The following is a 55,495-nucleotide window of genomic DNA, read 5'->3' on the forward strand; positions in this document are numbered from 1 at the left end:
CGTCACCCAGATGGACGACGTCACCCGCCAGAACGCCAGCCTGGTCGAGGAATCGGCCGCCGCGGCCGCCAGCCTGCGGGAACAGGCCGACACCCTGGTCGACCTGGTGGCCTTCTTCCACCTGGATGAAACCGATCATCCGGACACGCGGCGCCAGACCGACGCGCCGCGCGTCCCGCACGCCCAGCTGGCCCGGCCGCCCAGACTGCTGGCGGCCCGTTCCTGATCCCGCGCCCGCCAGGCCCTGTCCCGCCCGTGTGTCGAACGCGCGACACACGGGCGGGGATTTGCCTGACATCTGGCTGACACCTTAACTTCCGGATCGGCATTCCGTAAAATTTCACGTCCGCCACCAGGCGACCCTCAGAGTGCGGCCCACGCATCATTCGACCCATCCTTGATGAGCCGCGCGCGGCCAAATCCATCCCTCATGATTCACTCAAAAGCCCACTCGCAACCAGTCCGCCCGTCCTCGTACGGCCGTCAGGCCGACCGCATCATGCTGCCCATGGTATGGGTCTTGTTCGCCACCGCCTTGGGGCTGGCCTCCTGGCATGATACCTGGCGCCTCGCCCTGTGGGTCGGCCTGCCCCTGGCGCTGATTCCGACGGCCCTCATCTTGTGGCGGCCAGGTCAATTGATCACGCGTCTCACGGTGGCGACAGCCTTCATGATGTTCTGCGCCCTGCACATCCACCAGTCCCTGGGCACTATAGAGTTGCACTTCGGCATCTTCGTGCTGCTGGCCGTACTGCTGTGCTACCGCGACAAACGGGTAATCCTCCTGGGCGCCACGCTGATTGCCATCCATCACATCAGCTTCAACTATCTGCAGGAAATCGGCTTCCCCACCTATTGCTTCGCAGAGCCCGGTCTGGGCCGGGTGGTCGCGCACGCAACCTACGTCGTCGTCGAAACCATGGCCCTGTGCTACATCGCCCACTGGATGCGACGCGACGCTCGCCAGACACATGAACTGACCAGCATGGTCGCCCGGATCACCCATGGCGGCAGCATCGATCTGAGTCTTGACAGCCCCGAACCGACCACCCCGATGGGCATCGCGTTGTACCGAGTGCTGCGAGCCATCTCCGAAGCCATCGCTCGAGTCAAGGAAAACGCCCTGGCGATCGATCAGGCGCTGGAGCGGATCACGGAGTCCAACGACGCCGTCAGCACTGGCGCCCACGATCAGGCGACCGCCATTGGCCAAGCGGCGGAATCGATCCAGTCCATCAATGCTTCTCTGGCCGAAGATCACCGACGCGCCCATGAAGCCCGGCAGGACGTGGATCAGACAGTCGCCCTGGCAAGCGAAGGCAGCCAGGCCATGGTGCGCTCGGTCGAGAGTATGCGTGAAATGCGTGAACTTTCCCGGCGAATAACAGAAATCACCACTTTGATCGACGGCATCGCCTTCCAGACAAATATCCTCGCTTTGAACGCTTCAGTGGAAGCCGCACGCGCCGGCGAACATGGTCGGGGATTCGCCGTGGTGGCCGGCGAGGTCCGTACCCTGGCGCAACGCAGCGCCGACGCCTCTCGCCAGATCCGCGAACTCATCGACGCATCCGTGCGCCAGGTCGCCGAAGGCACCGATCTCATCGAAAGCAGCGGACGCGTCATGGCACGCCTGTCTGGCGGCATCGACTCGCTCCACGGCATGCTCGAACAGCTCCAGCATGCCAATACCAGCCAGTCCGCTCAGATCCAGGATCTGGAACAGGCCATCGGCAGGATTCAGGACATTGCCCGGAACAATCTGCGCCAGACACAGGATTCCGGGGCTCTGGTGCGGCACCTTGGCCAAGGCGCCCAGCACCTGAACCATGCGGTCGGCCTGATCTCATGACCCCCGGCCCAGGACAGTCCGCCCTGCCCCGCCATCTGGCGGTCGGCACACTGATCCTCATCAGCACGATCTTCGCCGCCAATCATGTCGCGGCCCGCGTGGCCTTCGATGACGGCGCGGGCGTGCTGCTGGGGGTGACGTGCCGGGCCGGCGCCAGCCTGCTGGCGCTGCTGGGCATCGTCCTGTGGCGCCGCCAGGGCCTGTGCATACCCGCGCGGCTGAGTGCCTGGCAAGGTCTGCTCGGCCTGCTGATCGCCCTGCAGAGCTTCTGCCTGTATTCAGCCGTGGCCCGCATCCCGGTCGCCCTGGCGCTGCTCATCAACAGTCTGTTCCCGCTGCTGTTCGCCCTGTTGACCTGGGCGCTGGGCGGCCCGCGACCGACCCGCCGCGCCAGCCTGCTGATGGGCCTGATCCTGGCTGGTCTGGCGCTGGTCCTGGATCTGCCCGGTCTGCTGAGAGACGGCGCATCCCCCGATGTCCGCTGGGCCGCAGGCGTCGCGCTGGCCTTCGGCAGCGCCAGCCTGTTCGCCTGCGCGCTGTGGGTCACGGAACACAGACTGGCCGTCCTGCCGGGTCCGGTGCGCAGTCTCTACACCATTTTCATCGTTTTATGCGCCATGCTGGCCGCGGGCGCGGCCGACTTCATGCCGGGCGGCATGCGGCCGCCCGACGGCCTGGCGGGCTGGGCCGCCCTGGCAGTCCTTTCACTGTGCTATACGACCGGCTTCTGCACCCTGTTCATCCTCATGCCCCGGCTCGACATGTCGCGCAACGCCCCGGTGATGAACGCCGAACCCGTCGCCAGCCTGGCCCTGGGCTGGCTGATCCTGGGCCAGGCATTCAATGACCGCCAATTGCTGGGCGGTCTGCTCGTGCTGTCCTGCATCGTCGTGCTGGCCTATTCGCGGCGGCATTGACGCCTCCACCCCTCGTACCCTTGTCCGATCCACACACCATGCACGCCCTCCCGCCGGGTCCAGGCATCCCGCAGCGCCGCCAGGCCCCCGGCCCGCGCCTGTCCGCGTTGATTCCGCCGATCCTGGCACTGGCCCTTCTGCATGCGTCGCCCGCCCAGGCCACCCTGCCGGCGGCGGCCAGCCAGGCCATCCCGAAAGCCACCGTCCAGAACGCCCAACCGGCGCCCGCGGACTGCGCAGGCGGCAAGGTGCTGAGCTTCGTCGCCCACCCGGACGACGATCTGCTGTTCATGAATCCCGACCAGGACGATGCAATCCGCCAGGGCCGCTGCGTGCATACGGTCTACCTGACGGCAGGCGACCGGGGCGAGGGTCTGGACTATACCCTGGCGCGCGAGCGCGGCATCATGGCCGCCTACGCGGAGATGGCCGGCGCGGCCGACGCCTGGAGCACCGATGGCCTGGCGGTGGGCGGACACACCCTGGTGCGCCATACCCTGCGCGCCAACACGCGCATCCAGCTCATCATGCTGCGCCTGCCCGATCCCTGGCTGGGTGCCGGCTGGGGAAGCCTGACGCCTCTGAGCCGGGTGGAATCCGTACCCCACGCGCGCGTACGATCCTACGCTCCCTACCCGGACACCTACACGCGCGGCGAACTGATCCGCCTGCTGGCCGACCTGATCCGGCAAGAACACCCCAGGGACGTGCGCCTGATGGACCCCTCGATCACCATTCCCTACCGGTCTCTGTGCTGGCGCTGCGCCGGGCACGACCACCCCGATCACATCGCCGGCGCCCGGCTGGTCGAAGCCGCCATGGCGCTCGCCCCCGGGACCTATTCCAGCACGCGCTATCTGAACTATCCCAGCCAGGAACTGCAGGCCAATCTGGATGCCGCCCAGACGGCCCGCAAGACGGCGATCTACCTGCGATACGCCCAAGACGACCCGCTGACCTGCCCGCCCGGCGACGACTGCTCGGCGCCCCAAGGCCCCGAGGCCATCTGGGTCGGACGGCAATACTACGCGCGCCCCACCGCCCAGCCTCTGCAGGCCAGCGCGCATCAGGACCGATCCGGCCCCTGATCCAATGCGCGCTCGTCCCGCGCGTCCAGGGCCCCCGAGGCCCGCGCGCGGTCGATCAGGTCGGGCCGACGCGCCGCCGTCAGGGCCAGGGACTGCTCCCGGCGCCAGACAGCGATACGGGCATGATGGCCGGACAGCAGGGGCTCGGGCACGGCGTCACCGCGCCAGACTTCGGGGCGCGTGTAATGGGGGCTGTCCAGCAACCCGCTCAGAGCGGGATTGAAGGAATCCTGCTCGGCGGACTCGGCATCATGCAACACCCCGGGCAACAGTCGCACCACGCTGTCCATCAACACCATGGCTCCCAGCTCGCCGCCCGACAATACGAAATCCCCCAGCGACACCTCCTCGTCCACATAACGGTCGATGAAGCGCTGATCGATGCCCTCATAGCGGCCGCAAATCAGAATGGCCCCGCCGCCGTCCGCCCAGCGCCGGGCGCGCGCCTGGTCATGCGTCCGGCCGGCCGGCGACAACAGCACGACGGGCGCCGGCGCATCGATCATGTCAACCCCCGCCCGCAGGCGGGCTGCGCGAACCGCTTCGACCGCCAGGGCCAGAGGCTCGGCCAGCATCACCATGCCCGGCCCGCCGCCGTAAGGACGGTCGTCGACCGTGCGATGGACATCGGTCGTGAAATCGCGCGGATTCCAGGTCTCCAGCGACCAGATTCCCCGGGCATGCGCCCGGCCGCTGACGCCCAGGTCGCGCACGGCGGCGAACATCTCGGGAAACAGCGTGATCAGATCAAATCGCATGACACGATCCGGGAGTGTGGAAATTGGAAGAAGACGCGCGCCTGGAAAGAGCGCGTTCGAATGCCGGTCTCAGAAATCGGCCGGCCAGTCGCTGTCGATGCGGCGGGCACGGATGTCGACGTGCTGGACGTGAGCCGCCACGAAGGGCACCAGAACATGGCGCGGCCGGCCCCGCGCATCGGACAGCGGCTGGAAGACACCGTCCGCGTCCGGCTCACCCAGCGCCACCTGCAGCACGGCATGGGCGCCATTGTCCAGCACCTGTTCGACACGACCCAGCCGTCGAGGGCCGTCGTCTCCCATTCCATGGAAGTCGCAGCCGATCAAGTCGATCCAATAGTACTCATCGTCGCCCGCCGACGGGAACGCCGCCCGGGGGACCCAGACGGTGTACCCACGCAGCGCCTCGGCCGCGTCGCGGTCCGTGATGCCGTCGGCTTGAGCCGCCAGGAACTGACCCGCCTGTCGGCGGCAGGCGCGGACACTCAGGCCGCGCGGACGCAACAGAGCACCCGTTCCCAATATGGGATCGGGTGCTTTCAGCCACCATGTCGGCGCGTTCAGCAACGCATCCGCCTGGGGCGAATAGGGCTGGATCTTCAGCCAGCCACGCACTCCGTGGGCCGCGGCGACCCGGCCGACCTCGACCAGATCGTCCGGCGGAGCGACATCCAGGAATGCGGAATCGGCCATCGCCGGCACAACGAACCGCGATCAGGCGGCGGACGCGACCTTGGCGGAATATTCCTTCACCAGACGGGCGGCGGTGTCGGACAGCTGGGCGCCCTTGTCCATCCAGTGCTGGACGCGATCCAGGGCCAGGCGCAGATTTTCCTGGCCTTCACCGGCCACGGGGTTATAGAAACCCACGCGTTCGATGAAACGGCCATCGCGGCGATTACGCGAATCGGCAGCAACGACATTGTAGAAGGGACGCTTCTTCGAGCCGCCGCGGGCCAGACGAATCACAACCATTGATAATCCTTTGAAAATGCTGTGAAAAACGCAAAATTCTAGCATCAGTCAGGCTGTGTCCGCAATGGATGCGGACAAGCGGCCTGTGAATACCATGAAAAACAACACATCAGCGGCGTTGGACATAATGCGTCTGGGCGCCGTCGTCATGCATGCGCTGCGCCAGCAAGGCATTGCCGGTCTGCTGGCAGAACGCCTGAAAATCCCGGCCCGCATGCGGATCTGTGGTCCGCACCGCCAATACCTGGCCGCTGTCCAGCCGCGCCAGCGCCTTTTTGGTGCGCAGGATCGGCAAGGGGCAGTTCAATCCCCGGGCATCGATTTCCTGGTCAACGTGCGGCAGTTCCGCCGTCATTGTTCCTCTCCTATTGCAGCCTCTCGGCCAGCCAGCCGCGCACGCCTGCCAGGGCACCGTCCAGCGCGCCGACATCAGAGCCGCCGCCCATGGCCATGTCCGGACGGCCACCGCCCTTGCCACCCACCTGGACGGCGACGGCGCCCACCAGTTCGCCGGCCTTGACCCGCGCCGTCAGTTCGGGACTGACACCGGCCACGAGGCTGATCTTGTCATCGGCCACGGCGGCCAGCAGGATCACCGCGCCGGGCAGCTTGGATTTCAACTGATCGACCATGCCGCGCAGCGCCTTGGGGTCCACGCCCGACAGCCGTGTCGCCAACAGCTTCACGCCGGCGACGTCGACCGCCTGGGCGGCCAGATCGGACCCGGCGGCGGCGGCCAGCTTGTCCTGCAGGCGTTCGAGTTCGCGTTCGATCTGTCGCGTCTGCTGCTGCAGGGCCTGAATGCGTTCAGGCAGTTCCGCCGGCTGGGTCTTGAGCAGCCCGGCCGCCTGATCCAGCGTCTCGCGGGTCCGCTGCACCCAGGCCAGGGCGTTGCGCCCGGTGATAGCCTCGACCCGACGGATGCCGGCGGCCACGCCGCCTTCGGAGACGATCTTGAACAGGCCGATGTCGCCCGTGCGCGCCACGTGGGTGCCGCCGCACAGTTCGCGCGAAAAACCGATGTCCAGCACCCGCACCACGTCGCCGTATTTTTCGCCGAACAGGGCCATGGCTCCGCCGGCCACGGCTTCGTCGTAGGCCATGTGCTGCGCCCGCACCGCCTGGTTGGCCAGGATTTCGTCGTTGACGATGACTTCCACCTGAGCGATCTGCTCGGCGGTCATGGGCGCATCGTGCGCGAAGTCGAAGCGTGTCTTGTCCGGATCGACCAGGGATCCGCGTTGCTGCACGTGGCCGCCCAGGACCTGGCGCAGGGCCTTGTGCATCAGGTGGGTGGCCGAGTGATTGCGCATCGTATCGGCGCGGCGCTGGCCGTCCACCTGGGTGCGCACCACGTCGCCCACCGCCAGCGCGCCCTCGGCCAGCCGGCCATGATGACCGAAGACCGTGCTCTGGATCTTCTGAGTATCGACGACCTGAAAGCGGGCCGCCGCGCCGCGGATCAGGCCCGTGTCGCCCACCTGCCCACCCGACTCGGCATAGAAGGGCGTGGCATCCAGCACGACCACGGCCTCCTGTCCCCGGGCGATCGAGGCGACCGAGGTGCCGTCCACGTACAGGGCCGTCACCGTGCCCTCGCCTTCGAGGTGCTCATAGCCGTCGAACCGGGTGTCCACGCCGTCGTAGACGAGGTCGGCCGCCGCCTTGAACTTGCCGGCGGCGCGCGCCTGCTCGCGCTGGTGCGCCATCGCCTGCTCGAAACCGTCCAGGTCGACGGGAATGGAACGCTCGCGGCAGATGTCCGCCGTCAGATCGACCGGAAAACCATAGGTGTCATAGAGGGTGAACAGCGTCTGGCCGTCCAGGGCCTGGCCGGCCGGCAGGGCCGACAAGGCGGACTCCAGGATGCGCATGCCGTTTTCCAGGGTCTCGCCGAAACGTTCTTCTTCCTGGCGCAGCACCTGTTCGACCCGCGACTGCTGGGCGGCCAGTTCGGGGTAGGCGTCTCCCATCTGCCCGACCAGATCGGCCACCAGCCGGTGGAAGAACAGGCCCTTCTGGCCCAGCTTGTGCCCATGCCGCAGGGCGCGCCGGATGATGCGGCGCAGCACGTAGCCGCGCCCCTCGTTGCCGGGAATCACGCCGTCGACCACCAGGAAGCCGCAGGCGCGGATGTGATCGGCGATGACCTTCAGGGAGTTGTCGGCCAGGTCCGCGCAGCCGGTCTCGCGAGCCGCCGCGCGGATCAGTGCCTGAAACAGGTCGATCTCGTAATTGGAATGGACATGCTGCAGCACGGCGGAGATGCGCTCCAGCCCCATGCCGGTATCGACGCATGGCTTGGGCAGCGGATGCATCGTGCCCTGGGCATCGCGTTCGAACTGCATGAACACCAGATTCCAGATTTCAATGTAGCGGTCGCCGTCCTCCTCGGGTGATCCCGGAGGGCCACCCCAGATGTCCGGACCGTGGTCATAGAAAATTTCGGAACAGGGGCCGCAGGGACCGGTGTCGGCCATCTGCCAGAAGTTGTCCGAGGCGTAGCGCGCACCCTTGTTGTCGCCGATGCGGATGATGCGCTCGCGGGGCACGCCGATGTCCTGCGCCCAGATGTCGTAAGCCTCGTCGTCTTCCTGGTAGACGGTGACCCACAACTTTTCCTTGGGCAGGCCGTAGACCTCGGTCAACAGGATCCAGGCGTACGTAATGGCATCCCGCTTGAAATAGTCGCCGAAGCTGAAGTTGCCCAGCATTTCGAAGAACGTGTGATGCCGGGCGGTGTAGCCGACGTTTTCCAGATCGTTGTGCTTGCCCCCGGCGCGCACGCAACGCTGCGCGGTGGTCGCCCGGTGATAGGACCGGGTGTCCTTGCCGGTGAAGACGTCCTTGAACTGCACCATGCCGGCGTTAGTGAACAGCAGCGTCGGGTCGTTGCCCGGCACCAGCGGCGAGGACGGAACGATCTGGTGTCCTTTGGACTCGAAAAAGGACAGGAATTTCTGACGGATCTCGGAGGTTTTCATGCGTTTGGCCGCTGGGGGAAACTAGCCGGCCATTATATGCGCTTTGAGGCCGGGCACTGCGCGATCCCGCTCGTCTTGCGCGGAACGCGCGCCCCTTCGCGGTGGCGCGCGGAATCCGTGCGCAGACCGCCTTACAGCGCCTCGATGGCCGGATAGAATTCGCGGTTCTCGCGCAACATCCGCGTATGGACGTTCTTCAGCACAGTATTCGCCTCGGCCCGGAAGCCCTCGGGGCTGCGGGCCAGCAACGTGGCATTGCCCCAGCGGCGGGCGAAATTGATGAAGGCGCTGGCGATGCCCTGCATGTCATTCTGGTAGGCCACGCTCATGCGCGCCATGCGGTCATCGCCGCTTTTTTCCAGCGAGGGGTACAGGATGCGGTCTTCGATGGCCAAGTGTTGAGTAACGACCTGAGCCAGGGCTTTCAGCTCGTGGGCGATATCCACGGCGTGATCGGCGATCCCCTGATGAGACAACCGGCGCAGCATGCTGATGCCACTCAGGATTTCGACATGCTGATGCTTGAAACGATCAATATTCATGATGAGATTTCCTCGCCAGTGAGATTCGGCAGTCTGTGCCGCATAAGATATATTTTAAATGAATCTTATTGTGCACGCAAGAAGGCCGCCCGCCGCTACGGCGGACCTAGATGAGATGCTCGTATTCGTCCGTGCCGGCGTCCGGCTCCCAGGAATGGCTGGACAGCCAGGCCCGGATGCGCGCCACGGCCTGGGACCGCAACTGGGACACCCTGCCCTCCGTCACATCCAGGACGGCGGCGATTTCTTTCTGGTTCAGATCCTGTTCGAACTGCAACGACAACAGCAACTGTTCGCGTTCCGGCAGGTTGCGGATCGCCTCGATCAGCACCGAGCGCAAGCCTTCGCGCACCAGCCAATCCAAAGGATTGCCGTCCTGGCCGCCCGCCACCGAGTCCAGCACGCTCTCTCCATCGCGGTCCTCGCGATGCAAAGCCAGATCTTCGTACATCAGGACCTGGACGCCGCGCGCCTCTTCGAGCAGAACCTGATAATCGGCCAGATCCATCCCCATTTCCTCGGCGATCTCGGTTTCGGTGGCCGGGCGCAGCAGGCGGTGGCGCAGTGTCTGGATGGCGTCCTCGATGCTGCGCGCCTTGGCGCGCACGCTGCGCGGCAGCCAGTCCTGGCTGCGCAGTTCATCCAGCATGGCGCCGCGGATACGGGTGACCGCGTAGGTCTCGAATTGCGCATCGGCCTGTTGCTGGTAACGCCGCACCGCATCCAGCAGCCCCATCATGCCGGCCTGCATCAGGTCGTCGAGTTCGACACTGGCCGGCAATTTGCCGATCAGCGCCAGGGCCTGCCGGCGCACGAGCGGCGCATGACGGGCGATCAACTGGTCCTCGGAAAGAGGCATCGCACAATCCGTGAAACACATCATAAAATGCAAGTATGCACTAGGAACAGCCTCGATGTTTTTCCAAGAAGCGCAACTTTCCCCCGGGAATTTCCCGCACGCGGTCTCATCCGGTTGGCGCACGTCCCGCCCATCCGCCTCCGACCCTAAAGTTTTTCCGGATATGGCCGTTATGCCAGAGTGAAAATCCAGGATCTGCCCGATCCGGGGGATAGCCTCCGGACGCCACCTGGTCTGAACCAGCCCTTCCGGACAGGAGCTCGCATGATTCACCCCATTGGAAACCAACTGGCATCCTCAAGCCTGGGTCTGGCGGCTCCCATATCGGAACGCGCACAGCCCCAGCCCGCGCCCGCCGCCCAGGTCACGCCTCCGGACGACACGCAGGCAGGCCGCTTCGGCAAGCAGGCGGATCCGCGAGAATTCGGCCTGCGACAGCCGATCGAGCCCCCCCAGTCCTCCTTGGAAAAAGCGCTCGAGTCCATCAACAACAGTCTCAAGGCCTGGTCCACCGGCGTGCGCTTCGAGATGGACGAGGAAGCACAACGACTGGTCGTCTCGATCGTCGACAGCGAGACCGGCGATGTCCTGCGAACGATTCCATCCGAGGCAGTCCTGAGGGTCGCGAAAATGATCACCCAACTCCAGGGCGCCGGCGTGAACACCCAGGCCTGACACTCGAACTGAAACGAAATCCCGCCCCATACATCGCCTTTGCCGCCGCCAAAGCGGGGCATAATGGCTGAATCGGAGAACCACACCATGGCAACAGTCTCTTCTCTCGGCCTGTCGGGCCTGCCCCTCACCGACCTGCTCAACAACCTGCGCACCAATGAAAGCAAGGTGTTGAGCGCCATCAAGGATCGCCAGACGGCGGCGGAAACCAAACTGTCCGCCTACAGCAAGCTGAAGGACGCGGTCGCCTCCTTCCAGAAGGCCGCCCAGGCCGTCGGCAAGACCGATGCTTTCGGCGCGCTCGCCGTCAAGTCCGGCTCGGATGCTTTTTCCGCGACGGCCGACAGCTCGGCCATCCCGGGACAGTACGCCATCAAGGTCGACAAGCTCGCCTCGGCCCAGACCCTGGTCTACGCGGGCCGGGCGGACCGCACAACCGACATCGGCACCGACGGCACCCTGAGAATCACGGTCGGCGGCACGGAAAAATCCATCGATCTGACCGGCAAGGGCACGTCCCTGAACGACCTGGTGGCGGCCATCAACGCCGATTCCAGCATCGGCGTCAACGCCACCATCGTCAACGACGGCACGCCTGGCAGCCAGTACCGCCTGCTGCTGACCAGCCGCGAGACCGGCACGCAGAACGCCGTCACCAACATCGCGGTCGACGGCAACGCCGACCTGCACTCCTTCCTGGGTTATGCGGGAGGCGGTTCCACGGCGGGCGTCACGGTCCAGGCCGCCTCCGATGCCGAACTCACCATCAACGGCATCGCCGTCACCAGCCAGAGCAATACCGTCGAAAACGTGATCGACGGCGTCAAGCTGACGCTCAGCCAGACCACGACCAGCGCCGCCAACCTGACCTTGACCCGCGACGACAGCGTCGCCAAGAAGGCCGTCGAGGACTTCGTCTCGTCCTACAACAGCCTGCTGGGCACGATCAAGACCCTGACCGCCTACGACACCACGGCGAAAACCTCTTCGGCCCTGACCGGCGATTCGCTCGCCCGCACGGTGCAGACCCGCATGCGCGACGCCCTTTCGGGCGCCATCGACCCGGCCAGCGGCGCCACGCTGTCCAAGATCGGCGTCTCCACCGATCCCAAGACCGGCGAACTGAAGATCGACAACGACAAGCTCACCAAGGCGCTGTCCGAAGACCTGAGCAGCGTGAAAGCCCTGTTCACCGGCGCATCCGGCGTCGGCACCCGGGTGGACCAGACCGCCGAATCCCTCGTCAAGTCCGACGGCGCCTTCTCCACGACCATAAGCGGCCTGAACAAGACCATCGCCGAAATCAAGAAACAATACGACGCGACCTCCGATCGCATCGATCAACGCATGGAAACCTACCGCGCCCAGTTCACCCAACTGGACGCCATGGTCAGCCAGATGAATTCACTCAGCAGTTACCTGTCTCAACAACTCAGCGCGCTCAACGGCATCAAGAGCAGCAAATAACCGGTCATGACCTACGCCCCCCGTTCCCGCTCCGCCCGGGCCACCGGCTCTTACGCCAACATCGGGCTCGAGACCGAAGTGCTCAGCGCCTCGCCCGAGCGCCTGATCTCGCTGCTGTTCCGGGGGGCCCTCAGAGCCATTTCCCAGGCGCGTCATCATCTGCAGAACGGCAACATCGCGGAACGCGGCAAGTCCCTGTCCAAGGCCATCGACATCGTGGATTCCGGATTGAAGGCGGGCGTGGACACCGAACGCGGCGGCGAAGTCGCCCGATTGCTGATCGCATCCTACGAACTCATCATCCGCGATCTGATGCAGGCCAATCTGCGCAGCGACGAATCCAAGCTCGATACGGCCGAAAAGATGCTGATCGACTTGGCCGGCGCCTGGCATACGGCCGTCGACCCTCAATTCGGCGATCCCCCTCCCAGCCATTGACAGGAATCCGCCCTTGAGCATGCCGCACCTCACCCTCCTCGAGCGCTACCAGGAAATCGCCGACCTGTCCGGCCAGATGCTGAACAAGGCCCAGACACAGGAATGGGACGAGCTCGTGGCGCTCGGCGCCCGCTACCAGGCGGCGGTCGAGCGCCTGAAAACGCTGGACCCGCTGGATGACGACCAGAAGAACGCCAGGCGCGAATTGCTCACACGCATCCTGGACGACGATGCCCGCATCCGCCAGCTGATTTCTCCCGAACTTGAACGCCTGAGCCACCTGCTGGGCACGTTCAAACGCCAACGCACCGTCCTGCAAGCCTACTACAGTACGGTCCGCCCGCACTAGGGCCCGCCCCCACCCAGGAATCACGCCGTCATGAGCATCGGGGCTCCTTCCAACCTCGGCACACTGCTGATCCAGCGCCTGGACGCCGTACTGGGCACCACGCTGAGCCAGCAGGCCAACCTCGCCTCCGGCGCGGGCCCGCAGGCGGTTCCCCAGCCGTCCAACCCCGAGAACCCGGGCGCGCTGCAGAACCCGACTCAGCGCCACCCCCGGGAAGCGGTCGACCAGGCCAGCCAGCAAGGCCGTCAGCAGGCCGCCGTCGGCAAGGCCGTGCGGGACATGCGGCTGGACAACCTGCTGGGCCGGAGCACGACCTTCCACGGTTCCACCCAATCCGCCCCGACCACGTTGGGCTACGCCGCCCGCATCATCCTCGCGCTGCTGAATCAGTTTCCTCATGAAGGCCAGGCCGTACGCGGACAATCACCGCTGCTGCCCAATGCTGGCGGCGGCCCGAAGGCTGGCGGCAACGTCCCCGCGCCGCCGGGCGGCGCGCCGGCGCCGGGTGCGCCCGCACCCGCACCAGCCCCCCAGACGGGCGGTGTCGCACAGGCCTGGGCCCAGCTCGCAACATCGCTCGGACAACCCGGAGCCCTGGCCGCCCGATTCGCCCAGGCGCTGTCGCAATCCGTGCAAACGAGCGGCCTCTTCTATGAGTCCCATCTCGCACAATTGGCCGCTGGCAAGGCCACGCCCCAGGCACTGCGGCAAGAACCTCAGGGCCGTATCCCGCCCCAGCCCCCCGCACCACCGGGAGGCGCGGCACAGAACGCCCAGCAGACCGCTCCCTCTCCCGGCGCCCCTGCCGCAGCGGGTGGCGGCGCCAGCCCCGAAACCACACAACCCCATGCGCCTGCCGGCCAGACCCATACCGCGCCCGTCCCCGGCATCGACCCCCAGACTCAACTCCTGGTCCGCCAGCAACTCGAAGTCCTGGCCAACCAGGCCTTCATCTGGCAAGGCGAGGCCTGGCCGGGCGCCGACATGCAATGGGAAGTCCATCGCCGGCCGCCGGACGACGAAGAAGACCGTGATTTCCAGGAAGATCATTGGTCCACCCGCCTGAACCTGCATCTGCCGACCCTGGGAGACGTGCACGCGCGCCTCAGCCTGTCCGGAGACCAACTGGTCATGCGGCTGACGGCCCCCCAGTCCGCCGAGCAACTGGGGCAAGCCATCGAACCGCTGCGCGCCCGGCTGCTGGCGCAAGGGCTGCAGGCCAGCCAACTTTCCGTCCTGGCCAAGGACGACGACTCCGACTCAAATCTGCCGGATCCCCGGGATAATGAAATCGCCGCACCCTGATCCCCACCGGCCCAGCGCCGTCGCTGTTACCTATGATCCGACGGATTCCGCGCCCCGGGTCGTGGCCAAGGGATACGGCAACTTGGCCGACACCATCGTGCGCACCGCGCGCGAGCACGGCCTGTACGTGCACGAGTCGCCGGAACTGGTCGGGTTGCTGATGCAGGTGGATCTGGACGCCCACATTCCTCCCAAACTCTACATCGCCATCGCGGAACTGCTGGCCTGGCTGTATGCGCTGGACACCGAAGGGGGCGTCGTGCGGCGCCCCGACGACGCGGAAACGCCCACAATCAAAAAAAATCCCGCCGGATAAATATCCACGGCGGGTGTCGGAATCGCCTTTGCCCCCGCAGGGGCTGATCCGGAGCCGTCAGACGGCCATGTTGGCGATTTCCTTGTAGGCGTCGACCAGGCGGTTGCGGACCTGCACCGAAGCCTGGAAGGCCAGACCCGCCTTCTGCAAATCGATCATGACATTGCTCAGGGAAATGTCCGGATCACCCATCTCGAAGGCCTTCGCCTGGTTGTTTGCGGCATTCTGCGCATGGGACACTCGATCCAGGGAGCGGGACAGCTCGGCGGCGAACCCACCGTTGCCGCCCCCGGCGGATGTGATCGGCCCCGCCGACAGGCCCTGGGACTCGCGCGCCACGGCGCGCATCTGGGCAAGCAGGTTTTCGACACTGGCGAGGGCCTGGGAGGTCATCATGATGAACGGCTCGGATGGAAGATGGACATGCCGGCCACCGGTTGCATGGCGAGCCGACAATGTACTATACGGCCAGCCCCGGACCGGCAAGCCCCGCAATAGCGGGGATAAGAACGGACACTTCCCCGGTTTGCCCCGCACGCGCGAACCAGGCCGGATCATCCTAACTAAGCCCCAAAAACGGGGTTTTTCAGCGCTTGCCGGAACATCAATCGCCGCCATAATGGCCGCCAATATTCCATCATTCTGCCGTAACAGCATGCACATCATCCAGACTGTCGGTTTCTGGCCCGGGCGCGACCTGGCGGCACCCTCTGCAACTTCCTTCCGATGAATCCCATTACCGACTGGATGAACCGCAACCCCGCCCTGGCGCGGCTGGCGGCCCTGCCCCGACCGGTGTTGCTGGGCCTGGGCGCGGCGATCGTCGCCCTGCTCGTCGTCGCAACCCTGTGGATGCGCGAACCGGAATACCGCGCCCTCTTCTCCAATGTGGAAGCGCGCGACGGCGGCGCCATCGTCTCCGTGCTCAACCAGCGCAACGTTCCCTACAAATTCGCCGACAACGGCGCCACCATCCTGGTGCCCGCCGATCAAGTCTACGCGCTGCGTCTGCAACTGGCCGAGCAGGGCCTGCCGCGCGGCGGCAGCGTGGGCTTCGAACTGCTGGACGAACCGAAATTCGGCGCCAGCCAGTTCTCGGAGCAGATCACCTATCAGCGCGCCCTCGAAGGCGAGCTTGCCCGCTCCATCGAAGCCCTCCAGCCCGTCAAATCCGCCCGCGTGCACCTCGCCATTCCGCGTCAGTCATTGTTCGTGCGCGACCGCGAAGCTCCCACCGCCTCGGTCCTGCTGACGCTCTACCCCTCCCGCACCCTCAGCGAGTCCCAGGTTTCGGCCATCGCCTGGCTGGTGTCCTCGAGCGTGCCCAAGCTCAACGCCGAATCGGTCTCTATCGTCGACCAGGACGGCCACCTGATGTCCTCGCCGGGCGGCGAGGCCGGCATGGACAGCACCCGGCGCAATTTCATCAATGATGTCGAGCAGCGCACGACCCAGCGCATCCTGACCTTGCTCAACCCGATCGTCGGCCCCGGCAACGTGCGCGCCCAGGTCAGCGCCACCGTGGATTTTTCCCAGCGCGAACAGACCTCCGAGGTCTATCGCCCCAACGAGACGCCTGGCACGGCCGCCATCCGCAGCAAGCAGACCAGCGATTCGGCGCAGAACGGCATGCTGCCTCCGACCGGCGTCCCCGGCGCCCTGTCGAACGAACCCCCGGCCAACGCCACGGCCCCGATCCAGACCGCTGCGGCCAACCAGGCCACGCAGGCCCCGGCGGCGGCCGGCACCCAGAGCCCCCCCGCGCAGACCAGCGGTACCGGCACGGTCAACGGCGCGCCCGGCTCGGCCCGCCAGGGCCAGGGCTCCGTTCGCAACGACGCCACCGTCAACTATGAGGTCGACCGCACCATCAGCCACGTCAAGCACGAACTGGGCTCGCTGCAACGCCTGTCTGTTGCCGTGGTGGTCAACTATCGTGACAAGGACGGAGAACCGGCTCCGCTGGACTCGGCCGAAATGGACGACATCAACGCCCTGGTCAAACAGGCCATGGGCTATTCGGCCGATCGAGGCGACACCCTGAGCGTGGTGAACAGCGCCTTCACCGACCAGGAGCCCAAGTTCAAGCCCTGGGAGAACCCGGAATACCGCGGCCTCGCCCTGCAAGTTCTCAAGGTGCTGCTGATCCTGGCCGTCCTGTTCTTCCTCTGGCGCTCGGTCGTGCGGCCGATCGTCCAGGGTTTCGCCAACGCCCAGGTCGAACGCGCCAAGAACGAGGCCCACCTGGAGACCATGCGCGAACAGCGCCGACAGGACGAACTGCGCGCCTCGGAAATGAACCGCTACGAGGAAAACCTGGACACCGCCCGCCAACTGGCCCAGCGCGACCCGCGCGCCGTCGCCATGGTGCTGCGTTCATGGATGGATCCCAAGAATGCCAAATCCTGACAACGAACTGACCCGCTGCGCCATCCTGATGATGTCCCTGGGTGAAGATGCGGCGGCCGAAGTCTTCAAATACCTGTCATCGCGCGAGGTCCAGCAGATCGGATTGGCCATGGCCAATCTCAAGCAGATCACGCGGGCCGATGTCGATCAGGTCCTGGAGGACTTCCGCCGCGAGGCCGACCAGTTCATGGCCGTGAGCCTGGGCTCGGACGACTTCATCCGTTCCGTCCTGACCAAGGCGCTGGGCACGGACCGCGCCGCCGGCCTGATCGAGGACATTCTGGAAGCCGGCGAAGGCACGGGCTCGGGCATCGATGCGCTGAACTGGCTGGAACCAGTCAACGTTGCCGAGCTGATCGCCGACGAACACCCCCAGATCATCGCCACCATCCTGGTTCATCTGGAGCGCGACCGAGCCTCCGCCGTCCTGGCGCTGCTCAACGAACGCGTGCGCAACGATGTGATGATGCGGATCGCCACCTTCGGCGGCGTGCAGCCATCCGCGCTGCATGAACTCACCGAAGTCCTCAACGAAGTCCTGTCCGGCCAGGGCGCCAAGCGCTCGAAGATGGGTGGGGTGCGCACCGCCGCCGAGATCCTGAATTTCATGAACACGGCCGAGGAAGAGGCGGTGGTCAGCAGTCTGCGCGAGATCGATGCCGACCTGGCGCAACGCATCATCGACGAAATGTTCGTGTTCGACAACCTGGTCGACGTCGAAGACGCCGCCATCCAGCTCATCCTCAAGGAAATCGACACCGCCTCGCTGACCATCGCCCTGAAGGGAGCCAGCGAGGAACTCTGCGCCAAGTTCTTCAAGAACATGTCCAACCGCGCGGCCGAGATCCTGCGCGACGATCTGGACGCCCAGGGGCCGGTGCGCATGTCCCGCGTGGAGACCGAGCAGAAGGCCATCCTGATGGTGGCGCGCAAGCTCGCCGACGCCGGCCAGATCAACCTGTCGATGGGCAACGACGAGTATGTCTGACAAGTCCGGGCCTTCCATCGATCTGGCGACGCGAGCCCGCTGGCAGCGCTGGGAAATGGAATCCCTGGACGCGCTCAAGCAGCCGCTCGGCCGCCGCGCCAGCGATCGCGACCCGCTCTACCAGGCGGAACTCGCGCGCCGCCGCGCCCAGGCGATCGCCGAGGCGCGAGAGGAAGGCCTGGTTCAGGGACGCGCCGAGGGCTTCGAGCAGGGCCGCCTTGACGGCCACGCCCAAGGCCTGGCACAGGGTCACGCCGAAGGCCATGCCCAGGGCCTGGCACAAGGCCACGCCGAAGGCCATGCCCAAGGTCACGCGCAGGGACTGGCCGAAGGCGCCGATCTGGCGCGGGAGCAGGCGGCCCGGCTGGACGGCCTGGCGCAGGCCTGCGGGGCCGCTCTGGATGGACTCGAACGCGAAGTCGGCCAGTCCGTCATCCAGTTGGCCGTACGCATCGCCGAACAGGTGCTGCGTACCCACATCCGCGACTGCCCCAACCATATCCTGGACCTGGTCCGCGAAGTCATGCAGGCCCGACCCGAGCAAGGCGGTTCGCTGCAGTTGCGGCTGCACCCCGACGATCTCGAGCTGGTGCGGACTTTCCTGCAGCAAACCCCGGATCCGGCCCGCTATCGCCTGAACGCCGACGCAAGCATCACACGCGGCGGCTGCATCGCGGAAACCGCTCTGGGCTCCGTGGACGCGACGCTGGAAACCCGTTGGCAACGCATCATTGCCGCGCTGGGCCAGACGGGTGCCCCCCCATGAATCCGGACACGGCCGCGACACGCACGCCCGGCGCGCGCTGGCGCGCGCAGCTCGCCGCCTGCGAGCAGCGGGTTTCCGCCCGCCAGCCGACCAGCCGGCAGGGGCGCGTGACCCGCGCCACCGGCCTGGTGCTCGAAGCGACCGGTCTGCAACTGCCGGTCGGCGCAGCCTGCAAGGTTCAGGTTTCGCTTGATCAGGACCGCTGGGCCGACGCCGAGGTCGTGGGCTTCCACGCCGACACCCTCTACCTGATGCCGCAAAGCGACATCACCGGTCTGCCTCCCGGCGCCCGCATCGTGCCCGCCGAGACTCTGTGGCTGGATCCCGTCCCCCTGCCCGACGAGGCCACGGACCTGGCCGACACCGAGGCCGCCATCGTCACGGACCAGGTGCGCCATTTGCCGGTAGGGCACGCCCTGCTGGGCCGCGTCCTGGACGGCGCGGGCCGACCGCTGGACGGCAAGCCCCTGCCTTCCGATCTGGAGATGGCGCCCCTGACGGCCCTGCAGATCAACCCGCTGACCCGCGCGCCTGTGGACACGGTGCTGGATGTGGGCGTCCGGGCCATCAACGGACTGCTGACCGTCGGTCGCGGCCAGCGCATGGGTCTGTTCGCTGGATCGGGGGTCGGCAAGAGCGTGCTGCTGGGCATGATGGCCCGCTACACCCAGGCCGATGTGATCGTGGTCGGCCTGATCGGCGAGCGAGGCCGCGAAGTCAAGGAATTCATCGAACTGAACCTGGGCGCCGATGGCCTGGCCCGGTCCGTGGTGGTGGCCGCTCCGGCGGACGTTTCGCCCTTGCTGCGCCTTCAGGGCGCGGTCTACGCCACGCGGCTGGCGGAATTCTTCCGCGACCAGGGCAAGCACGTGCTGCTGATCATGGACTCGCTCACGCGCTATGCCATGGCCCAGCGCGAAATCGCCCTGGCGATCGGCGAGCCGCCAGCCACAAAAGGCTACCCACCGTCGGTATTCGCCAAACTGCCGACTCTGGTGGAGCGCGCGGGCAACGGCGCCCCTCAGGGTGACCGGCCGGCCGGATCCATCACCGCGTTCTACACCGTACTGACGGAAGGCGACGACCAGCAGGATCCAATTGCCGACTCGGCGCGCGCCATTCTCGACGGCCACATCGTGCTGTCGCGCAGCCTGGCCGAATCCGGCCATTACCCGGCCATCGACATCGAAGCCTCGATCTCGCGGGTCATGTCCGCCATCGTGCCCAATGGTCAGTTCCGTCACGTGCATCTGTTCAAGCGCATGATGTCTCGATACCAGCGCAATCGCGACCTGATCGCCGTCGGCGCCTATACTGCGGGAAACGATCCGGAAATCGACCAGGCCATCGAACGCCATCCCTGGCTCGAGAACTATCTGCAACAGGGCATCGACGTGCGCGTGGACTATGCCAGCGCGGTGGCCGCGCTGGCTGGCGTGTTGGGAGAAACCCATGAGCCCTGAAACATCGCTGGACGTACTGATCAACCTGACCCAGGACAAACTCGACGAGGCGGGCCGGAACCTGTCCGAACTCAGCACCCGGCGCCGCGAGGCCCAGGGGCAATTGAACACCCTGGACGACTACCGCGCCGACTACACGAAACGCCTGCAGAACACCACCGAGCAAGGCTTATCGGCCTCGAATTACCACAACTTTAGGCAGTTTATTGCCACATTGGACGAGGCCATTTCCCAGCAAAATACGATCATCGCCCAGATCGACGTGCGACTCGAGGCCGGACGCAAGCAGTGGCATGATGAAAAACGCCGCCTGAACTCCTACGAAACCCTCAAGGCGCGCCAGATCCGGCAATTGCAATATCGCGAACACCGCCGCGAACAGCGCGCCAGCGACGAGATCTCGGCCGGCTTGTACCGGCGCCAACGACAGCCGCACTGAAACCGCACACGCCATGAACATGCCCGTCCTTCCTGTCACCAGCTCCAGCCCGTCGCCCGCGGACAACCCGGCGCGCGGCGCGGACACCGCTGCCGCGACGGATGCACCGGCTTTCTCGAACGTGCTCTCGCAACAGCGTGAAGGTACCGCCCGTCCCGCCGACTCGCACCGCTCCGAATCCCGTCCCGCCGAATCCCGTCGACTCGAAGAAGCCGACCGCCACGCGGCCCCGGATGCCGCCGAGCGGCACGACCCTCTCGGGCCGGACGAAACCCTGGCCCTGATCCTCGACAGTGCGGCACTGCCTCTGATGCGGCCTGTCTCCTCCGTCGTGCAAACCGCTACGCCCCATACCGGCCAGGCCGTCCACACCGATCCACGCACGGCGCGTCTGCCGATCGACGTCTCTGGCAAGACACTCACGGATTCTTACGACGCCACCCAGGACGCTCGGGCCTCCGGTGAAGACGACGTGATCGAAATCACCCGCATGCCGCGCACCGACATGGCAGCCACGGTCCCCGCCGCCCGCGCCCCGCTGCACACGGATGCGTCGACCTCTGTCAGCCCGAGGGAAACCGCTCGCACCCGGAGCGTCTCCGCCTCTATACAAGCGCCGCAATTCCACCAACGGAATACCGATCCGATGCCGGATGTCGACCGGTTGCACGCTGACCAGGCCGCCGCAGGCGCATCGGCCGTCGAATCATCCATGCACATCCGGACCGCGCACGGCCTCGAAGCCCCGGCGCCGGATGGCGCGGCCATGGCCTCGGCTTCGGCCCCCGTCGGTGCCTCCCTGCTGCCGGCCACGACATCGATGCCGGCCGCCGCGCCCGTCGCCGTGCCCACCCCGCTTTCCAATCCGCAGTGGCCCCAGGATTTCAGCCGGCAGATCCTGCATCTGACCCAGAACCTCGCCGGCGCGGGCAATACCGTGCAGATGCACGTCAATCCCCCGGAGCTCGGACCGATCCACATCACCTTGCACGTGGGCGACTCCATCGCCCAAGCCTCCTTCGTCTCGCCGCACGCCAGCGTGCGCCAGGCCCTGGAAAACGCGCTTCCCCACCTGGAACAGCAACTGGCCCAGGCCGGCCTGTCTCTGGGTCAGGCGGATGTCGGCGACCAGCAGCCTGGCCAACAGGCTCAGGGCCAGGCGCCCTCGGCGCGCAATGGCGACTCCACCTTCAGCCTGGACGGCCAGGTCGCGGATACGGCGACCTCTACGGCCACGACGATCCCCAGGACCGTCACCCGTCCGGACGCGCTGGTGGATACTTTTGCGTGAATACTTTCGCTTTCCTGGGCAGGACCCGCATTAAAATGCTTCATTTTGCCCTCCAGTCATCGTGACGCATTAACCCGGAACCATGCTCAGGCTACTCAAATTCATTCTCTTGCTCATTATTGTCATCGGCGCCTCGGTCGGCGCGACGATGTGGTTCACGAGCAGGGACAGCACGCCCGGCGTCCTCGCCGCCGCCCAGACCGCCAGCCAGGCCCCCCAGGCGCCGCCAATGGTCCCTGCGCCGATCTTCGCCGAACTCGATCCTTTCACCGTCACGCTGTATGGTGAAACCCGCAACCGGATCCTCTACACTGCGATCACGCTGCGCATGGGAGACGAGGCCTCGCGCAAACAGATCACTGACTATATGCCCGAAGTCCGCGACCGCATTCTCAAGGTGCTTTCGGCGCAGCAACTCCCCCTCATCCAGACGCCTGAGGGCCGCCAGGCCCTGACAGACAACCTGAAAGCTACCCTGGCGCGTCCGTTTACCGCGCAACTGCCCGGCCCGCAAGTCGCCGACGTGCTCTTCACCGCCTTCGTGGTGCAGTAATGGCCTACCAGAGCATGCTCTCCCAGGACGAGGTCGATGCCCTGCTCGCGGGAGTCACCGGCGAAGAAACCTCGGACCAGCAAGCCCCGGTCGAGCCCCGTGACGGTGTCCGTCCCTACGATCTGGGTTCGCCCGACCGGGTCGTGCGGCACCGGATGCAAACCCTGGAGCTGATCAACGAACGCTTCGCCCGCCGTCTGCGTTCGATGTTCTTCGGCTTCATGCGCCGCAACGCCGACATCACCGTCAACGCGATCAAGATCCAGAAATACTCGGACTTCGAACGCAATCTGCCCGTGCCCAGCAATCTGAACATGGTGGCGTTGAAACCCCTGCGCGGCACGGGCCTGTTCACATACGACCCAAACCTGGTTTTTCTGGTCATCGACAGTCTGTTCGGTGGCCACGGCCGCTACAACACCCGGATCGAAGGGCGGGACTTCACCAATACCGAACAACGCATCATCCGTCGGCTGATGGGACTGACGCTGGACTGCTACCGCGAATCCTGGGAATCCGTCTATCCGCTGGAGCTCGAATACCTCCGTTCGGAAATGCACACCAAGTTCGCGAGCATCAGCACGGGTAACGACATCGTGGTGGTGGCTTCTTTCAACATCGAACTGGGTTCGTCCGGGGGCAAGCTCAATATCTGCCTGCCCTATTCCATGCTCGAACCCATCCGCGACCTGCTGACGCGTCCGCTCCAGCAGGCCGCATCCGACGCGATCGACCAGCGCTGGACCCAGCAACTCTCGCGCGAAGTCCGCAGCGCCGAGGTCGAACTTGCCGTCGAGTTCGCCCGAATCGATACTTCCATCGCCGAGCTGCTGCATCTCTCCGTGGGCGACGTGCTGCCGGTGGACATCCGTCCCGCCGTCACCGCCCGCGTGGGCGGCGTCCCCGTCCTGGAATGCGGCTACGGCACTTTCAATGGCCGCTATGCCCTGCGCGTGCGCAAGGTTCTCGCCTCGCCCGACGACTCCGACAAACTGCTAGCCCGCACGAAAAAATGAGCGACATCAAAGACGATACCCAGGACCCGAATCTGCCGGGCCAAGCATCCGGAGGCTCCGCGGAGGACGACTGGGCCGCCGCCATGGCCGAACAGCAATCCGCGCACGATCAACCCACCCAGGCCAGCGGTCTGGGCGCGGAGGACGACTGGGCCGCCGCCCTGGCTGAACAGACCGCCGCGACCCAGGCGCCAGCCACGGCCGCCCAGCCCGCCGCCTCCCAGGTTTTTCAGCCGCTGTCAGGACAAGCCTCCGAGAGCGACAGCGATATCGACATGATCATGGACATCCCGGTCCAGCTGTCGGTGGAACTGGGCCGCACGCGCCTGACAATCAAGAACATCCTGCAACTGGGCCAGGGCTCGGTGGTCGAACTCGACGGCCTGGCCGGCGAGCCCATGGACATCTACGTCAACGGCTACCTGATCGCCCAGGGCGAAGTCGTGGTCGTGGACGAGAAGTACGGCATTCGCGTCACCGACATCATCACGCCGTCGGACCGCATCGCGCGGCTGAACAACCGCCGCTGATCCGCCATGGACCAGGATCAACTCCTGCGTGTCGTCCTCGCCCTGCTGTTCATCCTGGGCCTGCTGCTGATGCTGGCCTGGGTGGCCCGCCGAGGCGGCTGGCTGACGGGCCGCGCACAGACGGCCCGCCTGCGGGTGCTCGGTACGCTCAGCCTCGGGGCGCGCAGTTCGATCGCCGTGGTCCAGGTCGAGGACGTCCGGCTGGTGCTGGGCGTGACCGTCCAGCAGATCACCCTGCTGCAGACCCTGGCCGACGCCCCCAGGGCCGACGATGCCGCGTCCGGGGACTTCGCCGAGACGCTCGGCAAGACCCTTTCGGGTTCCTGATGCGCAGAAGACCCGCTCCGCACGCCGCGCGCTCGGCGCCCTGGCTGCTGGCCGTCCTGGCGCTGATCCTGTCCTGGCCCGCCAGTACACTGGCGCAGGCCACTTTGCCCGCCCTGACCGCCACGCCGGGCCCCAACGGCGCGGAGACCTGGTCGCTCAGTGTCCAGACGCTGGTCATGCTGACCATGCTGTCGTTCCTGCCGGCGGCGCTGCTCATGATGACGGGCTTCACCCGCATCATCATCGTGCTGGGCCTGCTGCGCAATGCCCTGGGCACCGGGGTCTCGCCGCCCAACTCGGTCCTGGTGGGCCTGGCCCTGTTCCTGACCTTTTTCACCATGTCGCCGGTCTTCGACCAGATCTACGCCCAGGCCTACCAGCCACTGTCGCGCGACGAGATCACCTTCGAGCAGGCGCTGGACAGGGGCAGCCAGCCGCTCAAGACCTTCATGCTGCGCCAGACCCGGGAAACGGATCTGGCGATGTTCGCCGAAATGGCGGGCGTCGGTCCGCTGGAGGATCAGAATGCCGTTCCTCTGCGCGTCCTGGTGCCCTCCTTCGTCACGAGCGAACTCAAGACCGCCTTCCAGATCGGCTTCACGATCTTCATTCCCTTCCTGATCATCGACCTGGTGGTCGCCAGCCTGCTGATGGCGCTGGGGATGATGATGGTGCCGCCCGTGACGATCTCGCTGCCTTTCAAGCTGATGTTGTTCGTGCTGGCCGACGGCTGGCACCTGCTGCTGGGCTCTCTGGCCCGCAGCTTCTACCAATAGGAGGCCCGCATGACCCCGGAAGCCGTCATGTCCATGACCTATCAGGCGCTGCGCGTGGCCCTGATCATGGCGGGCCCGCTGCTGCTGACGACCCTGGCCGTGGGCCTGATCATCAGCATCTTCCAGGCGGCCACGCAGATCAACGAAATGACGCTGTCGTTCATTCCGAAGCTGCTGGCCGTGGGCGCCACCCTGGTACTGCTCGGCCCCTGGCTGCTCAGCACCATGGTGGACTATATCCGCTCACTGCTCGACTCCATCCCGGGCCTGGCCTCATAGGGCCCCGCACAGGGCCATGATTTCTTTCCAGATCGATCAGCTCTACGACTGGATCAACGGCCTGCTGTGGCCCCTGTTCCGCATCGCCGGTCTGGTGGCGCTCGCGCCGGTGTTCAGTGAGTCGTCCGTCCCCATGCGCGTGAAGATCGGCGTATCCGTCGCCATCACCCTGGTCGCCGCGCCCCTGATCGGCACGATGCCGGACGTCGCGCCAGCCTCCTGGAGCGGACTGCTGATCGCCGTACAACAGGTGCTGATCGGTATGGCGCTGGGCCTGTGCATGCGGCTGGTCTTCACGGCCGTCATGATGGCGGGGGAATTCGTGGGCCTGAAAATGGGTCTGGCCTTCGCCTCGTTCTTCGATCCCGCCACCGGCGCCAACACAGCGGTGCTGTCGCGGCTGATCAACCTGGTGGCCATGCTCACCTTCCTGGCGGTGAACGGCCATCTGCTGATGCTCGATGGCTTGATCCGTACTTTCGACCTGCTGCCCGTGGGGGCGCCCCTGATGGCCGACGGCTGGGGAGCGCTGCTTGACTGGAGCGCCCAGCTCTGGATTTCCGGTACGCTGCTGGCGCTGCCACTGGTCATCGTGCTGCTGACCATCAATCTGGCCATGGGGATCCTGAACCGCACGGCGCAGCAGTTGTCGGTATTCGCCATCGGCTTTCCGATCTCGCTGACCACGGGCCTGATCACGCTGGCCATCGTGCTGCCCCAGAGCGACGACTTCCTGGCCAGCCTGTTCGAAAGCGGATATCAGGCCATGGCCCGCATCGCACGCGGCTTCGCGGGGCTGTAGGTCGAGTCTCGATAAGAAGCGCCAGGCCGCGACTTGCGGGCCCGGCGGACTCAAGGGTTTTTCTTTTGCAGCGGATAGGTGACCCCGGGAATGACCTTCGTGCCGGCCGGCAACAGCGGATTGTCGACCGGCTTCGTGCCCGGCGCGGTCGGCTTCTTCGCCGAAGCGGTTCGGCCGGTCCGGGAGGAACGGCCTCCCCGCACCGGTCTGGCCGATTGCACGGACGGACTGGCGGCCGGCGGCGTGGCGGAAGGCGGGATGGCCAGTGACGCGGGCTGGATGGTCTCGGCGGCCGGTACGGCGACGGGCATGGCGCCCCCCGCCTCCTCCACCGTCGCCGCCTCCGCCCCCGCTTTCGGATGCTGGCCGGACACTGCCTGGTGCGCGATCCGGTCTTGTTCCGCACGGGCTTCCCGGTCGGCCTCCTCGGCCGTCCGGGGGCGACGGTTCAAGGGCAGATTGACGGAATTTTCCATGCGCTGAAACGTGCCGTCCGGGCCGAAACGCAACCAGGCCTCTTGCCGGAAATACACGGCGTCCGTGGCGATGGTTCCCTTGTAGGCCCAGCGTGCCAGCGTGCTATCGCCCTGACGCCAGACGTCCGCCGGCGCAGCGCCCAGATAACCGGACGCCTGTTCCAGGGTCGTGCGGCCCGCCACGATGCGGTTCAGGCCCGCCGTGTTGAAGGATTCCCCGGTGGACGCGCAGGCCGAGAGCAGCGCCACCGACACCGTCAGCGCGGCCCAACCGAGCCGTCCGGAGCCAGAAGAAGCCTCTGACGAAGCACGTCCGGTCAAGCGGCGCGCAAAGAAAAACCCCATGTTCAGAACTCCTCCCATTCTTCCTCGCGCGCCGACCGGCGCGCAGTTTCGGCAGGCCGCTCGTCGGGCAGTCGCGGCGCGGCGACGCCGTCCGGACGATCCCCGCGCGCGGCCCGTAAGGTGCGCGCAGACGATGGCATCGGATCGGGTTGCCCGGTCGATGCCATCGTCTGCGCCTGCATGCTCAAACGCGGCGCAGCGTCATGATCGGCGGCGTCGCCGACCTGAAACACCGCCAGCGCCTGACCCACTTCGGTGGCCAGGGACTCCAGCGACCCCGCCGATTCCGCCGCCTGCTGCACCAGCAGGGCGTTCTGCTGGGTCACGGAATCCATCTGCGCAACCGCCAGATTGATCTGATCGATCCCCGAAGACTGCTCGATGGTGGCCGCGGTGATCTCGCTCATGATGTCCGACACACGGGTGACCGCCTCGACGATCTCCCGCATGGTCTCGCCCGCCCGCTGGACTTGCGACGAACCCGCGCCGACCCGGCTGACGGAATCATCGATCAGCGTCTTGATTTCCTTGGCGGCGCCCGCCGAGCGCTGCGCCAGCGCCCGGACCTCGCCAGCGACCACGGCAAAGCCGCGGCCTTGCTCTCCGGCACGGGCGGCCTCGACCGCGGCGTTCAACGCCAGGATATTGGTCTGGAAGGCGATGCTGTCGATCACGCCCACGATGTCGGCGATCTTCTGCGAGCTGCCGGAGATGCCTTCCATGGTAGCGACGACCTCGCCCACCACCTCGCCGCCGCGCGAAGCCACCTGGGACGCGGTATGCGCCAGTTGATTGGCCTGCTGGGCATTGTCGGCATTCTGCTTGACCGTGCTGGCGAGCTGCTCCATGCTGGCCGCCGTCTGTTGCAGCGCCGCAGCCTGTTCGTCCGTCCGGCTGCTCAGATCCAGATTGCCCGCCGCAATGCGCTGAACGCCGGCGGTCATCTGCCCCATCCGGCTGCGCACCCCGGAGATCATGGTCTCCAGACCGTCGCGCATCGCCTTCAAGCCGCGCAGCAAGGCGCCGATCTCGTCATTCGAGCGCGGCACGATGGACACGCGCAGATCGCCGCCCGCGATCCGCTGCAGGTGGCGCCCGACCGCCTGCAAAGGCCGCAGCACGGTGCGGATCAGGATCCGGTAGGCCAGCAAGGCCAGCACCACGGCCACGGCAAGCAGCACCAGCAGACCGATGTTGGCGCGATGGAACAACAGCGCCAGCTCGTCGCGCGAAGCGGAACTGCGATCCTGGATGAATGTGTCGAACTGGCCGAATACGCGGTCCATGCCCCGCGCCGCGCCACGCAGACGGCCGCGCTTCAACGCCTCGAAACCCTTGGCATCCTGCTTGGCCGCGAAATCGCGCAGGTTCTCGACCTGAGTCCAGTAATCGTTGAAGGACGCGTCCAGCATGTGCTGCAGGGACTCCCCAGACGAGCCGGCCAGGGCGCCCGACGCTTTCAGGGACGCCATGCTGTCGCGCGAGCGCTTCAACAACTGGTCGGCCTGCCCCAATTCCCAGAGACGCTGCTTTTCATTCGCGATCCCCAACGCCCCGTCAACCTGTGTGGCCGCCTGCTGAGCGTAGATGTAGGCGTTCTTGACATCGGAGTTCGCCTGGACTCCGATGGCCGACAGCTGTCCCACCGTGCGCTGGCTTTCTCTTTGCACGAACCAGGCGCTGCCAACCGCCGCGAAAGTCAGCAAAGACAGCAGCACCACGACCAGCGTCAGCCGGGCGCGTAGGGACAATGCCACGGAAATCTTCTTCATGTCGCCTCTACCTCATCGGTGCCCCAGCATGCCATGGCGGCACCGGGATGCTTCCAAAGAAAATAGGGCCTTGTCGGCCCTATTCGTCGGGATTGCGCCATGCCTCCGATCGATGGATGGCGCGGTCCGGGATTGCCGGAGCAATTCCGGGGGTACCGAATGCCAAGCCGGGAATCCGCCCCGGATTACCGGTTCCGGTTGAACAGGCTCAGACCCTGGATCGTCTGGAACGCGAGGCCCGCGCCTTCCAGCGCCATCTTGCGCAGGCTGAGCTGGGTGGAGGCCTCGTAATAGTCCAGGTCTTCGATGCCGGACAGCGCCTTGGTGTAGCCCAGATTGCGCTGGGTGCCGGTGTTGTCCAGGGCGGTCAGCTCGTTCATGCGAGCGCCCACGGAGGCGCGAACCGTCAGCACATTATCATACAGGGTGGCCAGCGTCTGCGAGGTGGTATTCATGAGATTGCGCAGGTGCGCCTGGGCCCGCTCGTCGCCCTGCGCGGGCTGATCCAGCGCATCGGCCAGGTCGCCCAGGGCCTGGAACAGGTTCAGGGGGGTCTGCCCCGGCACGGTCGAATGCTTGAGAGGTTCGGCCGTGAACGTGTCGCCACCCGCCGGCTCGCCCTTGATTTCCAGGGTGGTGCCCTGGCCCAGATCAAGCGACAGCTGGCCCGCAACCCAAGGCTGTGGAGCCCCGACCACAGGCGCACCGGGAGGGTTCGTCGACACATCCGTCGTCGTCACCGTGTAGCTCGTGGCGGTGGGATTGAACTGGATGCTGAACGAGAACTTGGCGTCGCCGTTGCCTAGCGTGTAATCGATGATCTCGGCGCTGCCCAGGATGGCCGTGCCGGTATTGCCGGCATCGGCCTTCGACAGGTAGTCCCGCGACCCGGGCTGGGCGCGCTCGAAGACATCCGCGCCGACGTCGCTGCCCGGGATCCGACGGGTCTGGTCGGCCTGGATCAGGCGCTGCAACGCGTCGCCGCTGTAGTTTCCGCCGGCGTCATAGGCCGGGATGTCGCCCCTGGAACCGGAAAACAGGTACTGCCCGTTACCGTCGGTGGTATTGGCGATGCCCAGCGCGGTGTCCCGGGCCTGGCGCAGAATACCGGCCAAGGTGCTGCGATCGGCGTCCGACAGCGTGCCGTTGCCGACCTCGACCAACCGGGTGCGCACGTCCTGCAACAGCAGCGTCAGGCTGCTGAGCGCGTCTTCCTCCGTGCCCAGGTTCTGGTTGGCGACCGAACGGTTGTCCGCATAGCGGGCGTTCTGCGCCTGGGACTGCGACAGATTGATCGCCTGGGAAGCGCCCAGAGGATCGTCGGCCGGGGTGACCATTTTCTGGCCTGTGCCGATCTGCTGATACAGGTGGAGCAGATCGGACTGCTGGGTGTTGATGGTCTTCAGGCCGGTCTGGAAAACGAGGCTGGAACTGATACGCATGATGAATTCCTGAAACGGTCGCGACTTAGTTGCGCAGGGCGAGCAGCGTGTCGAACAGCGTCGAAGCGGTGTCGATCAGGCGCGCGGCGGCGCGATATTGTTCCTGATATTGCTGCAGATTGATGTACTCCTCGTCCAGGTTGACGCCGGAGACGGCCTGCTGAGCGGAATAGTTCTGGGCAACCAGGGTTTCCTGGGCCTTCTGCGCGGTGGTGTTCTGCTGGGTCTTGACCGCCACGGTATTGACCAGTTGAGAATAGGCCTCGTTCATGCCCATGGAACCGTTGGCCAGGATCTTCTTGGAACGCAATGCGGCCAGTTCCAGGGCATTGTCGCCGTTGGCTGTGCCCGCACCCACACCCGGGGACGCCTCGCCGGCCGCGGCAACCTTTTCCGGATCGGTGATCGTCACGGTCATCGCGCCCGCCGCGTCGCGCGTGGGCTGAACCAGCCAGCTGTCGCCCGCCGCGGGGACCATGCCCGCCGTATCGATGGCCACGCCATCGAAGCTCAAGGTGGTGCCCGCCACCGTGGGTATCAGCGCCGTGCCTTCGGGCACCCGCGTGACGGTGTAATCCGTACCGTCGAATTCGACCCGATAATCCTGGTTGGTGATCTGGGACAATTCGCCAGGCACATAGCTGGCGGTCGGCGTTCCCGCCGTGGCGCTGTTCTTCTCGTTGCCGATGACTTTGGGTGTGCCGACGTTGAAAAACTCACCACCCGGCGTACCGGACAGGTCGTAGCCCTGGACGTGCTGCTCGTTCAGCGCAATGGAAATCCCCAGGGCGATGCGTCCCAGGTCGTTCTGGGTGGCGTCCAGCGCGTCGGAACGGAACGCCAGCAGACCGCCCAGCTTGCCGCCGGTGATCTGCTTGTCGTCCATCTCGATAGGAATGGAGTTGCCCGCCGCGTCCTTCGTGGTGTAGTTGACCGCGAGCCGAGTGGGATCCGCCTTGGAAAGATGGGTTTCCAGATGGAAGACCGTATCCCCGCCCAGCACGGTCTGGCCATTGCCGATCGTGAGGCTGATACGGTCGTCCTGCTCGTAGGCCTTGACGTCCACGAGCTGGCCCAGGTCGGACACCAGTTGGTCGCGCTGATCCAGCAGGTCGTTGGGCGGCTGGCCCGGATTGGTGGCCTTGGCCGTGGTGATCTGACGATTCAGGTCCTGAATGCGATCCAGGTAGCTGTTGATCTGGGTGACCGTCGTGTCGACCTGGGTGTTGATGTTGGTTCGCTGGCTGTCCAGGAAGGCATTGGCATCGCGGACCTGAGCCGCCAGACTGTTGGCCTGGCCGATGAGTTCCTGGCGGGCGGCCACATCGGCAGGCGCCGAGGCCACCGCGTCCAGACTGTCGAAGAACTTCTGAATGCCCGGAGAAATGCCCACGGTCCGGTCGGCCACCAGATTGTTGATCTGGCTGATCTGATCGCCGTAGGTCTTGAGGGCCGCGCCGCGCGTCAGCGAACTGGTGAGCTGGTTCTGCAGGAAATTGTCATAGGAACGTTGCACGCTGACGGCCTGCACGCCCCGGCCGATCCAGCCGCCCGAGGTCGGCGTGGCCCCCGCCGTCTGCGACAGGACAGTCTGGCGGTTATAGCCGGCGGTAGCGGCATTGTTGATATTGTGTCCCGCCGTCTGCAGACGGTTTTGCGCGACCAGAAGGCCCGCTTTGCCGAGATTCGCCAGATTCATATGCTGCAATCCTATCGGTTGCGGCGGCGCCGGATCGGCGCGCGCCGGAATTCTTCCCTGATCATAACGGCAGATGCGACCGGAAATTTAGGCCCATCACAAGCACCGTGCCCCCTCAACGCGCGTTGAAATAGCCCATGATGGAGATCAGCTTGTCGGCATAGCCCGGGTCGGTGGCGTAGCCGGCTTCCTGGATGCGGCGGGCGGCGGCCTCGGCGGAAGGCGCGGCCACGACCTTGCCGTAGCGGTCGCTGCCGCCAATCAGCGCGGCATAATCCTGGAAGGATTCCGCATAGGATCCATAGGCCCGGAACGGCTGCGACACGCGATGCGCCACCCCGCCCTCGTCATACTCGGTGGTCATGACATTGACCACCTCGCCGCGCCAGCCACCGCCGGCCTTGATGCCGAACAGGTTGTGGCTGCTGCGGCCATCAGGGCGCCGGATTTCGCGCTCGCCCCAGCCGGACTCGAGCGCCGCCTGGCTGAGGATCAGCTTGGCCGGGACGCCGCTGCGCCGGGACGCCAGTTCGGCGGCGGCGCCCATGCGGTCCACGAAGGTCCGGATGTGCGCCGGCGCGCCCTGGATGGCTCCGCCGATCCGGTCGCCCGCTCCGCGCCGCGCCAGCAGGTCGATCAGGGAGCCGATGGAATCGGCCATTTCGCGGCGGCCCTCGCCAATGCGCGACTGCAGGCCCGGCAGGCGCGAGCGGGCCGCCTCGGGGGGATTGGCCAGAGGATCGGCCGATTGCCTCAGCACCCCGCCCTGCATCTGCGCCATCAGCGCGTCGGCCAGCCCGATGCCGGGATTGGCCATGGCCAGCGCCGCCTGTTCGTCGCTCATGCTCTGGGCCATGCGCGTCGCCTGGGAATCGAACAGCGAAGGCATTTGCGCCGATTGCTGGCGCGCCTGTTTGAGCATCATCTGAATGAAGATCGCCTCGAACTGGCGCGCGACCTCGCGCTGCTGATCCTGCGCGGCATTCCCCCCGGCCCGCACCCCCTGCTTCAAAGCGTTCAGGCTGCTGAAATCCAGCGCCGAAGGCGTCGCGTCAGGGGTCATCAAAGGCGAATGCGACACGAATCCCATGGCAAACTCAGATCACTTCCAGGTCGGCGCGCAAAGCGCCGGCGCTCTTCAGGTTCTGCAGGATGGACAGCAGATCCTGCGGGGTCGCGCCCAGGGCGTTCAGCGCCCGGACCACGTCGGCCAGATTGGCGCTGGTGGTGACGCGCTTGATGGCGCCGCCTTCGCTGCGCATTTCAATCTGGGTGTTCTGCGTCACCACGGTCTGGCCGCCGCCAAAGGGCGTGTTCGGCTGACTGACCTGCTGTTGCGGGCTGATGGTGACCGACAGGTTGCCGTAGGCGATGGCGGCCTCATCAATGGTGACGGTACGGTTCATGACCACCGAGCCCGTACGAGCGTTGACGACCACCCGGGCGCGGGCGGGCGGCAGGCCGACCTGCAGATTCTCGACCTGGGACAGGAAGGCGAGCTGTGCCTTGGGGTCCGAGGGCGCCCGCAACTCGATGGTGCGGCCATTGACGGCGGTTGCCGTCTGGGCGCCGAATTTGCGGTTGAGCGCCGCCACGACGTTCTGGGCGATGCCGAAGTCGCTGGTGTTCAGTTCCAGGCGTACGACACCGTTCTGCGCATAGGTCGTGGGTACGCCGCGCTCGACAATGGCGCCATCGGGGATGATGCCGCCGTTCAACTGATTGACCTGGACGCTGGCTCCGCCCTGGGACGCGCCAGCGCCACCGACCAGCAGGTTGCCCTGGGCCAGGGCGTAGACCTGGCCGTTGGCGCCCTTGAGCGGCGTCATCAGCAACGTGCCGCCGCGCAGACTCTTGGCGTTGCCCATGGACGACACCACCACGTCCAGGCTCTGGCCCGGCTGGGCGAAAGCGGGCAGGCGCGACGTCACCATGACGGCGGCGACGTTCTTGACCTGCATATTGGTGCCCTGGGGCACGGTCACGCCCAACTGGGACAGCATGTTGGTCAGGCTCTGCTGGGTGAAGGGCGTCTGGCGCACCTGGTCACCGCTGCCATCCAGGCCGACCACCAGGCCGTAGCCGATCAACTGGTTTTCACGCACGCCGGTGAAGGACGCCAGATCCTTGATGCGTTCGGCCTGGGCGGCGCCCAGGGGCAAGAGCGCGCCCAGGCACAGCGCCAGTGCGCCGGCGGCCAGGCGGCGCACGAGGAAGGAAGTCGGAATCAGCGATGCGGCCATGGCGTCAGAACGGGGCGATGTTGAGGAAGAAGCGCTGCAGCCAGCCCATGGTCTGGACCTCGTCCATCACGCCCTTGCTGCGGTATTCGATACGGGCGTCGGCCACCTGGGTGGAGGATACCGTGTTGTTGCCCGTGATCGAACGCGGATCCACCACACCGGAAAAACGAACGTACTCGCTGCCGCGATTGATGGCGATCTGCTTTTCGCCGGCGATTTGCAGGTTGCCGTTGGGCAGCACGCCGATGACCGTGGTCGTCAACGTGCCCGAGAAGACGTTGGTCGCGCTGCTGGAGCCCGTGCCTTTGGACTTATTGCCGCCGGTTGCGTCGAAATTCTGCTTGGCCCCCAGATCGGTGGGCAGGATCGCCGGGGCCAGACCGATGCCCATGGACGCGGAGCCACTACGATCGGTGGTGGTATTGACGTTCTTGGCGGCGTTGGTCTTTTCCTGAATGACGATGGTGACGATGTCGCCCACATTGCGCGGCCGTCGATCCTCGAACAAGGGATAGTTGCCATAGGCGGTGGGCTGATAGATGGACCCATTGGCTTCCGCGGCGGGCAGTGCCGGCGGCGGAGGCGGCGCGGTCAGCGGCCCCGTGACGATGGGTTCGGGCGGCACCAGCGCGCACCCGGACAGGACCAGCGCCAGCGTTGCCGCCCACGCTCCCGCCACACAACGCAATCCCTTCATGGGCATCCTGTATTACAACTGGGTCAGGCGGGCGAGCATCTGATCGGACGTCTGCACCGCCTTGCTGTTCATCTCGAAGGCGCGCTGGGTGGTGATCATGTTCACCAGTTCTTCGGCCACATTGACGTTGGAAGTTTCCACGTAGTTCTGCAACAGGACGCCCGCGCCGTCCAGGCCGGGCTGCAGCAGATTGGCCGGACCCGAGGCGTCGGTCTCCGCGTACAGGTTCTCGCCCATGCTCTGCAGGCCGGTCGGGTTGATGAAGGTCGCCAGTTGCAGCTGGCCGACCTCGACGTTGGTCCCGGTCGCGCCCGGCTGGGTCACGGACACCGTGCCGTCACGCGCGATCGTGATGGACAGCGCGTTGTCGGGAATATTGATGCCCGGCTGGATGGGGTAGCCGCCCGCCGTGACCAGCATGCCGTTCTGGTCACGCTGGATGCTGCCGTCTCGGGTGTAGGTGAAAGAGCCATCGGGCATCTCCACCTGCAGGAAACCATTGCCCTGGATGGCCACGTCCAGCGTATTGCCGGTTTCCTTCAGGTTGCCCTGGGTGTGGATGCGCTCGGTGGCCACGGTGCGCGCACCAGTGCCGATCTGAAGACCCGAAGGAAGCTGATTGGCCGCACCGACGCTGGCGCCGGGCTGGCGCAGGGTCTGATACATCAGATCCTCGAACACGGCCCGGCTGCGCTTGAAGCCCGTGGTGTTGACGTTGGCCAGGTTGTTGGAAATCACATCCATGCTGGTCTGCTGGGTTTCCAGACCAGTCTTGGCGATCCACAGGGAACGTATCATGTCAGTCGTGCCTGTTCAAAGGGGCGGCGGGCTCAGCCCGCCGCCGAAAGAATCGAATTGCCGCGCTCTTCGTTGGTGCTGGCGTTCTTGATGACCTGCATCTGCAGCTCGAACTGGCGGGCGTTGGAAATCATGGCCACCATCGCGGCAGCCGGATTGACGTTGCTTTTCTCGATAAAGCCGGGTGCGATCTTGACCGTCTCGTCCGGCTGGACGGGCTGGCCGCCCGCCGTGCGGAACAGACCATCGTCACCACGCACCAACTGGTCCTTGGGCGGATTGACCAGCTTCAACTGCGCCAGCAGTTGAATGTCGCGCGGATTGTCGCCCGCGCCCAGGGCGCTGATCTGGCCGTCCGTGGCGAACGTCACGCTGCCGCGTTCGGGGATCTCGATGGGACCGCCGTCGGCGGACAACACCGGCAGGCCGGTATGCGTGACCAGTTGATTCTGTTCGTTGACGGCGAATTCGCCTGCCCGGGTATAGGCCTCGCCCTGAGGCGTCTGCACGGCGAACCAACCGTCCCCGGCGATGGCCGCGTCCAGGGCGTGGCCGGTCTCCGCCATGATGCCCTGGCGGAAATGGCTGCCCGGTGTGGAGGCCACGGTGCTGACCCGGGTGGGCAGCTCGCCCGCCTGGGGCACCACCGGCACGGACCGGTAGATCGCCATCTGCTCGCGGAATCCGGTCGTGGCCACGTTGGCCATGTTGTTGGCGATGACCGACTGCTGTTCCAGGATGCGGGCCGCGCCGTTGGAGGCGGTGTAGAGGATGCGATCCATGCCGGGCTATCCGCTTAGCGCAGCGTAATGAGGGTCTGCAGCACCTGGTCCTGCGTCTTGATCGTCTGGGCGTTGGCCTGGTAGGTGCGCTGGGCGATGATCATGTTGACCAGTTCCTGGCTCATGTCCACATTGGACTCTTCCACCGCCTGGCCCTTGATCGTGGCCAAGCCGTTGCTGCCCGGCGTGCCGTAGATCGGCTGGCCGGAATTGGCGGTCTCGGCCCAGGCGTTGCCGCCCACCGGCTGCAGACCCTGCAGGTTGGCGAAGTCGGCCAGGGCCAGCGTACCCATGGTCTGCTTGGCGCCATTGGTGTAGTTGGCGATCAACTCGCCATTGGCGCCGATGGACATGCTGGCGTATTCGCCGGTGGCGTAGCCGTTCTGGACGAAGTCCTGGGAATAACTGCCGCCGAACTGCGTGGAGCCGCCATAGCTGACGTTGATGGCCAGAGGCTGCGCAGCCGCTCCGCCAATGACGGGCACGTTGTAGTTCAATACGTAGTTGGCCGTCGCTGGATCCAACCGGCCTTCCTTATCGAATCGCAGTTGCGCGGCAGGTGGGTAGGAGTTTGCCACCACCGGTACTACCGGAGGCACAACGGCTCCTGTCGCAGCATCCACGATGTTGCCATCCACCTTGATGTAGACATCCCAATTATTGACTTCGTTCGGCGCAACCCCCGTGACCGCCCGTTTGACATAGTACTGCTCAACGGTATGCTGATTGCCCAGCGAATCGTAAACCGTCAGGGGGGTCATCTTGGAGAAGGACTCGCCATCGTTCGGATCAAACGGACGCGCCGCCTCGACAATGACGGTCGCATTGGCATCCACATTGACCTTGTTGGTCAACGTGTTGGTCGCCTGCGGCGCAATGTTGCCCACCGGCACGGTCATGCCGATCAGGTTGGTGCCGCCGGGCGCGTACCCCATCAGTTGCTGGCCCTGGGCGTTGACGATCTTGTGGTCCTTGTCGGCCAGGAACTGGCCGTTGCGGGTGTAGAGCGTGGCGCCGTTGGGCTGGGTCACCACGAACAGGCCCTTGGCCCCGTCGATGGCCATGTCGAACTGATTGCCCGAGGTCGACACGATGCCGGTGGTGAAGCGCTGGTTGATGGACGCGACCTGCACGCCCAGGCCGACGCGCGAGCTGGCGTAGACGTCGGCGAACGTGGCCGATCCGGACTTGAAGCCCACGGTGCCGGAGTTGGCGATATTGTTGCCGATGACGTCCAGGTTTTGCGAGGCGGCGTTCAATCCGCTGAGACCTTGTCCGAAACCCATAAGTGACCTCTTTCAGTGCGTGATGCGTTGATTCGTGGAAAAGCGGCGCGCCAAGCGCCCGCCTTGAATTACATGACCTGCCGGATGTCCAGCAGGGAAATCTTCTGCCCCAGGGCCAGGTTCAGCCTCAGGCCTTCCGATGTATAGGCGATGCTGTTGATGTGACCCGAGGTGAGCGTCCCGGCGGAGACCGGCTGGCCGTTGGCGTCGGAAGCCGCCACCTGCACGGTATAGGCTCCGTCCGGCACGGCCGCGCCTGCGTCGTCCAGACCATCCCAGCTCATGGGATAGACGCCGGCGCCCTGGGCGTCGAGCTCGATCTTGCGCACGGCCTTGCCGGCCGAATCCAGGATCGTGACCGTGGTTTTGGCCGCGCCGGACATCAGATCGATACCGAAGGGCGTGGCGGCCTTGGCGCCCGATTCCTGATCAGTGCCCAGGGAGATTTTCTCGCCCGGATACAGGACGTCCTTGCCGATCAGGCCTGCGGCCTGCAGGGACTGGGACATGTCCATCTGGCCCGACAAGGCCAGCAAGGTGTTGTTCAGGCCCTGGATGCCATTGACCATGGACAGTTGCGCGATCTGCGACGTGACCTCGGCGTTGTCCATGGGGTTCAGGGGATCCTGATTCTTCAGTTGCGTGACCAACAGGGTCAGAAAACGGTCCTGGGTGTCGCCCATCAGATTCTTGGTCTGCGCATTGGCCAGCGCAGAGGCGGTGTTCGAACCGTAGACGTCATTCACGGCGGGCATGGCGGAACTCCTTATTGACCCAGAGTGAGGGTCTTGGCCATCAGCGACTTGGCCGTGTTGATGACTTCCACGTTGGCCTGGTAGGACCGGGATGCGGAAATCATGTTGACGGTCTCGGCGACGACATCGACATTGGGCAGGGTGACATAGCCCTTGGCATCCGCCAGGGGGTTGCCGGGATCGTACTGGATGCGCGGGGGCGCGTTGCTTTCCAGGACCGAGGCGACCCGCACGCCGCCGACGGCCTCGGAACGGGCCGAAGGCGTCATCTGGAACACGACCTGGCGGGCCTTGTAGGGCTGACCATCGGGACCGACGGCGCTTTCGGCATTGGCGATGTTGCTGGCCGACACATTCATGCGCTGGGACTGGGCCGACAGCGCGGAGCCGGCGATCTGGAAGATACTTAAGGTAGACATGGCGATTTCCGTGGCGCGGCCGGTTATTGCTGGATCACGGCCAGCAGGGATTTGATGCGCCCGTTCAGAACCTGAAGGTCCGTCTGGTAGCGCATGGTGTTGTCCGCGAACTGGGTGCGTTCAGTGTCCATTTCAACCGTATTGCCATCCAGGCTGGGTTGGGCCGGCACACGATACAATTCCTCGGCGGGGCCGCTGGTATGCGCGCTGGCCGGGATGTGGCGCGCCGAGGTCAGGGTCAGGGACGTATCCGGCAGTCGCGGCAGGCCGCCGCCTCCCATGGCCTCGCGCAGGGTGGCGTTGAAATCGATGTCGCGCGCCTTGTAATTGGGCGTGTCGGCATTGGCGATATTGGACGCCAGGATTTCCTGCCGCTGCTGGCGCAGGGCCAGGGCTTTCTGATAGAACTCGAAGTCCTTGCCGATTCGATCGATCATGGCTTTACACTGAAACGGATGAGCGGAGTGCGCGCCACCGTGCACCAAATGATCCCCCGACCATTCGCGGCTTTTTCGCACACCGCCATAGTACGGTCCCCGCCAGGGAGATAAACGCCAAAACAAAGCGGGGATTGAAGCCCTATTCATCCGTTGCGGCCCGCCTCCCGGGCGGCCGCCAGCCACCGGCTTCACCTACAATAAACCCATGCGTGCATTTCGATTTCTGTCTTTCCTGCTATTGGCCGCCACCCTGCCGGGCCAGGGGCGCGCCCAGGCGGACCGCCCCGCCCTGCAGGACCCGGCCACCGTCGTCGCCCGGGCCGAAGCGCTGCTGAAGGACCGGGCGGCATCCTGGCCGGGCCGGGCCGTCATCCATGTGGACACGCCGCGCATCGTGAACCAGCCAGCCTGTGAGCGAATGGAGGCCTTCCTGGCCGGATCGGGCCTGCAGCCGCGCACGCCTGTGGGGGTGCGCTGCCTGGCACCGCAACCCTGGACCCTCTACGTGCAGGCCAGCGTCCAGATCCTGGGGACCTATTTCGTGGCTAACCGCCTGATCCGGCGGGACGAGATCCTGAGCCTCGACGACCTCGACACCCGGGAAGGCGACCTGCTGCGCAACCGCCGGTTGATCGGCGACCCCGCCCACATCGTCGGCTGGATCGCCACGCGTCGCATCCGCGCCGGAGGTGCAATCGAATCCGGTGCGCTGCGCGACCCGAACACCATCGAACGCGGCCAGCAGGTCCGCACCGTCGCGCGCGGCGTCGGCTTCGTCGCCAGCGGCGAGGGACAGGCCCTGGAATCCGGCGCCCCGGGCACCCAGATCCAGATCCGCACACCGGGGGGACAGATCATCACCGGGACGGTGATCGACGCCCACACAGTCCAGGTTATGATGTAAGGCAGGGGCCTAAAGAATCCGCCCGGGCCGCCGTTATGAGGGATGCACCAATGATCCATCCCACTCAATCCGGAGACGAGCCTTGAAAATCAACTCCACTTCGTCCAACCCCCTCCTCAACGGGGTGGCCGGGGGAACGCGCGGCGACACGGCTTCCCACGCCGCGTCCGGCTCGGCCGTCAGCAGCCGCACCGCGGTGGATCTCAGCCCCGCCGCCCGCCATCTGGCCGCCCTGAACGACGGCAGCGCCGACGTCCGGTCCGAGCGCGTTCAGCAGATCCGCGATGCACTGATCTCGGGCGAACTGAGAATCGATCCCGGCAAGATCGCCGACGGCCTGCTGGCCAGCGTGCGTGATCTGCTGAAATGAATCCAGGCGACAAACTGCTGCGCTGCGTTCAGGCCCAGTCGGACCTGCTGGATGAGTTCATCCAGGCCCTGGAGGCCGAATCCGCCGCCCTGCTGGACGAACCCTCCAATCTTGCGCTGGCCGAACTGACCCAACGCAAGAACGACTATGCGCAACGTTTGGCCCAACTGGACCAGGATCGTGTGCATATCCTGACAGAGCTGGAACAGAGCGACGATGCCGCCGGCATCGACGCGATCTGCGCCGTCTATCCCGAATTGCGCACGACCTTCGACACATTGTTCGAGCGCGCCGAGCGCGCCGGACGGCTGAACCAGGACAATGGCCAGATCCTGCACACTTTCATGGAACACAATCAGCGCGCGCTGGATACCCTGCATTCCCTGGTCAACCAGGATCTGTACGACGCGCGCGGCCGCCTGCCCCGCCGCCAGCAGCCATAGGCCACGCCATCGCGCACTTTTTGCGACAGGTTCATTGGCAGGCTCCGGACGCTCGCGCAGCGTGGACGCCCTGACGCCCTAATCAGCCAATAATTCCTTCAACGCGTACAGCTTGAGCAACCCTGCATGGGATTGGCGCGACGCGAGCCGATCGGCGGCGCCCAGCATGCGGGCCGCAACCCGGGCCACCGGGGCCAGCGAGGGATCCTGGGCCAGACGCCAGGCCGCCAGTCCCATCTGGGCCGCGAACACCGCCCGGTCGACCAGAGGCTCACGTCCGGCGTCAGCCAGCAGCGGCGCGGCTTGACGCCAGGCCGCATGGCATTCCTGACGCAGCATCAGCGCACGGGCGATCCGCTCAAGGTCGGGCTCCACCGCCATGCCGGCCATGGCATGCCAGACCCTCAGCAAACGACCATCCCGGGGATCCACGGCCCGCAGACTGAAGATCCTCACCGGAAGCGCGGGCTCGCCGCGTGCGCGCAGTTCGGCCCGCCCCGAGGCCGCCCACCAGGCCGGCCGGTCATCCTCCAGACCGGCTGCCGACAGCAAAGGCCAGAACGCCTGCGCGTCCAACGGTTGAAACATCAGCGACTGGACAGCGGCCGACAGGACGCAGGGCTCGTCGTCCAGAAAGATCCGGGCGCGGGGACTGCAGGCGGTCAGCCAATGGCGGCCGCCCGCGCTCAGGGCGCGCAGCAGGGTCTGGCTGCCGCCATCGAACACGTGCAGGACCGCGGTGGGCGCCCCCTCGGTTTCGACTTCGATCTGTCCCCGCAACGCGTCGGCCGCCGAAGGGGCCGTCAACCTGGCGCCCTGGGGCGTATGCCAGCCATCCGCCAGGCCCGCCTGCTGGGTAGCGACAGCCAGCGGCCGGCCCTGCCCGTCGAACCAGGCGGCCCCCAACCAGGCCCCGCGCCGGCCCTGCCAATCCAGGGACTGGCGCGCATGCACGACCAATGCCTGCCCGGTTTCGTCCAGACCACCGTGGGCGACCCGGCGCAGATGGTCGATGGCCTCGGCGGCAGGAGGCAGATCGCCCGCCGCGCGGCTGCGCCACAGATCGTAGGCCTCGGACAACACCGGGTCCTCGTCCTGCAGTGCCACGGCGGCACGCAACTGGTCCATGCCCAGCGCATCGCCCCGCGCCGAACCGGTCAGCAACTGCGGCAGCAGAATCTGCTGGCGGCGCCTTTCGGCGGCGGCGTCCGGACTGTCGGCAGGCTGCGTCATGGACAAAAGAGCGGCCAGGTCGGCCTCGGAGGGCGCATACAAGGTGCGGTTGGCCTGGGCCGGCGCCAGCGCGCGGTCCACGAGATCCGCAGCTGACAGGAACAGCAGGTTTTCCGGGACCTTCTGTCCGTTGGAGACGTAATGGATCGGCAGCTTGTAGCGGATCGCGGTGTCCAGCGCGGCGCCCAGGCGCGAGGCCTCGTCTATCTTGGACACGATGCAGCCACGCAGCGGCGTGCCGCCGTCGCCGGCATAGGACCGGGCGACCTCGTCCAGCGTGTCGCCATGGCTGGCGGCGTTGAGCACCAGCAGGCGTTCAACCTGTCGTCCGGCCCCCGCCAGCAGGGCAGCCTGTTCGTGGATGTAGCGGTCGCGCTGGCTGATGCCGACATTATCGATCAACAAGGTCTGGTCAGGCCGCACAGTCTGCATGACACGGCGCATTTCGTGGACGTCCTGGACGACATGCACCGGCACACGCAGCATCTGACCGTAGATCTTGAGCTGTTCGTGCGCGCCGATCCGGTAGGTGTCGGTCGTCACCAGCACCAGGCTGCCGGGACCGGCGCGGCGCACGCAACGGGCGGCGAGCTTGGCCACCGTAGTGGTCTTGCCCACGCCGGTCGGACCGACGAGGGCCAGCGCCAGGCCGGGTTGCCAGAGGGCATCCTCGGAGGCGAGCACAGGCAGATGGCGGACCAGTTCGTTGCGCGCCCATTGAAGCGCCGCCCGGGTGGCGGCCTGTTCGGGCATGTGCTTGAGCATCGCGCGCAGCAGCGCCGTGCTGAAACCGAAACGCAGCAGACTCTGGAACAGCATGACCGCCTGCGGGGAGCGGCGCAACTGGCTGCCCCACATCAGTTCGTCGATCCGGGTTTCCAGAGACCCCTTGAGCTCGTCGATGGCGCCCATCAAGTCCGCGCCGGGGGGGTGGCGCCCCGCCTCGGCATGCGGCGCGGGGGCCCGGAGGGTTGCGGAGCGGGCCTGCTGGGGGGCGGGCGATGGCTGAGCCGGTGCGGCGGCCGCATCGGCATCCGGCAGGGACGTCTGGTCGGTGGCGAGAATTTCCACCCCGCCGTTGACCCGCTTGTTGGAAATGATGAGTGCGTCGGGCCCCAGCGCGAGGCGCACCTGCCGCATGGCCTCGCGGTTGGTGGCACCGAAGAAACGACTGATGTTCACGCAGGACTCCCGCCAACGACCGCAGTGACCCGAATGATACGCTCTTCAGGTATCTCGGCACTCGAGAGCACCGCCATGTGCGGCAGATGATGGCGCAGGAAGCGCGACAGCGAGGCCCGCAACACCGGCGGCACGACCAGCACGGGTGCGTCACCCCGCTCTTCCTGATCCTGGACGATGCGTCCGACGTCGCCCAGGAGATTTTCCGCCAGACCCGGTTCGAGGGCACCACTGCTGCCCAGGGCTTGCATCAGCACCCGCTCCAGGCGGGCGTCCAGGCCGATGACGCGCAATTCCGTCTCGCCGGCGAACCAGTGCTGAACAATGGCCCGCCCCAGCGCCACCCGGACCTGCGCCAGCAGTTCGTCGAGACTCGGACCCGTATTGGCCGGATTGAGGGCGGCCAGGCGCGGGGCATGCTCGGTGATGGTTTCGAGGATGCTGCGCATGTCGCGGATGGGAACATCTTCGTCGAGCAGGCTGCGCAGCAGATTCTGCAACTGCGGCAGCGTGACGGTCTTGGGCACCAGATCCTCGACCAGCTTGGGCACGTCGCGGGCGACGTGATCCAGCAGTTGCTGGGTTTCCTGGCGGCCCAGCAGCCGTGATCCGTAGCGGTGCATCAGATGGTTCAGGTGCGTGGCCACCACCGTGGCCGTGTCGACCACGGTATAACCGGCGATCTGCGCCTGTTCCCGCAAGGCCGGATCGATCCAGAACGCGGGCAGACCGAAGGCCGGATCCTTGGTTGGCGTGCCCTGGATGGGCCCTGTCACGCCACCCGGATCGATGGCCAGCCATTGCCCGGTCTGCGCCACGCCGCGCCCGACCTCCACGCCGAACAACAGGATGCGATAGTCCGTGGGCTTGATTTCCAGATTGTCGCGAATGTGCACGACCGGGGGCAGAAAGCCCATTTCCTGGGCGAATTTCTTGCGCAGGCTGCGGATGCGGTGCAGCAGTTCGCCGTTCTGCTGATGATCCACCAGGGAAATCAGACGATAGCCGACTTCCAGACCCAGCGGATCGACGGGAGCCACATCGTCCCAGCTGGCTTCGGCGGCGGCGGCCACGGCGGCCGCCTGTTCCTGGCCCGGGTCGGCGGCGGCGGCCTGGAGATCGCGCTGCTGTCGCTGGAGCAACAGCCAGCCGCCTCCACCGATGATGGCCGCCAGCAGCAGGAAAGCTACATGCGGCATGTTGGGAATCAGGCCCATCAGCGTCAGGATCCCGGCGGTGATGAACATCACGTTGGGGTTGGAAAACAACTGCCCGATCATCTGCTGACCGACGTCGCGGTCGTCGGCCACGCGCGACACCACCACGCCGGCCGCAGTGGAAATCACCAGCGCGGGGATCTGCGCCACCAGGCCGTCGCCGATGGTGAGCAGCGTGTAGACAGTGCCCGCGTCGGAAGCCGACAGGCCATGCTGGGCCATGCCGACGATCAGGCCGCCGATGATGTTGATCACCATGATCAGCAAACCGGCCACAGCGTCGCCGCGCACGAACTTGCTGGCGCCGTCCATGGCGCCGTAGAACTCGGCCTCCTGGGAGACTTCGGCGCGGCGCCGGCGGGCCTCGTCCTCGCCGATCAGGCCGGCGTTCAGGTCGGCGTCGATGGCCATCTGCTTGCCGGGCATGGCGTCCAGGGTGAAGCGCGCGCCGACTTCGGCGATACGGCCCGCGCCCTTGGTGATCACGGTGAAATTGATGATCACCAGGATGATGAACACCACGATGCCGACGGCGAAATTGCCACCCACCAGAAAGTGTCCAAAAGCCTCGATGACCTGGCCGGCGGCGTCCGGCCCCTTGTGGCCGTTGAGCAGCACCACCCGGGTGGAGGCGACGTTCAGGGACAGGCGCAGTAACGTGGCGAACAGCAGCACCGAGGGGAAAGCGGCGAAATCCAGTGGCTTGCGGGTGAACATGGCCACCAGCAGGATCATCACCGACAGGGAAATATTGAAGGTGAACAGCAGGTCCAGGATGAATGGCGGCAGCGGCAGGATCATCATGGCCAGGACCATGAGGATCAGCACGGGGCCGGCCATCAGGCGGGCATGCCCGGAGCCGTGAGTCTTGAGAAAATCCAGAAAACTGTTCATGAGGCGGGGGTCAGGGCCTGTTCGGAGCCTTGTTGCAGGCCTTGTTGCGGATCGAGTTCGGGGGGCACACGCAGGTCCTGCGGCGCCTGCGGCAGTGTACCCGAGCCCTGCCGCCAGTTGCGCAGCTGGTAGACCCAGGCCAGGACCTCGGCCACGGCGGCGTAGAGTGCGACGGGGATTTCCCGATCGAGCTCGACGTGATGGTAAAGGGCGCGCGCCAGCGGCGGGGCTTCAAGCCGGGCCACGCCATGCCGGTCCGCAATTTCACGGATCTGCGCGGCGATCAGGCGGGTGCCCTTCGCCACGACCACGGGCGCCCCGCCCTGCCCTTCGCGATAGCGCAAGGCCACGGCATAGTGGGTCGGGTTGGTGACGACCACATCGGCCTCGGGCACGGCACTCATCATGCGCCGCCGCGCCATGGTGCGCTGCTGCTGGCGGATGCGGCCCTTGACATGGGGATCGCCGTCGCTGTCCTTGTGCTCCTGCTTGACGTCTTCCTTGGACATGCGCAGTTGCTTGGCATGGTTCCAGAGCTGCCAGGGCACATCGATCAACACGATGATGATCAACGACGAGGCGATCAGCAGGCAGCACAGCGCGGTCAGGTCCAGCCCGCGCGCCAGCGCCTCGGTGGGCGCCATGCGGGACAGGGCCAGCATATCGTCCCGGTAGGCCCAGATGACTTTGACGCCAATGAAGCCGACCAGCCCCGCCTTGGCCAGCGTCTTGATCAGCTCGATCAGGGTCTGCATGGCGAACAGGCGCTTGATGCCCGGCAATGGATTGAGCCGCTCGAATTTGGGCTCCAGGGCTTTGGACGAAAGCAGGAACCCCCCCAGCGCCACCGAAGAAAAGATGCCGATCACCAGCAGCAGGGCCATGAACGGCAATACGATCAGCAGACCATGCCAGGCGGATTCGCCGGCGACATCGAGCATGACCTGGGGATCGCGCGCGATCCGGGTATCGAACCACAGGCCGCTGAACAGAATGCCGCGCAGGGTGCGGAAAATCGAGTCGCCGCCGAGCCACAAGGCTCCGATGCCACCGATCAGGGCCATGAAGGTGCCCAGCTCGCGCGAACGCGCGACCTGCCCCTCCTCGCGCGCCTTCTGGAGGCGCCGTGGAGTCGCTGCTTCTGTTTTTTCGAGATCGCTATCCTGGGCCATGCTCAGCCGACGACAATGCAGACAGCCTGGATTGTAGTGTTCAGGCCATCGGGGCGAAGCACGGATAAAAGCGCATTAGGCGCGGTAATTCAAAGGCTTGCAAGCTGTGCCGTGGCGGCGGGCGAAGACGCGGGGGACAGGCTCTGCTCGAACTGCAAATAATCCAGGCCGATGCGCACGGCCCCCCAGCGCGCGCCGTCCAGATCCAGGGGCACGGACACATCGGTGATGATCTCCCCGGTATCGCGCATGTAGGTCTGGCACAGCACGCCGCCCCGATTGCCGATCGCGCCCTGGCTGATCTGGTCGTCGAACAGGCGCTTGTCGCGCACATGCAGGGTGTCGTGCGCCACGTCTCCGGTGGGTGGTCGGGAATAACGGCGGTTGTGCGTCGGCGCATAGCCGTTCATATCCACCAGGATCGCATAATAGCCATGCGGCACCTGGTCCAGCACGGTGTCCAGGATGCCCTGCAGGGCTTCATCGATGGCCTGGTCGTATGCCACATGGTAGCGAGGCGGCTGACTGCCGGGAATCTGGCGGTAGGCTTTGTCGAAGACGTCCAGACCATCGGCCCGGGCCCGACGCAGCAGCCCGGCGCATCGATCGCGCAATTGACCGAGGCGGGCCGCCAGATCGTCGAAGGGCGTGGCGCCGGTGCGCCAGGCGGCCAGCATTTCCTGCAAGCTTTCGGTCTGGGTGCGCACGCCGTGCACTTGCTCGCGCATGGACTGCATGCGCTGGCGCAGAATGGCGCTGTGATCGGCGATGCGGCCAATGGACCGGCTCATGTCCTGGTTGGTCTGGTTAACCTGGGCGACATGATCGGCCACACCATCCAGCTGTGCGCCCACGCTCCCCAATTCCCGCACGAGGCCATCGAACTGCCCGGCGAAATCGTCCACGAGACGATCGGACGCGCGCATGTCGGCATGGATGGACTGGCTCTGCCGTTCAGTGTCGGAAACGAGGCCGAGGATTTCCCCGGTATGCTGGACGATATCGCCGGTGGCCGCGTTGACGCGTTCGGCCAGCTTGCCGACCTCGCTGGCGACCACGGCGAAGCCCCGGCCGGCCTCTCCGGCACGGGCGGCCTCGACCCCCGCGTTCAAGGCCAGCAAATGCGTCTGCAGGGCGATATCCTTGATCAGGCGGCTGGTGTCTTCGACCGAGCGCGCCCGATGGCTGAGTTGGGCGATGACCTCGGAAAAAGACTGCATCTGGGTCGTTACCCGGGCCACCCGTCGGTGCAGATCGGCCAGTTGCTCCTGGGTGGAGCGCAGCCCCCCGAGCTGCTGGCGAAACACATCGGCGGCGCCAGCCACGGTGTCGTTGGTCTGTTGCGACAGGCTGGCGATCTGGGTGCCCTGGGCCGACAGGCCTTCGGCTTCGCGGGCCTGCTCGTCGGCCATGGTCTCACAGGCCTGCGTGTGCGCCTGCAGACGGGCTGCATTGATGGCGATGCGGATACTGGACTGGCGCATGACGACAAAGCGTTCGCGCAAAGCCCCCAGGAAACGGCCGACCGGCAGGGCCAGGGGACTGAGCGTCCAGGCCCGGTCATTCAGTGTGGCCCGACCCCGGCGCAACTGGCGGATCAGGCGCCCCAGCCCCAGAGTTCTTCCGCGCGTATTGGACATGCTGCCTCCCCTGTGAAGAAAGGGCCGGTGCCGGCCATGAACTCCCCGAGCATTCCCTGACCCGGGTCGGCTCATATTGAGTTTCAAAGCTTACGCGGGACTTACATTTTCCCCATTGTCACATTGTCGAGGGAAAACCCCATCAGAATCCAAGGCTCGCCAGCAGGTCGTCGACCTGATCCTGATTGGTGACCACGTCGCTCTTGCCAGAGGCATTGACCACCGGACCATTGAGCAGAGATTTGGTTTCCTCCCGCTTTTCCTGGGGCACGTTGTCGATCAGCACCTGAACCAGTTCGGTCTCGATGGCGCCAATCACGCCCAGCATCCTCATGATCACCTGGCCGGTCAGGTCCTGGAAATCCTGGGCCATGATGATTTCCATCAGGCTGTTCTGCGAAGCCTGGGTCTTCTCGGGGACATCCTTCAGGAAAGCCCGCGTATCGTCCACCAGCGTGCGCGCCTGGTCGAGTTCGACCGGATGATCGAACCAGTCCTGCCAGCGGGCGTCCAGCGCTTTGGCATCGCGCTGCATCGAATCCTGCAAGGGCTGGGTCTGCTCGGCCGCGTTGAGCACCCGGTTGGCCGCCTGCTCGGTCATCTGGGCCACGTAGTGCAAGCGATCGCGAGCGTCGGGGATGGCGTGTGCGGCGTCCTTGATGGCCTGATCCAGGCCCAGCTCCCGCATGCTCACGCGCAACGTGCGGGTGAGCTGTGCGATCCGCTGGATCAGATCCAACGAAGGTTCTTCGAAATCCTGTTGGCCGGAAGATTGATCCGTCGTCATGATGCGCCTCCGGTCAGAGTTTCTCGAAGATCTTGTTCAGTTTCTCTTCCAGGGTCGCGGCCGTGAAGGGCTTGACCACGTAGCCGTTGGCACCGGCCTGGGCCGCCGCGATGATGTTTTCCTTCTTGGCCTCGGCCGTGACCATCAGCACGGGCAGGCTGGCCAGGTTGGGGTCCGCACGGATGTTCTGCAACATGGTCAGCCCGTCCATATTGGGCATGTTCCAGTCCGACACCACGAACTCGAAGCCGCCATTGCGCAATTTTTCCAGCGCCTGGGCGCCGTCCTCGGACTCGTCGACGTTCTCGAAACCCAGGTCCTTGAGCAGGTTCTTGACGATCCGCCGCATGGTGGGGAAGTCGTCGACGACCAGGATTTTCATCGTTTTCTGTACCACGGATCACTCTCCAATCAATAAAAAAAGCAGGGTATTCGGGTACCCGATGCCGCTGTTCAAATTCGTCAGACCCGGTTCCCGAAGGCCCCGGCGCTTTTCAGGATACGTTCGCTGAGATCATCCAGGGGAACGGCCTCTTCGGCTGCGCCGATCAGCAGCGCCTCGCGCGGCATGCCGAAGACGACACAACTCGCCTCGTCCTGGGCGAAGGTGCGCGCCCCCGCCTGGCGCATCGCCAGCAGCCCCTGGGCGCCATCTTTGCCCATGCCGGTCAGGATAACGCCAATGGCGTTCTTGCCGGCGACCTGGGCCGCCGAATGAAACAGCACATCCACGGACGGCCGGTGGCGGTTCACGGGATCGCTGTATTCGAGCTTGACCACATAATTGGCGCCCGAGCGGGCGAGTTTCATGTGGGCCACGCCGCCCGGGGCCAGATAGACATGGCCCGGAAGCACCCGCTGGCCATCCTCGGCCTCGTGGACCTGCACGGCGCAAAGACCGTCCAGACGCTGCACGAAGGACTTGGTGAACCCAGCCGGCATGTGCTGCGTGATCATGATCGCCGGGCTGTTGGCCGGCAAGGGTTCGAGCACATGGCGGATGGCCTCGGTCCCGCCCGTCGACGAGCCGATCATGACGAGTTTCTCGGTCGTGGAGAAATTGCCTGACAGCCGCGGCCGCTTGGCCTCGCCGCCTGGCTGGGCCGGACGCGGGCGCAGGCGGGCGTGGGCGGCGGCGCGGATCTTGTCGGCGATCATGTCGCCATAGTCCATCAGGCCGTCGCGCAGGCCGAGCCTGGGCTTGGTGACGAAATCGACCGCGCCCAGTTCCAGCGCCCGGATGGTGACCTCGGAGTTGCGTTCGGTCAGCGAGGACACCATGACCACCGGCATGGGGCGCAGGCGCATCAACCGTTCGAGAAAATCCAGGCCGTCCATGCGCGGCATCTCGACGTCCAGGGTCAGCACGTCGGGATTGTGCTGCTTGATGAGCTCGCGCGCGATGAGCGGGTCGGGCGCGGTGGCCACGACCTCCAGGTCGGGATGAGCGTTGATGATTTCCGTCATCAGACTGCGCACCAGGGCGGAATCATCGACGCACAGCACGCGGATTTTCTTGTTGACGGCCATTTTCAGCGACACTCCCCGGATCAGGCGACGGAATAGACCGTCTGCCCCTGAAGGCGCAGGGATTTGGTCAGATAGGTGAAGTTTTCCGAATGGCCCGCGAACATCAGGCCGCCCGGCTTGAGCAAGGGCACGAAGCGCTCCAGGATCCGGGTCTGGGTTGGCTTGTCGAAATAAATCATGGTGTTGCGGCAGAAGATCGCGTCGAATTTCTGGGTCATCGGCCAGCTGGGCGCCACCAGATTCAGTTCCTCGAAGGTCACCAGATTGCGGATCGCCGGCTTGACCATGGCCATGCCGGCCTGACGCCCCGCACCACGCAGAAAATAGCGCCGCAGGAATTCGGGCGGCACGGGCTTGACGCGGTCCAGCGTGTAGACGCCCTTGCGGGCCTGGGCCAGTGCCTGGGTGTCGATGTCCGTGGCAAGTACGGAGATTCCCGCCTCGGACTGACCACAGGCATCGTGCAGGGTCATGGCCAGGGTGTAGGGTTCCTCGCCGGTGGACGAGGCGCAGCACCAGACGGAGATCGGCTTGCGGCGGGTGCGCACGAAATCGGCCAGGATGCGGAAATGATGCTGCTCACGAAAAAACGCCGTGTGGTTGATCGTGAAGGCGCTGACGAAGCGGTCCCATTCGTCGGCCTGTGGATTCTGTTCCAAGTAGTCCAGGTAAGCGCGCACCGTGGCAGAGCCGGCATGATGGGCCCGCAGGCCCAAGGTGCGGGCGGCCATGTCCTTTTTGTGATCGCCGAGAATGATGCCCGCCCGCCGATGCAGCACCTGTACCGCGCGCGACAGATCGGCCGCGTCGGCCTTGGGCAGGGCCGGCTGCGAGAAATAAGAAGCGGAGGGCGCATCGTGGATCATGATGGTGTCGTCACGGGGAGACCGGAATCAGGCCTGCCCCAGCGCCAGGGCCGGTTGGCCGGCGCGCGGAGTATAGCCCAGTTGACCGCCCTGGACATCGATCACCTGACCGCCTTCCTGGAGACGGAAAGCGGCGACCGCCTCACTGAGATGCTCGGCCTGCTCCTGCAGCGAGCCGGCGGCGCTGGCGGCTTCCTGGACCAGGGCTGCGTTCTGCTGCACGACATGATCCATGTCATTGACGGCCGAGTTGATCTGGCTGATACCGTCGGCCTGCTCGCGGGACGCCGAGGAAATTTCGTTCATGATGGCCGTGACACCTTGCACCGACTGGACAATTTCGCCCATGATCCGTCCGGCGTCCTGGACACGCTCCGACCCCTCGCGAACCCGCACCACGGAATCGTCGATCAACCCCTTGATTTCCTTGGCTGCCTGCGAGCTGCGCTGGGCCAACGACCGGACTTCGCCTGCCACGACGGCGAAACCCTTGCCCTGTTCGCCCGCGCGGGCGGCCTCCACCGCCGCATTCAAGGCCAGGATATTGGTCTGGAAAGCGATCCCGTCGATCACACTGACGATCTCGGCGATCTTGCTCGAACTCTGGGTAATGCCGGTCATGGTCTCGGCCACGCTGGTGACGGCCACTCCGCCGCGCTGGGCCACGTCCGCCGCCTTCTTGGCGAGCTGGTCGGCCTGGGCGGCATGGTCGGAATTCTGGCGCACGGTGCTGGCCAGCTGTTCCATGCTGGCGGCGGTCTGTTGCAGGGACGCCGCCTGCTGCTCGGTGCGGCCGCTGAGGTCCGTATTGCCGGCGAAAATTTCCTGGGAGCCCAGACGGATCTCGCCCACACCATTGCGGACCGTGGACACCATGCGCACCAGGCTTTCCTGCATGCGCTGCATCGCCAGGTAGAGCACGCCGATCTCATTGCTCGACGGCACCTGGATGGCCTCGGTGAGGTCTCCCGCCGCGATCCGGTCGAAATGCCTGCCCGCCAAGCGCAGCGGGCGCAACACCACGCGCTGCAGGAACAGATAGGCGGCCACGGCGAACAACAGGGCCACGCCCATGGACACGCCCACGATCAGGATCACCAGGCGCAGGTGCGCGGCCTCGTCCGCCACCGCCTGGTCGGTCAGATCCTGCTGGTGCTGCTTGAGCGCCTGGACGGCCTGCTCGAACTTGCGCTCCACCGGCTCGACGCTCCCGGACTGCAACGTTTCGTACTGCTCGATATTGCCAGCCTTGAGCTGCTTCAGCACGGACGGCAACTCCTTGTCGAGCAGCTGGGTATAAATCTGGATGATCTGTTCGATCTGACGCCCTTGCTCGCCGTCGGTCATGTGCGCCTCGGCGACCGTGCGGAACCGTCCGAGAGACTCGCGCGCCTGCACCAGGCGTTGCTCGACCAGGGAGATCAAGGCCCGGGAACTGTCGCTGAGCCCATTGGCACCGCCGGACTGGCCGTCCGTGGCCCATTCGGACAGGATGGCGCTGTTGGCCAGATCGCTGTTGACGACGATACTGCCCAGGGTGCGCCCCATCAGCACCTGGATCGTGCGGTAGCGGTCGACGGACTCGTCCAGCAGACTGACTGCCTCGTCGTCGGCGCTGATTTCCTGCAATGCATCATTGTTCATCTTCAGGGACAGCACGCCCAGCAGCGCCCCCGAGATCAGCATGAAGAAGAAAAAAACGAGCACCAGAATCAGACTGGTGCGGACTTTGAGCGCGCCGATGAGGGATTTTCCGCCTGATTGCATGAGATTGGACTCAGTGAATGGAACCCGCAGAGGGTATGAGACAGAGAAGCCGCCCGATCAGGCGACCGCGTCCTCGACCAGTGCCATTTCTTCGCTGGTCATGAGTTTTTCAATGTCCACCAGGATGAGCATGCGCTCGCCGACGGTGCCGATGCCCGTCAGGTGCTCGGTGGAAAACGCCGAACCGAACTGCGGGGCCGCACTGATCTGCGACGTTTGAAGGATCAACACATCGGACACGCCGTCGACCACCACCCCCACCACGCGGGAACGGACGTTGAGGATCACCACCACGGTCTGCGAGGTGTATTCCGCATTGTCCATGTTGAACTTCAACCGCAGATCGACGATGGGCACGATCACGCCGCGCAGATTGGTGACGCCCTTGACGAAGGACGGCACGTTGGCGATGCGCGTGACGGTCTGGCTGTCGTAGCCCCGGATCTCCTGCACCTTGAGGATGTCGATCCCGTATTCCTGATTGGCCAGGGTGAAGATCAGGAATTCCTTGCCCTGGGTTTCTCCCTGCGCCTGCGTGGGGGTGGCTTGATTCATGATGGCTCCGGATGGGTGTGGAGGGTCAGGCGGCCGCGCCGGCCCGCAACGAAGTGGTGCGCCGCAGGGCGAACACGTCAACGATCAAGGCCACGCTGCCGTCGCCCAGGATCGTGGCGGCCGAGATGCCCGGCACCTTGCGATAGTTGGTTTCGAGATTCTTGACCACGACCTGATGCTGGCCGATGAGATGATCCACCATCAGGGCGAAGCGCTGGTCCTCCGCCTGGAGAATGACGGCGATGGCCCGGGTCAGATCGGTTTCAGCCTGACCCACGTTGAAGACTTCGTGCAGCGCGACGATGGGCAGATACTCGCCGCGCACGTGCAACACCTGCTCGGTCTCGGAAATGCGATGGATCTGATCATCAGTGGCCTGCATGGACTCGGTGACATGGGACAGCGGCAGAATGAAGGTTTCCTCGCCGACCTTGACCGACATGCCGTCCAGGATGGCCAGCGTCAAGGGCAGCACGATGCGGGTGGTGGTGCCTTCGCCCTTGCGCGAGGAGAGCTGCACATGACCCCCCATGCTCTGGATATTGCGCCGCACCACATCCATCCCGACCCCCCGGCCGGAAATGTCGGTGACCTTTTCCGCCGTGGAGAAGCCTGGCGCGAAGATCAATTGCCACAGCTCGTCGTCGGGGGTCGCCTCGGAAACCGGGAAACCGGAGGCGATCGCCTTTTTCAGGATCCGCTCGCGATTCAGGCCGGCGCCATCGTCGATCACATCGATGATGATCTGGCCGCCGTTGTGCTGCGCCGACAGAATCAGCGTGCCCTCCGGATCCTTGCCCTGGGCGATGCGGGCGTCCGGTGTTTCCAGGCCGTGGTCCAGACTGTTGCGCACCAGATGGGTCAGCGGATCGATGATCCGTTCGATCAGGCTCTTGTCGAGCTCGGTCGCCTGGCCCTTGGTGACCAGACGGATGCGCTTGCCCAGCTTGGTGGCGTTTTCCCGCACCACACGCGGAAAACGGCTGAAGACGTAATCCATCGGCATCATGCGGATGGACATCACGGCCTCCTGGAGATCGCGCGCATTGCGTTCCAGTTGCTCGATGCCATTGAGCAGGCGATCGTGCAGCACCGGATCCAGCGTCTGTGACGTCTGCAGCAGCATGGCCTGGGTGATGACGAGCTCTCCCACCAGGTTGATGATCTGGTCGACTTTTTCCACGCCCACGCGGATGGTGCCGCTTTCCTTGGGTTTGGCGGCCTTGGACCCGCTGGCGCCCCCGGAGGGGGCGGCGGATTCGGCCGCGTCACGGGAACCGGACGGCTCCGGCGCTTCCTGGGTGGCGGCGGGGGTTTCGCTCACCGCCGGTGCCGGCGCGTGTTCCGCCGCGGGCGCTTCGACGGCGGCCGTCGCGCCCGGCAAGGCCTCGCGGACGACGGAGACCTGGTCCGCATTCACAATGAAGCAGCAGACGGCTTCGAGATCGTCGGCCGACGTGGTGGTGTGCAGCCATAGCGACAGATCGCCGCCTTTCTGATCGCGATGCAGGATCTGGCCCATGAGGGCCATTTCATTGACGAGGGACTCGACGTCCTTGTCCTGGATGCGGCTGATCCGGACGTGGACCGGCAGGTCGCCCGACGGCGCGTCCGCGC

The 55,495-nt window shown here is 65.5% G+C and carries 57 protein-coding genes and 1 pseudogene (1 of these 58 cut by a window edge); 26 read left to right on the plus strand and 32 right to left on the minus strand.

Annotated features, from left to right (window positions below):
* The 4 genes and pseudogenes from O4H32_RS11665 to O4H32_RS11680 all read left to right on the plus strand — a co-directional run.
* Window positions 1-226, plus strand: a pseudogene (locus O4H32_RS11665) (methyl-accepting chemotaxis protein); the annotation flags it as partial.
* 204 nt (window positions 227-430) lie between these two features.
* The gene (locus O4H32_RS11670) at window positions 431-1,852 is read left to right on the plus strand and encodes a methyl-accepting chemotaxis protein (RefSeq protein ID WP_269359354.1); all 1,422 of its coding nucleotides are present in this window, start codon (window positions 431-433) and stop codon (window positions 1,850-1,852) included.
* A complete protein-coding gene (locus tag O4H32_RS11675) occupies window positions 1,849-2,769 on the plus strand; it encodes an EamA family transporter (RefSeq protein WP_269359355.1) in 921 nt (306 codons plus the stop codon). Before O4H32_RS11670 ends, O4H32_RS11675 begins: the two co-directional genes overlap by 4 nt.
* 38 nt (window positions 2,770-2,807) lie before the next feature.
* On the plus strand, window positions 2,808-3,857 hold the full coding sequence (locus O4H32_RS11680; protein ID WP_269359358.1) for a PIG-L family deacetylase: 1,050 nt from the start codon (window positions 2,808-2,810) through the stop codon (window positions 3,855-3,857).
* Here the strand turns inward: O4H32_RS11680 and trmD are convergent.
* The 7 genes from trmD to O4H32_RS11715 form a co-directional block, all read right to left on the minus strand.
* Window positions 3,836-4,615 carry a tRNA (guanosine(37)-N1)-methyltransferase TrmD gene (gene trmD / locus O4H32_RS11685; RefSeq protein ID WP_269359360.1) on the minus strand — a complete coding sequence of 260 codons (780 nt, stop codon included), beginning with the start codon at window positions 4,613-4,615 and terminating at the stop codon, window positions 3,836-3,838. The two genes, O4H32_RS11680 and trmD, sit on opposite strands and share 22 nt — an antisense overlap.
* A gap of 69 nt (window positions 4,616-4,684) precedes the next feature.
* Window positions 4,685-5,308 (minus strand): ribosome maturation factor RimM, encoded by a 624-nt coding sequence (gene rimM, locus O4H32_RS11690; protein WP_269359362.1) that lies wholly within the window; start codon window positions 5,306-5,308, stop codon window positions 4,685-4,687.
* A gap of 21 nt (window positions 5,309-5,329) precedes the next feature.
* Complete coding sequence (gene rpsP / locus O4H32_RS11695) at window positions 5,330-5,590, minus strand: 30S ribosomal protein S16 (protein WP_269359364.1); 261 nt, start codon at window positions 5,588-5,590, stop codon at window positions 5,330-5,332.
* Between the two features lie 109 nt (window positions 5,591-5,699).
* A complete protein-coding gene (locus tag O4H32_RS11700; RefSeq protein WP_269359366.1) occupies window positions 5,700-5,945 on the minus strand; it encodes a sulfurtransferase TusA family protein in 246 nt (81 codons plus the stop codon).
* A gap of 10 nt (window positions 5,946-5,955) precedes the next feature.
* Window positions 5,956-8,574: an alanine--tRNA ligase gene (alaS, locus tag O4H32_RS11705; protein WP_269359367.1), complete on the minus strand. Its 2,619-nt coding sequence runs from the start codon at window positions 8,572-8,574 to the stop codon at window positions 5,956-5,958.
* A gap of 131 nt (window positions 8,575-8,705) precedes the next feature.
* A complete protein-coding gene (locus O4H32_RS11710; RefSeq protein WP_269359368.1) occupies window positions 8,706-9,116 on the minus strand; it encodes a hemerythrin domain-containing protein in 411 nt (136 codons plus the stop codon).
* Between the two features lie 106 nt (window positions 9,117-9,222).
* On the minus strand, window positions 9,223-9,975 hold the full coding sequence (locus tag O4H32_RS11715) for an RNA polymerase sigma factor FliA (protein WP_269359370.1): 753 nt from the start codon (window positions 9,973-9,975) through the stop codon (window positions 9,223-9,225).
* Between the two features lie 264 nt (window positions 9,976-10,239).
* Here O4H32_RS11715 and O4H32_RS11720 point away from each other — a divergent pair, with 264 nt between their 5' ends.
* From O4H32_RS11720 to O4H32_RS11745, 6 genes are all read left to right on the plus strand, one after another.
* Window positions 10,240-10,650, plus strand: a complete 411-nt coding sequence (locus O4H32_RS11720; protein WP_269359372.1) for a flagellar protein FlaG — start codon at window positions 10,240-10,242, stop codon at window positions 10,648-10,650.
* 87 nt (window positions 10,651-10,737) lie between these two features.
* Window positions 10,738-12,117: a flagellar filament capping protein FliD gene (gene fliD / locus O4H32_RS11725; RefSeq protein WP_269359373.1), complete on the plus strand. Its 1,380-nt coding sequence runs from the start codon at window positions 10,738-10,740 to the stop codon at window positions 12,115-12,117.
* Window positions 12,118-12,123: 6 nt separating this feature from the next.
* Window positions 12,124-12,555 (plus strand): flagellar export chaperone FliS, encoded by a 432-nt coding sequence (fliS, locus tag O4H32_RS11730; RefSeq protein WP_269359375.1) that lies wholly within the window; start codon window positions 12,124-12,126, stop codon window positions 12,553-12,555.
* A 19-nt stretch (window positions 12,556-12,574) separates the two neighbouring features.
* A complete protein-coding gene (locus O4H32_RS11735) occupies window positions 12,575-12,904 on the plus strand; it encodes a flagellar protein FliT (protein WP_269359553.1) in 330 nt (109 codons plus the stop codon).
* A 30-nt stretch (window positions 12,905-12,934) separates the two neighbouring features.
* The gene (gene fliK / locus O4H32_RS11740) at window positions 12,935-14,209 is read left to right on the plus strand and encodes a flagellar hook-length control protein FliK (protein WP_269359377.1); all 1,275 of its coding nucleotides are present in this window, start codon (window positions 12,935-12,937) and stop codon (window positions 14,207-14,209) included.
* Entirely contained in the window at window positions 14,190-14,525 is a 336-nt protein-coding gene (locus O4H32_RS11745; RefSeq protein WP_269359378.1) for an EscU/YscU/HrcU family type III secretion system export apparatus switch protein, read from the plus strand. The genes fliK and O4H32_RS11745 overlap by 20 nt, the downstream gene beginning before the upstream one ends.
* Before the next feature lie 57 nt (window positions 14,526-14,582).
* Here O4H32_RS11745 and fliE read toward each other — a convergent pair whose 3' ends face one another.
* Entirely contained in the window at window positions 14,583-14,918 is a 336-nt protein-coding gene (gene fliE, locus O4H32_RS11750) for a flagellar hook-basal body complex protein FliE (protein ID WP_269359555.1), read from the minus strand.
* Window positions 14,919-15,251: 333 nt separating this feature from the next.
* Between fliE and fliF the strand changes: the two genes are divergently transcribed.
* The 13 genes from fliF (at window position 15,252) to fliR (ending at window position 26,164) form a co-directional block, all read left to right on the plus strand.
* The gene (gene fliF, locus O4H32_RS11755; RefSeq protein WP_269359380.1) at window positions 15,252-16,934 is read left to right on the plus strand and encodes a flagellar basal-body MS-ring/collar protein FliF; all 1,683 of its coding nucleotides are present in this window, start codon (window positions 15,252-15,254) and stop codon (window positions 16,932-16,934) included.
* A complete protein-coding gene (gene fliG / locus O4H32_RS11760) occupies window positions 16,921-17,922 on the plus strand; it encodes a flagellar motor switch protein FliG (RefSeq protein WP_269359382.1) in 1,002 nt (333 codons plus the stop codon). Before fliF ends, fliG begins: the two co-directional genes overlap by 14 nt.
* Complete coding sequence (locus tag O4H32_RS11765; protein WP_269359383.1) at window positions 17,915-18,688, plus strand: flagellar assembly protein FliH; 774 nt, start codon at window positions 17,915-17,917, stop codon at window positions 18,686-18,688. Before fliG ends, O4H32_RS11765 begins: the two co-directional genes overlap by 8 nt.
* Window positions 18,685-20,151, plus strand: coding sequence for a flagellar protein export ATPase FliI (gene fliI, locus O4H32_RS11770; RefSeq protein ID WP_269359385.1), 1,467 nt, complete (start codon window positions 18,685-18,687; stop codon window positions 20,149-20,151). The genes O4H32_RS11765 and fliI overlap by 4 nt, the downstream gene beginning before the upstream one ends.
* Complete coding sequence (gene fliJ / locus O4H32_RS11775) at window positions 20,141-20,590, plus strand: flagellar export protein FliJ (protein WP_269359387.1); 450 nt, start codon at window positions 20,141-20,143, stop codon at window positions 20,588-20,590. Before fliI ends, fliJ begins: the two co-directional genes overlap by 11 nt.
* Window positions 20,591-20,609: 19 nt before the next feature.
* A complete protein-coding gene (locus O4H32_RS11780; RefSeq protein WP_269359389.1) occupies window positions 20,610-21,881 on the plus strand; it encodes a flagellar hook-length control protein FliK in 1,272 nt (423 codons plus the stop codon).
* Between the two features lie 82 nt (window positions 21,882-21,963).
* Window positions 21,964-22,434 (plus strand): flagellar basal body-associated protein FliL, encoded by a 471-nt coding sequence (gene fliL / locus O4H32_RS11785; RefSeq protein WP_269359391.1) that lies wholly within the window; start codon window positions 21,964-21,966, stop codon window positions 22,432-22,434.
* Complete coding sequence (gene fliM, locus O4H32_RS11790) at window positions 22,434-23,450, plus strand: flagellar motor switch protein FliM (protein ID WP_269359393.1); 1,017 nt, start codon at window positions 22,434-22,436, stop codon at window positions 23,448-23,450. The genes fliL and fliM overlap by 1 nt, the downstream gene beginning before the upstream one ends.
* Window positions 23,447-23,980: a flagellar motor switch protein FliN gene (gene fliN, locus O4H32_RS11795; RefSeq protein ID WP_269359395.1), complete on the plus strand. Its 534-nt coding sequence runs from the start codon at window positions 23,447-23,449 to the stop codon at window positions 23,978-23,980. Before fliM ends, fliN begins: the two co-directional genes overlap by 4 nt.
* Before the next feature lie 6 nt (window positions 23,981-23,986).
* Entirely contained in the window at window positions 23,987-24,307 is a 321-nt protein-coding gene (gene fliO, locus O4H32_RS11800) for a flagellar biosynthetic protein FliO (protein ID WP_269359397.1), read from the plus strand.
* Window positions 24,307-25,083, plus strand: coding sequence for a flagellar type III secretion system pore protein FliP (fliP, locus tag O4H32_RS11805; RefSeq protein ID WP_269359399.1), 777 nt, complete (start codon window positions 24,307-24,309; stop codon window positions 25,081-25,083). The genes fliO and fliP overlap by 1 nt, the downstream gene beginning before the upstream one ends.
* Window positions 25,084-25,092: 9 nt before the next feature.
* Complete coding sequence (gene fliQ / locus O4H32_RS11810) at window positions 25,093-25,362, plus strand: flagellar biosynthesis protein FliQ (protein ID WP_269359401.1); 270 nt, start codon at window positions 25,093-25,095, stop codon at window positions 25,360-25,362.
* A 16-nt stretch (window positions 25,363-25,378) separates the two neighbouring features.
* Entirely contained in the window at window positions 25,379-26,164 is a 786-nt protein-coding gene (gene fliR / locus O4H32_RS11815) for a flagellar biosynthetic protein FliR (RefSeq protein WP_269359403.1), read from the plus strand.
* A gap of 50 nt (window positions 26,165-26,214) precedes the next feature.
* On the opposite strand, the gene O4H32_RS11820 is transcribed toward fliR, so the two are convergent.
* From O4H32_RS11820 to flgB, 13 genes are all read right to left on the minus strand, one after another.
* Window positions 26,215-26,985: a hypothetical protein gene (locus O4H32_RS11820; RefSeq protein ID WP_269359405.1), complete on the minus strand. Its 771-nt coding sequence runs from the start codon at window positions 26,983-26,985 to the stop codon at window positions 26,215-26,217.
* A gap of 2 nt (window positions 26,986-26,987) precedes the next feature.
* The gene (locus O4H32_RS11825; protein ID WP_269359407.1) at window positions 26,988-28,757 is read right to left on the minus strand and encodes a methyl-accepting chemotaxis protein; all 1,770 of its coding nucleotides are present in this window, start codon (window positions 28,755-28,757) and stop codon (window positions 26,988-26,990) included.
* Window positions 28,758-28,942: 185 nt separating this feature from the next.
* A complete protein-coding gene (gene flgL, locus O4H32_RS11830; RefSeq protein WP_269359409.1) occupies window positions 28,943-30,199 on the minus strand; it encodes a flagellar hook-associated protein FlgL in 1,257 nt (418 codons plus the stop codon).
* A 25-nt stretch (window positions 30,200-30,224) separates the two neighbouring features.
* Window positions 30,225-31,898: a flagellar hook-associated protein FlgK gene (gene flgK, locus O4H32_RS11835; RefSeq protein ID WP_269359411.1), complete on the minus strand. Its 1,674-nt coding sequence runs from the start codon at window positions 31,896-31,898 to the stop codon at window positions 30,225-30,227.
* A gap of 115 nt (window positions 31,899-32,013) precedes the next feature.
* Window positions 32,014-32,988, minus strand: coding sequence for a flagellar assembly peptidoglycan hydrolase FlgJ (gene flgJ / locus O4H32_RS11840; protein WP_407932653.1), 975 nt, complete (start codon window positions 32,986-32,988; stop codon window positions 32,014-32,016).
* A 7-nt stretch (window positions 32,989-32,995) separates the two neighbouring features.
* Window positions 32,996-34,141 (minus strand): flagellar basal body P-ring protein FlgI, encoded by a 1,146-nt coding sequence (locus O4H32_RS11845; protein ID WP_269359415.1) that lies wholly within the window; start codon window positions 34,139-34,141, stop codon window positions 32,996-32,998.
* A gap of 4 nt (window positions 34,142-34,145) precedes the next feature.
* Window positions 34,146-34,844: a flagellar basal body L-ring protein FlgH gene (locus O4H32_RS11850; protein WP_269359417.1), complete on the minus strand. Its 699-nt coding sequence runs from the start codon at window positions 34,842-34,844 to the stop codon at window positions 34,146-34,148.
* Window positions 34,845-34,850: 6 nt separating this feature from the next.
* Complete coding sequence (gene flgG / locus O4H32_RS11855) at window positions 34,851-35,636, minus strand: flagellar basal-body rod protein FlgG (protein ID WP_269359419.1); 786 nt, start codon at window positions 35,634-35,636, stop codon at window positions 34,851-34,853.
* Window positions 35,637-35,668: 32 nt separating this feature from the next.
* Window positions 35,669-36,418 carry a flagellar basal-body rod protein FlgF gene (gene flgF / locus O4H32_RS11860; RefSeq protein ID WP_269359421.1) on the minus strand — a complete coding sequence of 250 codons (750 nt, stop codon included), beginning with the start codon at window positions 36,416-36,418 and terminating at the stop codon, window positions 35,669-35,671.
* A 14-nt stretch (window positions 36,419-36,432) separates the two neighbouring features.
* Window positions 36,433-37,704, minus strand: coding sequence for a flagellar hook protein FlgE (gene flgE / locus O4H32_RS11865; protein WP_269359423.1), 1,272 nt, complete (start codon window positions 37,702-37,704; stop codon window positions 36,433-36,435).
* Window positions 37,705-37,772: 68 nt separating this feature from the next.
* On the minus strand, window positions 37,773-38,459 hold the full coding sequence (locus O4H32_RS11870) for a flagellar hook capping FlgD N-terminal domain-containing protein (protein WP_269359425.1): 687 nt from the start codon (window positions 38,457-38,459) through the stop codon (window positions 37,773-37,775).
* Window positions 38,460-38,470: 11 nt separating this feature from the next.
* A complete protein-coding gene (gene flgC, locus O4H32_RS11875) occupies window positions 38,471-38,878 on the minus strand; it encodes a flagellar basal body rod protein FlgC (RefSeq protein WP_269359427.1) in 408 nt (135 codons plus the stop codon).
* 23 nt (window positions 38,879-38,901) lie between these two features.
* Window positions 38,902-39,315: a flagellar basal body rod protein FlgB gene (gene flgB, locus O4H32_RS11880; protein ID WP_269359429.1), complete on the minus strand. Its 414-nt coding sequence runs from the start codon at window positions 39,313-39,315 to the stop codon at window positions 38,902-38,904.
* 208 nt (window positions 39,316-39,523) lie between these two features.
* On the opposite strand from flgB, the gene flgA reads away from it, so the two are divergent.
* The 3 genes from flgA (at window position 39,524) to O4H32_RS11895 (ending at window position 41,035) form a co-directional block, all read left to right on the plus strand.
* The gene (gene flgA / locus O4H32_RS11885; RefSeq protein WP_269359431.1) at window positions 39,524-40,222 is read left to right on the plus strand and encodes a flagellar basal body P-ring formation chaperone FlgA; all 699 of its coding nucleotides are present in this window, start codon (window positions 39,524-39,526) and stop codon (window positions 40,220-40,222) included.
* Window positions 40,223-40,304: 82 nt separating this feature from the next.
* Window positions 40,305-40,592 (plus strand): flagellar biosynthesis anti-sigma factor FlgM, encoded by a 288-nt coding sequence (gene flgM / locus O4H32_RS11890; protein ID WP_269359433.1) that lies wholly within the window; start codon window positions 40,305-40,307, stop codon window positions 40,590-40,592.
* Complete coding sequence (locus O4H32_RS11895) at window positions 40,589-41,035, plus strand: flagella synthesis protein FlgN (RefSeq protein ID WP_269359435.1); 447 nt, start codon at window positions 40,589-40,591, stop codon at window positions 41,033-41,035. Before flgM ends, O4H32_RS11895 begins: the two co-directional genes overlap by 4 nt.
* A gap of 78 nt (window positions 41,036-41,113) precedes the next feature.
* Here the strand turns inward: O4H32_RS11895 and flhF are convergent, their stop codons facing one another.
* The 11 genes from flhF to cheA form a co-directional block, all read right to left on the minus strand.
* Window positions 41,114-43,450: a flagellar biosynthesis GTPase FlhF gene (gene flhF / locus O4H32_RS11900; RefSeq protein WP_269359437.1), complete on the minus strand. Its 2,337-nt coding sequence runs from the start codon at window positions 43,448-43,450 to the stop codon at window positions 41,114-41,116.
* Window positions 43,447-45,561 carry a flagellar biosynthesis protein FlhA gene (gene flhA / locus O4H32_RS11905; protein WP_269359439.1) on the minus strand — a complete coding sequence of 705 codons (2,115 nt, stop codon included), beginning with the start codon at window positions 45,559-45,561 and terminating at the stop codon, window positions 43,447-43,449. Before flhA ends, flhF begins: the two co-directional genes overlap by 4 nt.
* Window positions 45,558-46,733, minus strand: coding sequence for a flagellar biosynthesis protein FlhB (gene flhB, locus O4H32_RS11910; RefSeq protein ID WP_269359441.1), 1,176 nt, complete (start codon window positions 46,731-46,733; stop codon window positions 45,558-45,560). The genes flhA and flhB overlap by 4 nt, the downstream gene beginning before the upstream one ends.
* A gap of 89 nt (window positions 46,734-46,822) precedes the next feature.
* Window positions 46,823-48,373 (minus strand): methyl-accepting chemotaxis protein, encoded by a 1,551-nt coding sequence (locus tag O4H32_RS11915; protein ID WP_269359443.1) that lies wholly within the window; start codon window positions 48,371-48,373, stop codon window positions 46,823-46,825.
* Window positions 48,374-48,515: 142 nt separating this feature from the next.
* Window positions 48,516-49,160, minus strand: coding sequence for a protein phosphatase CheZ (gene cheZ / locus O4H32_RS11920; protein WP_269359444.1), 645 nt, complete (start codon window positions 49,158-49,160; stop codon window positions 48,516-48,518).
* A 13-nt stretch (window positions 49,161-49,173) separates the two neighbouring features.
* Window positions 49,174-49,557, minus strand: a complete 384-nt coding sequence (gene cheY, locus O4H32_RS11925) for a chemotaxis response regulator CheY (RefSeq protein ID WP_269359446.1) — start codon at window positions 49,555-49,557, stop codon at window positions 49,174-49,176.
* Window positions 49,558-49,622: 65 nt separating this feature from the next.
* Window positions 49,623-50,690 (minus strand): protein-glutamate methylesterase/protein-glutamine glutaminase, encoded by a 1,068-nt coding sequence (locus tag O4H32_RS11930; RefSeq protein ID WP_269359557.1) that lies wholly within the window; start codon window positions 50,688-50,690, stop codon window positions 49,623-49,625.
* A gap of 20 nt (window positions 50,691-50,710) precedes the next feature.
* Window positions 50,711-51,556 carry a CheR family methyltransferase gene (locus O4H32_RS11935; protein WP_269359447.1) on the minus strand — a complete coding sequence of 282 codons (846 nt, stop codon included), beginning with the start codon at window positions 51,554-51,556 and terminating at the stop codon, window positions 50,711-50,713.
* A gap of 27 nt (window positions 51,557-51,583) precedes the next feature.
* The gene (locus O4H32_RS11940; protein ID WP_269359448.1) at window positions 51,584-53,323 is read right to left on the minus strand and encodes a methyl-accepting chemotaxis protein; all 1,740 of its coding nucleotides are present in this window, start codon (window positions 53,321-53,323) and stop codon (window positions 51,584-51,586) included.
* 57 nt (window positions 53,324-53,380) lie between these two features.
* Window positions 53,381-53,878: a chemotaxis protein CheW gene (locus tag O4H32_RS11945; RefSeq protein ID WP_269359450.1), complete on the minus strand. Its 498-nt coding sequence runs from the start codon at window positions 53,876-53,878 to the stop codon at window positions 53,381-53,383.
* A gap of 25 nt (window positions 53,879-53,903) precedes the next feature.
* Window positions 53,904-55,495, minus strand: partial view of a chemotaxis protein CheA gene (gene cheA, locus O4H32_RS11950; protein WP_269359452.1) — the 3' portion only. 457 nt of this gene lie beyond the right edge of the window; only the last 1,592 of its 2,049 coding nucleotides appear in the window; the start codon falls outside the window, past its right edge; the stop codon is at window positions 53,904-53,906.

It is taken from the genome of Castellaniella denitrificans (assembly GCF_027214045.1).
Taxonomy (GTDB): Bacteria; Pseudomonadota; Gammaproteobacteria; order Burkholderiales; family Burkholderiaceae_B; genus Castellaniella; species Castellaniella denitrificans_A.

What these genes read in the sequence shown, in the direction of transcription:
- O4H32_RS11915 (WP_269359443.1), bottom strand. Translation starts at nt 48,373, where the DNA reads ATGTCCAATACGCGCGGAAGAACTCTGGGGCTGGGGCGCCTGATCCGC.
- O4H32_RS11895 (WP_269359435.1), top strand. Translation starts at nt 40,589, where the DNA reads ATGAATCCAGGCGACAAACTGCTGCGCTGCGTTCAGGCCCAGTCGGAC.
- O4H32_RS11680 (WP_269359358.1), top strand. Translation starts at nt 2,808, where the DNA reads ATGCACGCCCTCCCGCCGGGTCCAGGCATCCCGCAGCGCCGCCAGGCC.
- flgA (WP_269359431.1), top strand. Translation starts at nt 39,524, where the DNA reads ATGCGTGCATTTCGATTTCTGTCTTTCCTGCTATTGGCCGCCACCCTG.
- O4H32_RS11935 (WP_269359447.1), bottom strand. Translation starts at nt 51,556, where the DNA reads ATGATCCACGATGCGCCCTCCGCTTCTTATTTCTCGCAGCCGGCCCTG.
- O4H32_RS11945 (WP_269359450.1), bottom strand. Translation starts at nt 53,878, where the DNA reads ATGAATCAAGCCACCCCCACGCAGGCGCAGGGAGAAACCCAGGGCAAG.
- fliJ (WP_269359387.1), top strand. Translation starts at nt 20,141, where the DNA reads ATGAGCCCTGAAACATCGCTGGACGTACTGATCAACCTGACCCAGGAC.
- O4H32_RS11930 (WP_269359557.1), bottom strand. Translation starts at nt 50,690, where the DNA reads ATGGCCGTCAACAAGAAAATCCGCGTGCTGTGCGTCGATGATTCCGCC.
- O4H32_RS11715 (WP_269359370.1), bottom strand. Translation starts at nt 9,975, where the DNA reads ATGCCTCTTTCCGAGGACCAGTTGATCGCCCGTCATGCGCCGCTCGTG.
- O4H32_RS11780 (WP_269359389.1), top strand. Translation starts at nt 20,610, where the DNA reads ATGCCCGTCCTTCCTGTCACCAGCTCCAGCCCGTCGCCCGCGGACAAC.
- flgE (WP_269359423.1), bottom strand. Translation starts at nt 37,704, where the DNA reads ATGGGTTTCGGACAAGGTCTCAGCGGATTGAACGCCGCCTCGCAAAAC.
- flgJ (WP_407932653.1), bottom strand. Translation starts at nt 32,988, where the DNA reads ATGGGATTCGTGTCGCATTCGCCTTTGATGACCCCTGACGCGACGCCT.
- O4H32_RS11820 (WP_269359405.1), bottom strand. Translation starts at nt 26,985, where the DNA reads ATGGGGTTTTTCTTTGCGCGCCGCTTGACCGGACGTGCTTCGTCAGAG.
- O4H32_RS11870 (WP_269359425.1), bottom strand. Translation starts at nt 38,459, where the DNA reads ATGCCCGCCGTGAATGACGTCTACGGTTCGAACACCGCCTCTGCGCTG.
- flgC (WP_269359427.1), bottom strand. Translation starts at nt 38,878, where the DNA reads ATGTCTACCTTAAGTATCTTCCAGATCGCCGGCTCCGCGCTGTCGGCC.
- fliQ (WP_269359401.1), top strand. Translation starts at nt 25,093, where the DNA reads ATGACCCCGGAAGCCGTCATGTCCATGACCTATCAGGCGCTGCGCGTG.
- rimM (WP_269359362.1), bottom strand. Translation starts at nt 5,308, where the DNA reads ATGGCCGATTCCGCATTCCTGGATGTCGCTCCGCCGGACGATCTGGTC.
- O4H32_RS11710 (WP_269359368.1), bottom strand. Translation starts at nt 9,116, where the DNA reads ATGAATATTGATCGTTTCAAGCATCAGCATGTCGAAATCCTGAGTGGC.
- fliO (WP_269359397.1), top strand. Translation starts at nt 23,987, where the DNA reads ATGGACCAGGATCAACTCCTGCGTGTCGTCCTCGCCCTGCTGTTCATC.
- trmD (WP_269359360.1), bottom strand. Translation starts at nt 4,615, where the DNA reads ATGCGATTTGATCTGATCACGCTGTTTCCCGAGATGTTCGCCGCCGTG.
- fliR (WP_269359403.1), top strand. Translation starts at nt 25,379, where the DNA reads ATGATTTCTTTCCAGATCGATCAGCTCTACGACTGGATCAACGGCCTG.
- O4H32_RS11850 (WP_269359417.1), bottom strand. Translation starts at nt 34,844, where the DNA reads ATGCCCATGAAGGGATTGCGTTGTGTGGCGGGAGCGTGGGCGGCAACG.
- O4H32_RS11745 (WP_269359378.1), top strand. Translation starts at nt 14,190, where the DNA reads ATGAAATCGCCGCACCCTGATCCCCACCGGCCCAGCGCCGTCGCTGTT.
- O4H32_RS11735 (WP_269359553.1), top strand. Translation starts at nt 12,575, where the DNA reads ATGCCGCACCTCACCCTCCTCGAGCGCTACCAGGAAATCGCCGACCTG.
- fliI (WP_269359385.1), top strand. Translation starts at nt 18,685, where the DNA reads ATGAATCCGGACACGGCCGCGACACGCACGCCCGGCGCGCGCTGGCGC.
- fliE (WP_269359555.1), bottom strand. Translation starts at nt 14,918, where the DNA reads ATGACCTCCCAGGCCCTCGCCAGTGTCGAAAACCTGCTTGCCCAGATG.
- fliM (WP_269359393.1), top strand. Translation starts at nt 22,434, where the DNA reads ATGGCCTACCAGAGCATGCTCTCCCAGGACGAGGTCGATGCCCTGCTC.
- fliS (WP_269359375.1), top strand. Translation starts at nt 12,124, where the DNA reads ATGACCTACGCCCCCCGTTCCCGCTCCGCCCGGGCCACCGGCTCTTAC.
- flgG (WP_269359419.1), bottom strand. Translation starts at nt 35,636, where the DNA reads ATGATACGTTCCCTGTGGATCGCCAAGACTGGTCTGGAAACCCAGCAG.
- flgF (WP_269359421.1), bottom strand. Translation starts at nt 36,418, where the DNA reads ATGGATCGCATCCTCTACACCGCCTCCAACGGCGCGGCCCGCATCCTG.
- flhB (WP_269359441.1), bottom strand. Translation starts at nt 46,733, where the DNA reads ATGGCCCAGGATAGCGATCTCGAAAAAACAGAAGCAGCGACTCCACGG.
- cheZ (WP_269359444.1), bottom strand. Translation starts at nt 49,160, where the DNA reads ATGACGACGGATCAATCTTCCGGCCAACAGGATTTCGAAGAACCTTCG.
- fliL (WP_269359391.1), top strand. Translation starts at nt 21,964, where the DNA reads ATGCTCAGGCTACTCAAATTCATTCTCTTGCTCATTATTGTCATCGGC.
- fliP (WP_269359399.1), top strand. Translation starts at nt 24,307, where the DNA reads ATGCGCAGAAGACCCGCTCCGCACGCCGCGCGCTCGGCGCCCTGGCTG.
- fliN (WP_269359395.1), top strand. Translation starts at nt 23,447, where the DNA reads ATGAGCGACATCAAAGACGATACCCAGGACCCGAATCTGCCGGGCCAA.
- alaS (WP_269359367.1), bottom strand. Translation starts at nt 8,574, where the DNA reads ATGAAAACCTCCGAGATCCGTCAGAAATTCCTGTCCTTTTTCGAGTCC.
- flhA (WP_269359439.1), bottom strand. Translation starts at nt 45,561, where the DNA reads ATGAACAGTTTTCTGGATTTTCTCAAGACTCACGGCTCCGGGCATGCC.
- O4H32_RS11670 (WP_269359354.1), top strand. Translation starts at nt 431, where the DNA reads ATGATTCACTCAAAAGCCCACTCGCAACCAGTCCGCCCGTCCTCGTAC.
- fliD (WP_269359373.1), top strand. Translation starts at nt 10,738, where the DNA reads ATGGCAACAGTCTCTTCTCTCGGCCTGTCGGGCCTGCCCCTCACCGAC.
- O4H32_RS11825 (WP_269359407.1), bottom strand. Translation starts at nt 28,757, where the DNA reads ATGAAGAAGATTTCCGTGGCATTGTCCCTACGCGCCCGGCTGACGCTG.
- fliK (WP_269359377.1), top strand. Translation starts at nt 12,935, where the DNA reads ATGAGCATCGGGGCTCCTTCCAACCTCGGCACACTGCTGATCCAGCGC.
- O4H32_RS11845 (WP_269359415.1), bottom strand. Translation starts at nt 34,141, where the DNA reads ATGGCCGCATCGCTGATTCCGACTTCCTTCCTCGTGCGCCGCCTGGCC.
- O4H32_RS11765 (WP_269359383.1), top strand. Translation starts at nt 17,915, where the DNA reads ATGTCTGACAAGTCCGGGCCTTCCATCGATCTGGCGACGCGAGCCCGC.
- fliF (WP_269359380.1), top strand. Translation starts at nt 15,252, where the DNA reads ATGAATCCCATTACCGACTGGATGAACCGCAACCCCGCCCTGGCGCGG.
- rpsP (WP_269359364.1), bottom strand. Translation starts at nt 5,590, where the DNA reads ATGGTTGTGATTCGTCTGGCCCGCGGCGGCTCGAAGAAGCGTCCCTTC.
- O4H32_RS11700 (WP_269359366.1), bottom strand. Translation starts at nt 5,945, where the DNA reads ATGACGGCGGAACTGCCGCACGTTGACCAGGAAATCGATGCCCGGGGA.
- flgL (WP_269359409.1), bottom strand. Translation starts at nt 30,199, where the DNA reads ATGCGTATCAGTTCCAGCCTCGTTTTCCAGACCGGCCTGAAGACCATC.
- flgK (WP_269359411.1), bottom strand. Translation starts at nt 31,898, where the DNA reads ATGAATCTGGCGAATCTCGGCAAAGCGGGCCTTCTGGTCGCGCAAAAC.
- O4H32_RS11675 (WP_269359355.1), top strand. Translation starts at nt 1,849, where the DNA reads ATGACCCCCGGCCCAGGACAGTCCGCCCTGCCCCGCCATCTGGCGGTC.
- O4H32_RS11720 (WP_269359372.1), top strand. Translation starts at nt 10,240, where the DNA reads ATGATTCACCCCATTGGAAACCAACTGGCATCCTCAAGCCTGGGTCTG.
- flgB (WP_269359429.1), bottom strand. Translation starts at nt 39,315, where the DNA reads ATGATCGATCGAATCGGCAAGGACTTCGAGTTCTATCAGAAAGCCCTG.
- O4H32_RS11940 (WP_269359448.1), bottom strand. Translation starts at nt 53,323, where the DNA reads ATGCAATCAGGCGGAAAATCCCTCATCGGCGCGCTCAAAGTCCGCACC.
- fliG (WP_269359382.1), top strand. Translation starts at nt 16,921, where the DNA reads ATGCCAAATCCTGACAACGAACTGACCCGCTGCGCCATCCTGATGATG.